40 protein-coding genes are annotated in these 42,802 nt (G+C 46.8%); 6 read left to right on the top strand and 34 right to left on the bottom strand.

Going from position 1 to position 42,802, the window contains the following annotated elements:
- On the top strand, positions 1-320 hold a 320-nt coding region (locus ACVBEF_RS09535; RefSeq protein ID WP_447123701.1), incomplete at its 5' end, for a TolC family protein.
- A gap of 135 nt (positions 321-455) precedes the next feature.
- Here ACVBEF_RS09535 and waaA read toward each other — a convergent pair.
- The 21 genes from waaA to rfbB form a co-directional block, all read right to left on the bottom strand.
- Positions 456-1,742 (bottom strand): lipid IV(A) 3-deoxy-D-manno-octulosonic acid transferase, encoded by a 1,287-nt coding sequence (waaA, locus tag ACVBEF_RS09540; RefSeq protein WP_447123736.1) that lies wholly within the window; start codon positions 1,740-1,742, stop codon positions 456-458.
- Entirely contained in the window at positions 1,742-2,611 is an 870-nt protein-coding gene (locus tag ACVBEF_RS09545) for a Kdo hydroxylase family protein (protein ID WP_447123702.1), read from the bottom strand. The genes waaA and ACVBEF_RS09545 overlap by 1 nt, the downstream gene beginning before the upstream one ends.
- Positions 2,612-2,659: 48 nt before the next feature.
- On the bottom strand, positions 2,660-3,664 hold the full coding sequence (gene waaC / locus ACVBEF_RS09550) for a lipopolysaccharide heptosyltransferase I (RefSeq protein ID WP_447123703.1): 1,005 nt from the start codon (positions 3,662-3,664) through the stop codon (positions 2,660-2,662).
- Between the two features lie 34 nt (positions 3,665-3,698).
- Positions 3,699-5,090, bottom strand: a complete 1,392-nt coding sequence (locus tag ACVBEF_RS09555) for a phosphomannomutase/phosphoglucomutase (protein WP_447123704.1) — start codon at positions 5,088-5,090, stop codon at positions 3,699-3,701.
- Between the two features lie 334 nt (positions 5,091-5,424).
- Positions 5,425-5,748: an H-NS histone family protein gene (locus tag ACVBEF_RS09560; RefSeq protein ID WP_447123705.1), complete on the bottom strand. Its 324-nt coding sequence runs from the start codon at positions 5,746-5,748 to the stop codon at positions 5,425-5,427.
- A 297-nt stretch (positions 5,749-6,045) separates the two neighbouring features.
- Positions 6,046-7,974, bottom strand: coding sequence for a polysaccharide biosynthesis protein (locus ACVBEF_RS09565; RefSeq protein ID WP_447123706.1), 1,929 nt, complete (start codon positions 7,972-7,974; stop codon positions 6,046-6,048).
- A gap of 13 nt (positions 7,975-7,987) precedes the next feature.
- Positions 7,988-8,548, bottom strand: coding sequence for a sugar transferase (locus tag ACVBEF_RS09570; RefSeq protein ID WP_447123707.1), 561 nt, complete (start codon positions 8,546-8,548; stop codon positions 7,988-7,990).
- Entirely contained in the window at positions 8,532-9,494 is a 963-nt protein-coding gene (locus ACVBEF_RS09575) for an NAD-dependent epimerase/dehydratase family protein (protein ID WP_447123708.1), read from the bottom strand. Before ACVBEF_RS09575 ends, ACVBEF_RS09570 begins: the two co-directional genes overlap by 17 nt.
- A gap of 80 nt (positions 9,495-9,574) precedes the next feature.
- Positions 9,575-10,384 (bottom strand): glycosyltransferase, encoded by an 810-nt coding sequence (locus ACVBEF_RS09580; protein WP_447123709.1) that lies wholly within the window; start codon positions 10,382-10,384, stop codon positions 9,575-9,577.
- Between the two features lie 72 nt (positions 10,385-10,456).
- Positions 10,457-11,359 carry a glycosyltransferase gene (locus ACVBEF_RS09585; RefSeq protein WP_447123710.1) on the bottom strand — a complete coding sequence of 301 codons (903 nt, stop codon included), beginning with the start codon at positions 11,357-11,359 and terminating at the stop codon, positions 10,457-10,459.
- On the bottom strand, positions 11,349-12,692 hold the full coding sequence (locus ACVBEF_RS09590) for a hypothetical protein (RefSeq protein ID WP_447123711.1): 1,344 nt from the start codon (positions 12,690-12,692) through the stop codon (positions 11,349-11,351). The genes ACVBEF_RS09585 and ACVBEF_RS09590 overlap by 11 nt, the downstream gene beginning before the upstream one ends.
- Positions 12,689-13,600 (bottom strand): glycosyltransferase family 2 protein, encoded by a 912-nt coding sequence (locus ACVBEF_RS09595; RefSeq protein WP_447123712.1) that lies wholly within the window; start codon positions 13,598-13,600, stop codon positions 12,689-12,691. The genes ACVBEF_RS09590 and ACVBEF_RS09595 overlap by 4 nt, the downstream gene beginning before the upstream one ends.
- Positions 13,601-13,727: 127 nt before the next feature.
- Positions 13,728-14,606, bottom strand: a complete 879-nt coding sequence (locus ACVBEF_RS09600; RefSeq protein WP_447123713.1) for a 2OG-Fe(II) oxygenase — start codon at positions 14,604-14,606, stop codon at positions 13,728-13,730.
- Between the two features lie 232 nt (positions 14,607-14,838).
- The gene (locus ACVBEF_RS09605) at positions 14,839-16,089 is read right to left on the bottom strand and encodes an O-antigen translocase (RefSeq protein ID WP_447123714.1); all 1,251 of its coding nucleotides are present in this window, start codon (positions 16,087-16,089) and stop codon (positions 14,839-14,841) included.
- 1 nt (position 16,090) lies between these two features.
- The gene (locus tag ACVBEF_RS09610) at positions 16,091-17,203 is read right to left on the bottom strand and encodes a DegT/DnrJ/EryC1/StrS family aminotransferase (protein WP_447123715.1); all 1,113 of its coding nucleotides are present in this window, start codon (positions 17,201-17,203) and stop codon (positions 16,091-16,093) included.
- 36 nt (positions 17,204-17,239) lie between these two features.
- On the bottom strand, positions 17,240-17,650 hold the full coding sequence (locus tag ACVBEF_RS09615) for a sugar 3,4-ketoisomerase (protein WP_447123737.1): 411 nt from the start codon (positions 17,648-17,650) through the stop codon (positions 17,240-17,242).
- 38 nt (positions 17,651-17,688) lie between these two features.
- Positions 17,689-18,162, bottom strand: coding sequence for an acyltransferase (locus ACVBEF_RS09620; RefSeq protein WP_447123716.1), 474 nt, complete (start codon positions 18,160-18,162; stop codon positions 17,689-17,691).
- A gap of 44 nt (positions 18,163-18,206) precedes the next feature.
- Complete coding sequence (gene rfbD / locus ACVBEF_RS09625) at positions 18,207-19,079, bottom strand: dTDP-4-dehydrorhamnose reductase (RefSeq protein ID WP_447123717.1); 873 nt, start codon at positions 19,077-19,079, stop codon at positions 18,207-18,209.
- Positions 19,076-19,621, bottom strand: coding sequence for a dTDP-4-dehydrorhamnose 3,5-epimerase (rfbC, locus tag ACVBEF_RS09630; protein ID WP_447123718.1), 546 nt, complete (start codon positions 19,619-19,621; stop codon positions 19,076-19,078). The genes rfbD and rfbC overlap by 4 nt, the downstream gene beginning before the upstream one ends.
- A 2-nt stretch (positions 19,622-19,623) precedes the next feature.
- Positions 19,624-20,511 carry a glucose-1-phosphate thymidylyltransferase RfbA gene (rfbA, locus tag ACVBEF_RS09635; protein WP_447123719.1) on the bottom strand — a complete coding sequence of 296 codons (888 nt, stop codon included), beginning with the start codon at positions 20,509-20,511 and terminating at the stop codon, positions 19,624-19,626.
- Positions 20,508-21,590, bottom strand: coding sequence for a dTDP-glucose 4,6-dehydratase (rfbB, locus tag ACVBEF_RS09640; protein WP_447123720.1), 1,083 nt, complete (start codon positions 21,588-21,590; stop codon positions 20,508-20,510). The genes rfbA and rfbB overlap by 4 nt, the downstream gene beginning before the upstream one ends.
- A 550-nt stretch (positions 21,591-22,140) precedes the next feature.
- Here rfbB and ACVBEF_RS09645 point away from each other — a divergent pair.
- The gene (locus tag ACVBEF_RS09645; protein WP_447123721.1) at positions 22,141-22,974 is read left to right on the top strand and encodes a symmetrical bis(5'-nucleosyl)-tetraphosphatase; all 834 of its coding nucleotides are present in this window, start codon (positions 22,141-22,143) and stop codon (positions 22,972-22,974) included.
- Between the two features lie 14 nt (positions 22,975-22,988).
- Here the strand turns inward: ACVBEF_RS09645 and ACVBEF_RS09650 are convergent, their stop codons facing one another.
- The 7 genes from ACVBEF_RS09650 to ACVBEF_RS09680 all read right to left on the bottom strand — a co-directional run bounded on the left by ACVBEF_RS09650 (position 22,989) and on the right by ACVBEF_RS09680 (position 28,096).
- On the bottom strand, positions 22,989-23,759 hold the full coding sequence (locus ACVBEF_RS09650; protein ID WP_447123722.1) for a lysophospholipid acyltransferase family protein: 771 nt from the start codon (positions 23,757-23,759) through the stop codon (positions 22,989-22,991).
- Positions 23,756-25,045, bottom strand: coding sequence for a dihydroorotase (locus ACVBEF_RS09655; RefSeq protein ID WP_447123723.1), 1,290 nt, complete (start codon positions 25,043-25,045; stop codon positions 23,756-23,758). The genes ACVBEF_RS09650 and ACVBEF_RS09655 overlap by 4 nt, the downstream gene beginning before the upstream one ends.
- Positions 25,042-25,248 carry a GIY-YIG nuclease family protein gene (locus tag ACVBEF_RS09660; protein ID WP_447123738.1) on the bottom strand — a complete coding sequence of 69 codons (207 nt, stop codon included), beginning with the start codon at positions 25,246-25,248 and terminating at the stop codon, positions 25,042-25,044. Before ACVBEF_RS09660 ends, ACVBEF_RS09655 begins: the two co-directional genes overlap by 4 nt.
- A 205-nt stretch (positions 25,249-25,453) precedes the next feature.
- A complete protein-coding gene (locus ACVBEF_RS09665) occupies positions 25,454-26,413 on the bottom strand; it encodes an aspartate carbamoyltransferase catalytic subunit (protein WP_447123724.1) in 960 nt (319 codons plus the stop codon).
- Positions 26,406-26,927, bottom strand: coding sequence for a bifunctional pyr operon transcriptional regulator/uracil phosphoribosyltransferase PyrR (pyrR, locus tag ACVBEF_RS09670; protein ID WP_447123725.1), 522 nt, complete (start codon positions 26,925-26,927; stop codon positions 26,406-26,408). Before pyrR ends, ACVBEF_RS09665 begins: the two co-directional genes overlap by 8 nt.
- Before the next feature lie 56 nt (positions 26,928-26,983).
- Positions 26,984-27,367, bottom strand: a complete 384-nt coding sequence (ruvX, locus tag ACVBEF_RS09675; protein ID WP_447123726.1) for a Holliday junction resolvase RuvX — start codon at positions 27,365-27,367, stop codon at positions 26,984-26,986.
- A 33-nt stretch (positions 27,368-27,400) separates the two neighbouring features.
- On the bottom strand, positions 27,401-28,096 hold the full coding sequence (locus ACVBEF_RS09680) for a YqgE/AlgH family protein (protein ID WP_447123739.1): 696 nt from the start codon (positions 28,094-28,096) through the stop codon (positions 27,401-27,403).
- Between the two features lie 200 nt (positions 28,097-28,296).
- On the opposite strand from ACVBEF_RS09680, the gene ACVBEF_RS09685 reads away from it, so the two are divergent.
- Positions 28,297-29,787, top strand: a complete 1,491-nt coding sequence (locus ACVBEF_RS09685; RefSeq protein WP_447123727.1) for a cryptochrome/photolyase family protein — start codon at positions 28,297-28,299, stop codon at positions 29,785-29,787.
- A gap of 55 nt (positions 29,788-29,842) precedes the next feature.
- Here the strand turns inward: ACVBEF_RS09685 and ACVBEF_RS09690 are convergent, their stop codons facing one another.
- The 6 genes from ACVBEF_RS09690 to ACVBEF_RS09715 form a co-directional block, all read right to left on the bottom strand.
- Complete coding sequence (locus ACVBEF_RS09690; RefSeq protein ID WP_447123728.1) at positions 29,843-35,494, bottom strand: Hpt domain-containing protein; 5,652 nt, start codon at positions 35,492-35,494, stop codon at positions 29,843-29,845.
- Positions 35,495-35,672: 178 nt separating this feature from the next.
- Positions 35,673-38,024 (bottom strand): methyl-accepting chemotaxis protein, encoded by a 2,352-nt coding sequence (locus tag ACVBEF_RS09695; protein WP_447123729.1) that lies wholly within the window; start codon positions 38,022-38,024, stop codon positions 35,673-35,675.
- A 93-nt stretch (positions 38,025-38,117) separates the two neighbouring features.
- Positions 38,118-38,723 (bottom strand): chemotaxis protein CheW, encoded by a 606-nt coding sequence (locus ACVBEF_RS09700; protein WP_447123730.1) that lies wholly within the window; start codon positions 38,721-38,723, stop codon positions 38,118-38,120.
- 16 nt (positions 38,724-38,739) lie between these two features.
- On the bottom strand, positions 38,740-39,105 hold the full coding sequence (locus tag ACVBEF_RS09705; protein ID WP_447123731.1) for a response regulator: 366 nt from the start codon (positions 39,103-39,105) through the stop codon (positions 38,740-38,742).
- Positions 39,106-39,143: 38 nt separating this feature from the next.
- Complete coding sequence (locus ACVBEF_RS09710) at positions 39,144-39,605, bottom strand: response regulator (protein WP_447123732.1); 462 nt, start codon at positions 39,603-39,605, stop codon at positions 39,144-39,146.
- 244 nt (positions 39,606-39,849) lie between these two features.
- Positions 39,850-40,002 carry a rubredoxin gene (locus ACVBEF_RS09715; protein ID WP_447123740.1) on the bottom strand — a complete coding sequence of 51 codons (153 nt, stop codon included), beginning with the start codon at positions 40,000-40,002 and terminating at the stop codon, positions 39,850-39,852.
- Between the two features lie 113 nt (positions 40,003-40,115).
- Between ACVBEF_RS09715 and thiD the strand changes: the two genes are divergently transcribed.
- The 3 genes from thiD to ACVBEF_RS09730 all read left to right on the top strand — a co-directional run.
- Entirely contained in the window at positions 40,116-40,979 is an 864-nt protein-coding gene (gene thiD, locus ACVBEF_RS09720) for a bifunctional hydroxymethylpyrimidine kinase/phosphomethylpyrimidine kinase (protein ID WP_447123733.1), read from the top strand.
- Between the two features lie 202 nt (positions 40,980-41,181).
- Positions 41,182-42,468, top strand: coding sequence for a glutamate-1-semialdehyde 2,1-aminomutase (gene hemL / locus ACVBEF_RS09725; protein ID WP_447123734.1), 1,287 nt, complete (start codon positions 41,182-41,184; stop codon positions 42,466-42,468).
- Positions 42,469-42,582: 114 nt separating this feature from the next.
- A partial coding sequence (locus ACVBEF_RS09730; protein ID WP_447123735.1) for a hypothetical protein occupies positions 42,583-42,802 on the top strand: 220 nt, incomplete at its 3' end.

Consider the following 42,802-nt stretch of genomic DNA (forward strand, 5'->3'; position numbering starts at 1 on the left):
GTCTCCGACTCAGTAGTTCTATGCCGAGTACCACGGACAAGCACGAATCGATTGATGAGCAATTGGAGGCGCAACAAGCGTTTCTGGTGGCGCAAGAAGAGCGGGTTAAGTTGACCGATTTGCGCTTCAAAAATGGCATCGCCAGCTCGAACGAAATGCTCGACGCGCAACGTGACCTGTTCTCAGCCCAGCAAGCATTAATCCAGACCCGGCAATTGCGTCTGAACAATGCGATTGCATTGTATCGGTCGTTGGGCGGCGGGTTGAATGAGACTACGCAAGCGGTTGTAGTAGCAACGCCTGTGACCACGACTCAATAGATAGAAACAAGGAAGAAATTCCTGTCAAAAAAAACCGCAACGGTAAATAACCCGTTGCGGTTTTTTTATAGACTCTCAATGAACAAGCGTTACCTATTTTCAGCAATGCTCTTCGGTTGGATTATTGCAGAGCGGCTATAGCAATGCAGCTAACAAAGCGACCGTGCGCGCCGTCGCGCCACGATGCATCTGCGCGAAGTTGCGTGCACTTTGGCTCATTGCGTGGCGCTCGTCGTCGGCTTCTAATAACCGGCTCGCCACTTCCAGCATCACGTCAGCATCGGCTACACGTACGGCGGCTCCTGCGGCAATTGCTTGCTCTGTTACGGCCGCAAAGTTGAAGGTATGTGGACCAATCAATACCGGCGTACCTACCGCGCAGGCCTCAATCAGATTTTGCCCTCCCAGCGGCATCAAACTACCGCCAATAAAGGCCACATCGGACGCACCAAAATACGCAAACATTTCACCCATTGAGTCGCCCAGCATCACTTTGATCTCCGCTCCCAGTTCTGCGTCGCCTGACGATGAACGTCGCAGCATCGGCAAGTTGTGCGCGGTAATCAAATTAGCCACCTCGTCGAAACGCTGCGGATGGCGGGGGACGATGATTAACAACAGATGATCGATTGATTGCAATGTAGACAGCGCGTTCAAAATCAGCGACTCCTCGCCCTCACGCGTACTCGCGCATAGCAGCACTGGTCGGGTCCCGATTTGATGACGTAGAGAGATACCGATACGTATTAATTCCTCTGACGGCGCGACATCAAACTTAAGATTGCCGGTGATAGTGACCTTGCCAGCACCAAGTTGTCGCATCCGATCGGCGTCATCGCTGGTCTGTGCGCCAACGCAAGAAATACCGTTCGCCGCCTCTGTCATCAGCGTTGTAAATTTTTGTCCGCGTCGCAAAGAACGCGCAGATAAGCGGGCATTCACTAGCGCCACCGGAACGTGATACCGGGCGCATTGCGCAATCAGATTTGGCCAGACTTCGGTTTCCATCAGGACACACAAACGCGGTGAAAAATGGCGTAGAAACCGACCAACCATCCAGCCGGTGTCGTACGGCAAAAAACTCTGCACCACGCGTGACGTTGCGCCGAACAGCGCCTGCCCTGTCGCACGTCCGGTTGCGGTCATATGCGTCAACAAAATCGTGTGTTGGGGATAGCTGGCTAGCAGCGCGTTAATCAATGGTTCGGCGGCCCGGGTTTCACCGACGGAGACGGCATGCACCCACAAGTAGGATCGCGCTGGCTGACCTTGGCCTTGGCTACGATAAAATCCTAGCCGCTCAGAAATATGTTGCCGATATCCCGGCTCTTTGCGACCGCGCCACCATAAGCGGCACAATGCCAGCGGGATAATTAACCACCAAACGAAAGAATAGATAAGGCGATACAAACGGGCCCGCATCAAATCAGACTACGGCCGGTTAGCCGCGTCAAAATAGCTAACGGACTAGCGCTGGGATCGTATTGCCTGGTTGGCGGCAAGTGCAGCGTCTGCTCGAGCATGTATTGCCCGGACATCACCGCATGCGGGGTCTGATCAGAAAAACATACCCATACCGAACCCGCCGCAAAAGGCATCGTCACCTGTGGACCATCGGTTTGATACGCCAGATCCGACTTCATCGCGTCATGCAGTTGCAACATTAAATGGTCGTATTCGCTACGCAAGGACTTGGTAATGTGCAAGGCGCTGAGCAATTGCGCTTGCCAACGAGAGTAGGCCTTTGCCCTTGGCAAAAATCGCTGCGCCACGTCTTCAAACGGCTCGCCAACCCGCCACACGCGCGGCACGCCGTCAGGGTTCACATTGGCAAATACCCGCAAAATACGTTCGCCGTAATTGGGACGCGAAGGAAAAGCATCGATATGCATGCGCTTATCATCCGCACGCCACGACTGAGCGCGGGTCTCAACCTGCATCGGGCGGTAACTGGTGGGGGCCAAGCGGACAACGTCGCTGTACGCAGGTAACAGAGCGGCAATCAATTGCTGCGCCTGAGTGCGAAAACGGCCAACCATCGCCGCCATTGCCGCCTGATCCTCTGCATCCCCGATTGCGCCCTTTAATTGGCCCTCGGCATTAAGGCTGATATTGCGACTTTTAGGAGCACGCACGGCTGGCGTCAAGAAACGCCGTTCGTCTTGCGTGAGCTGAAAAGTAAGTTGGGGGAAGTACAGGAGTTTTCCGGCTTCGAGTGCGGAAATCCAGGCTTGATTGGATTGAGTGACATGCCAGTCGGCGCTGTCGATTTGCACAATTTGTTGGTTCATCGGCGTATTATGCCGCGTTGCGTTAGCGGCGTGAACTGTAGAAGCCGATTATCGTTGAGTCTGCACCTGATTCAGCAGTGTATCCACCGCCGCCGCAACCTGCGCCACCGTAGGCGATGTTCCTTCATCACCAAGATTGATAATGTTATCCGACCAATTCCCTTCCGTTTTCCAACGTGGTGAATCGCAGTACATCTCAATCGTCGGGCGATTAAATGCAGCTGCTACGTGAGTCAGACCGGTATCAACCCCAACCACCAACGCAGCGCGTTGCGCTAGCAAAACGGCTTCCATCAAAGGTAATTTAGGTAACACGCGTGCGTTCGATATCTGCGCGGCAAGGTTTTCAGCGGTTTGCTTTTCAGCAGCGCTGCCCCACGGCAACAATACCTGTATCCCCTGCGCTGCCAACTTCTCCGCAATAGCAACCCAGTTAGCGAACGCCCACTGCTTGTCTGCGCGTGCGGTGCCGTGAAAAAAGACGGCGTAAGGCTGACTCGATAACCATGACGGCGCTTGCTCTTGTGTCATTGCTGGCATCTGCATATTGAAATTTGCCGAGCCTTCAACGCTATACCCCAAAGCCTGCGCGGCAACCTGACGCGCCCGCAAGACTGCATGCGTGCGCAGCCCAACCTTGACGCTCATCGTATGAAAAATGCGTGATATCGGCTCGTATCCGGAACCCTCGGTCGCGTTTGCCAGCCCTACTCGCTTACCTTTAGGCGCAAGACGTGCCATCCGCATAATGACGCTGGTTTTTAATAATCCCTGCGTATCAAAAATAACGTCATACGCGTCGTGCTTGAGCTGCCGACGAAAATCCGACATTTCATGCCGCGTAGCAGGCGAAAAAAACCTTTTACGCCAGCGTCGCAGGGCAAAAGGAATGATTCGTCGGACTTCTGGATTGAGGCGTACTAAATTAACGTAGCCCTCCTCCACCACCCAATCGATATTGGCATCGGGATAATGACGCCGGATGTCGGCCACCATTGGCATGTTATGGACGACATCGCCAAGGGACGACACGCGGACGATCAGAATATTCAAGCGGGATTCGATTTAAGATTGGCGGAGGATGGTATTAAAAGGGAAGTTGTGCATCAGGCTTAACGGCGAGAATCACGCGTTTGAATTCTGCCTGTATCCGCGCCAGGGCGGCGTCCGATTCTGCCTCAAAGCGCATAACAGCCACCGGCGTTGTATTCGATGCACGCACCAATCCAAAGCCATCGGGATATTCCACGCGCAAGCCATCGATCTTGATAATGTCGTTTGCACCGGGAAACTCGGCTTCACTTTGCAATGTAGCGATCAACGTGAAGTTTTCACCTTCAGCCAGTGTCAGTTGCAACTCCGGCGTACTCGCCGACTGCGGCAATGCATTCAGCACCGCTGACGGATCGCTTTCCCGGCTCAACAATTCAAGCAAACGCGCGCCTGCATACAAACCATCGTCAAAGCCATACCAACGATCCTTGAAGAAAACATGTCCGCTCATCTCGCCACCGAGCGGCGCGCCGGTCTCACGCATTTTGGCCTTGACCAATGAATGTCCGGTCTTCCACATCAACGGCTTGCCGCCATGCTGACTAATCCACGGCGCTAAATGGCGCGTACATTTCACGTCGTATAAAATTTCCTGGCCGGGATGGCGGGTCAGCACATCGGCGGCAAATAGCATCAACTGACGATCGGGATAAATGATCTGACCGTCTTTAGTGACAACACCCAGACGGTCGCCATCGCCATCGAACGCCAGACCGAGCTCGACATCGCTCGTTTGTAAGGCGTGGATAACATCTTGTAAATTTTCTGGATGCGCAGGATCGGGATGATGGTTGGGAAATGTCCCGTCTACCTCACAAAACAACTCCTGCACCTCGCAACCCATTGCACGATAAAGCTCGCCAGCAAATGCCCCGGCCACACCATTACCGCAATCGACCACGATCTTCATTGGCTTGGCTAATTTGACATCGCTGAGGATGCGTTGCAAATAGGCTTCTTTGATATCGTGGGTGCTGTAGCTGCCAGTACTTCCGGCTAGCGCCGCTTGCTTGGCACTGCCAGTGACAATCGCCTGATACAACGCCTGTATGGTCTCGCCATAAATCGCCTCACCCGCCAGTACCATTTTGAAGCCGTTGTAATCGGGCGGATTATGGCTGCCCGTGACCATCACACCTGATTGCGTCCCCAGAATATGGGTCGCGAAATACACCATCGGTGTAACGACAACGCCGATATCAATCACGTCCACGCCAACGTCCTGCAACCCGGATGCCAATGCCGCCGTCATTTCCGCGCCAGACAACCGTCCATCACGGCCGATAACAACCGTGCGTTCACCTTTAGCAAGGGCCGCCATACCGAAGGCCTGACCGATTTGACGCGCAATATTGGCGTCAAGGGTCTTGCCGATGACGCCGCGAATGTCGTAGGCTTTGAATATTGAATTTTGGAGTGGGAGCATAGACTTACTAGGAATGGTTGACGGATGAAAGAGCAGACTTGCTACTTGTATAAATCTGGCCATCCATTACCCGATAAAGCATTTAAGCTGACGTTAAAAATATGCAACGTCGTTACAAGTGGCTTTAGATTGATTATGTCGATAAAAAGAAGTAAATCTATATCTCGACAGCTTTACAGAGACATCACTCCGGACCGGAGATGAAAATCCGCGAACCAATATCCACAAAAAAGAATGATTCTTCTGAGCAGATATCCAGCTGAGATAACAAATATTAAGCGTCTGTTAAAAATTCAAAATACACGCAGAATAAATAATGCAACTAAATCAGAAGTTATACGTGTAATGCATCCAACGTTTTACCTGATGCAATCCATTCTTGTACCCATTTAGGCTGACGACCACGACCAGTCCATTGCAGCGACGCATCGGAAGGGCTGCGATAACGCACAGCAACTTTAGCTTTCGTAGCACCATTATTCTTAATGCGTGCTGACCCGCCTAATAAATCCTTAAGCGAAATGCCAGCACTTTGTGCGATTGCCAGAATCTGCTCGCGTGCTTTGGTCATTTCTTCGTGCTCGCGGTCCTTTAAGGTCTGCTTAACTTGCTCTTGTAAAGCGCGCAAATCGGCAACTGATAGGCCTGATAAATCCATACTTTCCTCCAATAAATGAAATCATTAAAAACTATATTTGCAGTCAAATACTGCATTTTATTTAAATACCGCCATCAATTCAATGCACCGCGAATTAGCGGGACCACGAATATTGGATGAAGGATACAGCCTATCCGGTTAATGCGCAAAGTAGATTGATACAGATTAGCAACGCATATTGAATAAAATCATATAAATCAGAACATATATTCAATTCAATTAATTAACAAGAACGCACTTCAAATACAGTGACTTAAGAAAACAATGTACTTATTAATCACATGATTATCAAAAATATCAACTTGACACAGCACAATCGCCTGGAGATACCTGCGCACGCCAAATAAAATCCTGAATATCGCACTGAGGCTCATATTCGGCTACGGTACGCAACAACATTGCACGTACTTCTTCATAATCAAATCTGTCACAAGCAGCTTCTAGCTTTAGCAACATATCCTGCAATATCACCCAAGGGATTTCCACCTCTTGCGCACGCATAATGAGAGGATGCTCCGTACCCTCTACATTCTCTCCAATCAGCAATTCTTCATACAACTTTTCACCGGGACGCAAACCGACGTGATTAATTTCAATAGTACCTTCAGGAGTCAATTCAGATAACACCTCGAGCCCACTCAAATGCACCATTCGTTTAGCCAGATCGATAATCTTTACAGGATCGCCCATATCCAATACAAAGACATCGCCACCCTCGCCCATTGCACCCGCTTGCAATACAAGTTGAGCCGCTTCTGGAATAGTCATGAAATAACGCGTGATCTCTGGATGCGTCAGGGTAATAGGTCCACCCGCCATAATCTGCTTACGAAACAAAGGCACAACGGATCCTGAAGATCCCAATACATTCCCAAAGCGCACCATACAAAATCGCGTCCGTGACGAAGATTTTGCCTGCAAGCGAGAAAATGCCTGCAATATTAATTCAGCAAAACGTTTGGTAGAACCCATCACATTGGTCGGTCGCACAGCCTTATCGGTAGAAATCAAGACAAACGAATTAACGCCAGCAGCCATCGCGGCCTTAGCAACACTTAATGTTCCAAACACATTATTCCGAATCCCCTCAATCGGATTATGCTCAACTAAAGGAACATGTTTATAGGCCGCAGCGTGATAGACAGTTTCGACAGAAAAGGTGCGCATGATACGAGTGCACTTTTCGGTTTCCAATACAGAGCCCAGAAACGGCAACAACTCAATATTCAAATTAAGGCTTTTTTGCAACTCACCCAACTCTTGCTCAATTGCATAGAGACCAAATTCAGACATTTCGAGCAAAATCAAACGTGATGGCCTTTGGCGAATAATTTGACGACATAGTTCAGAGCCAATAGAACCTCCGGCCCCTGTCACCATCACCGATTTATTCACAATGCAGGCAGAAATTAATGTTGGATTAGGATCAACCTGATCGCGTCCTAATAAATCCTCAATTTCAATTTCACGGATATCCTGTAGTCGTAACTCGCCATTTATCAAACTCTTGATCGGTGGCGTGACTTTGATTTTGACTTTTAACGGCTCCAGACGATCAAGAATATGTTTTTGCTGCGCCTTGGTTTGTGACGGCATCGCTAACAATATTTCTTTAATGTCGTATCGCGCAATAATCGCAGGAATATCGTTGGGGCCGAATACCTTAATACCTGCAATTGTTGCTCTATGTAACTCAATTTTGTCATCGATAAACGCCATTGGCGCATATTCAGAAGTTACACGAAGAGCACTTGCCAATTGCGACCCCGCGTGGCCCGCGCCGTAGATTGCCACACGCACTGCCCCGGCAACGCCACTAACATGAAGCAAAACCCCGCGAGCCACAAAACGACTCGCTGCCACGTATAAAATTGTGCTAACCCAATAGATACCAAATACTGCACGGGAATAGCCAACTGTTTGAGTAAATGTCCCCAAAGCCCCCAACGCAACGACCGACAGTGTCACTCCAAGCACCACCACATATACAATTTTATGATCTATAAAACGAATAACGGCGCGATATAACCCAAGTTTCACAAAAATGGGAATTGATATAATCGGGGCAGCAACAATTAATATAACGTATTGATGTAATAAAAAATTACTTAGACCATCATGACGAAGCCATATAGCCAGACAAAATGTCAACGGCAAAAAAAAAGCATCCAAAGTAACAGCTAAAAGCTGTTTATACAGACGTGACAAATCAAGAAATGAATTCATACAGATAACTCAATCAATGTGTAACTCCATCTCTACGTATTACTTTCCAAAAAGTAAGAAGTATAATTTTAATATCTAAAAATAGTGATCTATTTTTTAAATATTCAACATCTAGTTTTACTTTATCCGGAATAGGTAGTTCGTCGCGCCCATTGATTTGCGCCCATCCAGTTAAGCCAGGTAAAAGCTGATCAACTCCACACTGAGTACGGAGTTGAATTAAATCATCTTGATTAAATAGTGCTGGACGTGGGCCAACAAAACTCATGTCACCTTTGAGAATACTCCACAGTTGTGGCAATTCATCCAAACTAGATTTGCGCAAAAAAAAACCAGCTGGCGTTAAAAACTGCTTAGGATTATCTAAAAGATGAGTGGCGACAGCGGGAGTATTCACCTGCATCGTCCTAAATTTCGGCATTCTGAAAATTTTATTCGATCGCCCCACTCGATCAGACCAATAAATCACAGGACCTTTAGAAGTTAATTTTATAATAACAGCAACAAATCCAATAGGTAGAAACAAAACAAGGACTGCCATTATGGCAAAACAAAGATCAAATAATTTTTTCACTCAAATACCTTTTTCCTGCAAGGCGTAATCCGTCACTCACATTAATTGATGGAGACCAACCTAGAATATTTTTGGCCTTAGTAATATCTATTTCAAGGGAGCCACAAAGTTGTTGATACATACTTTTTTTACCCAGTAACGAAGCTCCAAACTCAAGAATTTTGGGTGGCACCGGAAACAATCTAGCTGGCTTCCCCATACCTTCACTCAACAAGCGAATCAATTGCGGTGTGGAAACACACTCTTCATCAGCAATTAAAAATGTTTGATTCGCAGCATTTGGATGTTCAATGCAAATTGTAATGAAATCTAATAAATTATCGAGAGCGAGCATCGATCGTTGATTGATAACTGAACCGAAAGGAAATAGGCGCCCTTCAAAAATCAAGTTAAGCAAGCGTCCAAAATTACCAGGAGCATTACTGTCATAAATCAACGGAGGACGGATAACTACAAGCTCCATTCCTGTTTTAGCACAAATGGACTTTAAACCTTCCTCCGCTTCCAACTTTGACAATGCATAATCGGCATGCGGCTGTGGGAATGATAGTTCAGAAAAAGGATTAGAAAAAGTTTCCGCACCGTTTACGCCAATAGAGCTAATAAATATAAAACGTTTTACACCAGCATCAGCAGCCTGATGAGCAAGATTCAAAGCGCCATCAACATTCACTCGCCGAAACTCCGCCAGGGGTTTTATAGCCTTGCTGTTAGTAATATGCGCCAGAGCAGCCGTATGAACAAGACATTCGACACCGCTAACGGCATCTTTCCAGCTAGCTTGTGATCCGATATCACCAACTAAATAAATCTTAGCATCTTCGCGAAACGCCGCGTCAGGTCGACGTGTACTAGCTCGGACTTCCCCATAATTTAAATCTAATAAATGATTAAGTAATGAACAACCAACAAAACCATTTGAGCCTGTAATTAGAATTTTAGACATCAAAACCTATTTTTATTAGAATTTACAAAAGAAAATTAAAATTATCAACTAAATATTATTATTACTTACATCAGAAGCAATTATTTATAACTATTTCGTGCAAATTTATAAAAAAATTTTCTAAATTTTGGTGGCGGAATACGGATAAAAGCTCGTATTAAAAAGTTAATAAAAAAATCAGTTAAGCTTATAAAATTAATAGATTTTTGATACTTTAAAAGACCAATCTCTCCTTTAAAAAATTTAGACCCCCTCCTTGCTATAAAGTCATCTCCCGTACGCATATACAAAAGCACCTCAGGGAGGTTTGCAAATTTATAGTTATTGACTAACATCAGTGACCATAAAGCATAATCCTCCGGAAAGATCAAAGGATAACCTCCGACTGATAATACGGCATCTCTTCTAAAAATTGAAACCGGATGACTTATAGGATTACGGCGCTTAGAGAAGGCTAAAATATCCACATGATTTGTAGGTAATATTTTCAAAAAACCACAATCACTCATTATGCTATCTCGCTCTTCAATCCAAGCGCTAGCCACACTTATCTCTGGATTTGAAAGCATGAACCCAACTTGCTTCTCAAAACGCTGAGGTAAAGAAATATCATCAGCATCCATACGTGCAATAAGCTCATACGAACAGTGTGCAAGTCCCGCATTAAGGGCTGCTGCCAATCCAAGGTTATTATTCAGCTTCACAAGCTTTATAGGAAGGCTATGAGAATATTTCTCGATAACATTAGCAATTTGTTCGGTTACTTCACCATCCTCAACGATAATAATCTCAGAAGATTGCAGACTTTGGTCAGCTAAACTTTTTAAACACTCATCCAAATATAAAAAATTATCTTTTTTATAAACAGCCATTAGAACAGAGAAGCTCATACTATTTCTTACTCTTTAAATAAATACGTTTATTTTCAGCTTCAAAAAAATTAATTATAAATTCTTAAAATTTCAAAAATTAATTTTTCCGCTTGCGTTTTTAAAAACATCTTTGAAAGCTTTATATATATATATTCGCCTCAGTCGTCCATCTCCGACAAAAAAACAATAAATGGGAAGCTTAACGATGTTTACAACAACTCTTTTAATACGCCAAGATAGTGGTATATACCGCCTAAAAAATAAATAAAAACTATTTCTATATTGGTAATAATTTCTAATAGGAGCTGGTAACCCAACATTTAAAAATAAAAATTTTTTATGTCCGCTTCCTAGCATGTGTTGTATTTCTAAATTAGTATCTACGAAAACATCAAGGCCAAATTTTTTACTTCTCCAACACCACTCCCAATCAACATAATCAATAAAAAGTGACTCATCTTTAGGGCCTACAATTTCAAAACTGGATTTTGGAAAAAAAAATCCAGAGCTAAGAGTTTTATCAACACGTATCACATTATTTTGTTTTTTATGTCCATCATAAATATATCCATCATCTCGTATTGCTAGCGGCCCGATACCAGCAACAGCAACGTTATCAGCTATGAGTTTAAGATAAGACTTTATTATTTTTTCGACATAATCAGTTGGCAAAGTCGAGTCCTGATCAATTTCTATGAAATATTCATACCCATTATTTATGGCATAATCTAGTCCATAATTTTGAGCCGCAGCAATGCCTTTATTTCCATTCATAGGCAATATAAAAAAATTACCGAATATATCTACAAAGCTTTCAATTTCTTTTTTTTTCTCTAATATATCAGAATTATCACAAACCAAAACTAGTCCAACTTGATGCGCATAACTTTCTATATTACGTCTGAATGAGTTAATCTCTGGATTATATGCAGTAACAATGATAGCTACTTTTCTTATCAATACAGATGAAATATTTATATTATTAATAAACATTAGATAAATTTTTCTTTTTGAAAGCCGATCCGAATAATTTTAATACAAAAAATAATATAAAAATATCGAAAACATATGCCAGTCCTATAGGTGGCTCTAATAATACTGCTGGGAATCTAAGCCATAAAGCTGCAACTAAAGCAGAATAAAACATTTTATTCTGCCCTGTTTTTGTCAGTGCTAAAAGACATGAAAATAAAAATGCTATAAAAATAATGAAAATAATACCGAATTCGAAACCAAAATACTTATATGAAAATAAATCAAAGTGACTTGTAGGTCCACCAGCAACCTGTAAGGCGGGATCAAAATATAAAATCGATTGTCTCCCGATACTATAATCATCGACAGGATAGCCAAGTAATTTACTCATACTCGTAACACCAACAAAAGATGAAGCAAATCTGACTAATGCGCTATCAGTCTTGAGAACTTCGATTACATTATTCGGTAAAGAAAAGTAATATACATCTCCATTAGCTAATACCCTGAGGATTAATCGTTCAAGCAATACAAAATCCCCTCTCATATATTGAGATCCTGCATCTCGGTCAAAACCGCTTTTGTCCAAATTTTTAGAAAGTACCATTAATGCAAAGACTAACGAAAAAGAAAGTACGACGAACGCAATTAGAAACTTAAATTTAATTTTTGAATAATATATAGAAATCACTAAAAAAATTGAATAAATAGCTTCAAGCACACTAAATTTGGCACCATTTACTACTGCTCCAAGAATAATTAATAAAATTAAAGAGCAAGACAATAATATAGTACCTATATTAATTTTTTTTTGTTCTTTATATTTTTTTACAATAATTAAAGAAAAATATCCAATTACAAATGGTCTAAGTGCATCCGCAAGGCGCACCAAAGCACCAAAACCACGATTTTGCTCAAATCGATTATCAGCAGCAAACATACCTGCTCCAACCAACCATAAAACCAGAATTAAAGATAATATATATACAATTAGAATACAACAAAATTCAAAAAACCCACGACCTTTAGGTATTAATAAAATATTTACCAAATTTTCCAATGGATTTATTCTCATTCTTATAAATAAATGAAAGAAAAATACAAAAGAAAATCCATAAATTAATATAATAAAAAATATGTAATCACTAATATAATTTAGAAAATATAATGATATAACAATTCCATAGGAAGTTCCAAAAGTAAAAGTCCAATAAAAATGAAATGGATCCAAGTAACCGGCAGGAACAACTCTTCGAATATTTAGATATAGGACACACGTCGTTATTGACATGAAGAATCCAAAAAGAGGTAAATTACTGAAAAATACCTCAAAAAAATCTTTATCACTCATTTCAGAAAACTCAAAATTTTAGTCATTAATATATTTAGTATTGATGGAAAAACATAATACCTACTCGCCCAAGAAGTACTTTTAATAATAGTCCAGACATTTTTAAATTCTTTTGCTCGAAATCCAATAAGTATGTAATAACCTAAAGCATTACCAATTGCCTGATCAACCAAATATGATGGAGCTAAAGCTTCAAAAGCCTGCTTATCCATAGAAAAATGTTTAATTAATTTTTTATAGGTATTATTATCATGATGTCTATAATTAACGACAAATAAATCTGGTTTATAAATAAATTCCGATCCCTCTTTCGAAAATATCTTTAGAAGTTTCACAAAGGTTGGATAATCATCTAGAATGATATTTGAATCCCATCCTCCAATTTTTCTCAGTGCAGCCGTTCTAAAAATAGTAGACTGGAGCAATATTGGTGATGGATAATTCAAAAACATCTCGATATTTCTTTTTTTTGCATCCATTTTAAAGAAAAAATCCTGCTTACTTCCATATATTGGAGTTGTATAAGATCCTCTGTATTTTGAAAAATTTTCCCCACCACCAATATAGAACTGACATGAAGGATTTTCATAAAGCTCTTTTAATATTTCAACAATGCCCTCAGGATTAGGGATATCGTCTGAGGCAACTATATATAAAAATTCAGTGATAGTCATTTCTAAGCCCATATTAAGCGAACTAACTAAACCAGAATTTTTTTTACATATAAATTCAATGCCATCCGACCCTTTATCCTCGATAAATTTCCTTATCCTATCTTCTGTTTTATCAGTAGATCCATCATCAATGATAATGATTTTTTTCCCTGGAACGTCAATTCTATATACAGCATTCAAACATTCATCTATATAACTCTCATGATTATAGGTAGGTATAATAATGGTAAGCATTTTTAGCATAATTCCTAATAAAAAAAGCATCAAGAATAATAGAACTTGATTAATTTTATACTGCTCACCATAATCCTAAAAAATTTCTATCTCATTAGAAAAACTATTTTCAAGCTGTTTAGTTGATTTACTTTTTAAACAGATTTTTAAATTTCAAAACCGACCGATATGCAATTGGAGGCAGCCAGTCCTTCAAATAATTTTGAAATCTTAATTTTGCCGCCTGACTTTTAATGGCGATGCTATCATCTGGTCGCGCCACGTACATAGTTGAATGAGCGGGAGAATCTTCGTACACTTTTTTTGATGCAGTATAGTAATAGAGAGCGATCGATTTTCGAGTTATTTCCGATGGGGTGTTTAATGGATCTGGATGACCATGATATGAATCAGCATCTGTATTGAAAATTACACACCGGTTAAATAATGGAGCAATAACATCAATTTTACCCGTCATTTTTTTATCCCATATTTCGAGACAGCCCCCGTAATTACTATCCCAGTCTTTATTTAAATATATAAGAATATTAAGCCGTCTATTTATATGAAGCTGCTCATTTATTCTGAAGTCAGCGTGAATTCCAAGCTTTCCACCACGTGATATTTCATGAAATCCACCACCATTAAAATATGGATCGCCAATTAATGAGTCAATCGTAGTGAGACCCTCTAAAAATTGAAGTATAGGTGCTGAATTAAAAAAATGGAAAATATTACGAATTCTTTCTTCACAATTTTCAGGCAATATTTGTCTCTTATGCAGTCCTTGGTAGTCATTTTCGTAAAACTTATCACCCGTAATTTTTTCTAGTGGAAATTTTTGAAGTATTTCCTCAATTAGTTTTACAGGAAGAAAATTATCTATAACTATGTGAGGGTATGGTTCTGCAAAGCAATATGAACCAGCTAGTTCTTCACCAAATTCTCTTGCTAATTTTGTATCGAGATGTATACCGTTTTCCAAGCTAATCGGTAATGTTGCACTAATATATTTTGTATTTTCCATTTTGATCCTTACTTAAACTAATATATAAATAACAATCTTACTTATAGAAATAATTTTTGATAATAAATTGAAGCATAAATAACTCAGTGAAATTAATTTTATAAAAAATTAATTATCAACAAATGTTAATCCAATAAATATTGTACAGCGTGAGTTTTTATTTTCAATCATTCTGTTATTTTTACTCTCAGAATCAGTGTTACGTATACACTATTAATTTACTTATATGTATTCAATATGAAAATCGCCTCACATTTTTATACATAAATATTAAATATATTAGATAATTCAGAGCATACGCAACATTAGCCCCATGAACACCATATTTTTGGACAAAGATATAAGCAAATAATACGAAAGTCATAGAGAACAATATTTCAGTTCCCATAAACCACTTAGTAGCCCCCCGAGCCAGCATTGGATATGCATAAATCCAAGACATAATTTTAATTACGTCGCCAACCAATTGAATTGCAAAAAACTCTCGAGCCGGATGGAAGGCGTCGGTAAATATTAAACTAATTACAATATCGCGAAATAAATACACCAACAACGCCAATAATGACACAATAGGCATAATGATCCTGATGGTAGTTTTAATCTCTTTCAATATTGCGTCAGGTCCATCCAAAGATGCCAATTTAGGCAAGAAGTAGGTACTTAATGCCATCGTTATCACGCCAAGATATACCTCAGATATTTTCCATACAGCTTGCCATTGACCAGTTTGCTCCCAACCGGTTTGACTAACCAAAATATTTCGAACCAGCAACAACGATACAGGTACAGTCAATGCACTCGTAATGGCCATCGCAACATAAGCACCAATCCCTTTAATCTGAGCCTTGTCGGTTTTCCCCCACCAATATTTCAGACGGAACCATGGCTGTCGAATTGATCCAATTAACATTACCATGCCTGAAATGCTTGTATAAAGAGCTGCTGCAATCATTGCGCCATTAAGATTGGCAGCCCGTACCAAAACCACCATTATTATGGTGGCTACAAATACAGACACAGCACCCAAACATATAAACCGTCGATATTGATGTTGCCCATTAATAATCGAGGCCACGAGACTATTTGCAGCGGATAAAGGTAACATCAGCGCCATTAATACAACTAACCAAGAGTAATCCAACTCTCCAAATAATCTGTGTGATATTGGCTTTGCAAATATACATACGATTGGAATCACTATCGCCAAAAGAAATGTAATCCACTTTATACCTGCCCTCCACCATGGCGCACACCCCTCCAATCCTGAATCTTTATATTCGGAGGTATAACGAACTATGCCATTTCCTGCTGGCGCAGTAACAATTCCGTTAAGTACGCTAACAAGACTTTGGACTTGCCCTAACATAGCGATTCCACTAGGGCCTGTATAGGTCGCTACGACCTTAGCCACAATGAACCCACTACCCATCTTAAATAATGTAAGCAGTCCACTAAAAAGTGTAACTGTTAATAACTTCCTCACACTAACTTATGCATAGGAGGCAGTCTTTTACCGAGTCAATCACATACTGGACAGCATTTTCTGACATTGTTGGCCCCATTGGAAGGCTCAGTACTTGCTGATGGATTCGTTCGGCAATCGGGAAATCTCCCAACTTATAACCTAGTCCGGCATACGCCAATTGAAGATGTGGAGGGATTGGGTAGTGGATCATCGTACCAACGTCACGTTCAGCTAATAATTTTTGCAATTTGTCACGCTCATCAACACGCACAACATATAAATGCCAAACCGGATCGGCCCAATTCGATACTTGTGGCAAAGTAACCACCGGCACATCGGACAATTGTTTTGAATATTGGCTTGCAATATCAGACCGTTTTGCGTTACTAGCATCCAACGCCGGGAGCTTGACACGTAGCAATGCGGCTTGTAACTCATCTAACCGGGAATTGAACCCGAGTACGTCGTTGTGATACTTGATGCTAGAGCCATAGTTTCGAGAGACTCGAATGGCATTAGCCAACTTATCATCGTTTGTTGTGATCGCACCGCCATCTCCTAAAGCACCTAGATTCTTACCAGGGTAAAAACTAAACGCGGCAGCATCACCCAAGCTCCCAACACGTCGGCCTTTATAAAGTGCACCATGGGCCTGAGCCGCATCTTCAATGACTTTTAATCCATGCCGATGCGCTATTTCATTAATACTGTCCATATCAGCCGGTTGACCATAAAGGTGCACCGGGATAATAGCCTTAGTTCTAGCGGTGATTGATGCTTCGATCTTCAACGGGTCCAGATTATAAGTATTCTCATCTGGCTCAACTGGAATCGGTGTAGCACCACAGTGCGAAACAGCAAGCCAAGTCGCAATGTATGTGTTGCTTGGGACGATCACCTCATCTCCAGGACCGATACCGTATGCTTTCAGAATCAAAAAAATGGCATCAAGGCCATTTGCAACACCTATCGCATGTCCTACATTGCAATAGTTCGAAAACTCTAGCTCAAAAGCATCTACTTCCTTACCCAAAATGTACCAACCAGATTTTAAAACTCGATGAAATGCTTTTTCAAGTTCGCCTGCATGTTCAGAATTGGAGGCATTTAAATCAAGAAATGGAATATGCATATAAATTAATTTCTATATTTAATATTGAGAAATACTCTAATTTTCAGCATGTGCAACTGCTGCAAATTCACTATAGTTATGATAATAATCTGCTTGATCATATATAGTCGAAGCTAGGACAAGACATACGGCACCGGAAGAAAAATTTTCTACTTCACGCCACATCATTTTGGGAATATATAATCCATGATAAGAACGGTTAAGATGGATTTTTTTTCTTTCATACCCATCATCAATAATTACATCAAAACTTCCAGACATCGCAACGATTACTTGCTCTAACTCTTTATGCCCATGACCTGCTCTTGACGAACCACCGGGAACGTCATAGAGATAATAGACTCGTTTTATTTCAAAGGGTATATGAATTCCGCCTTCAATCACTGAAAGATTACCGCGGGGATCTCCATACTTTGGAAAATCAATTATCTTACTTTCTGATAACATAAATAAATATTCTTTATTAATTAAAAATAATACATTTATCAATCCATCATTTTTATTAATTTTGCTGGATTTCCAACCATCAATGCATTTGATGGCACATCTTTAGTTACAACAGCTCCCGCAGCAATCATCGCTCCATGACCGATGGTAACTCCACCTAGAATTGTTGCATTGGCTCCAATACTGGCTCCAGTTTTAACAATTATTTTTAGGAAGCTCTCCGGGTACACTTTACTTCTTGGAAATTTATCATTACAAAATGTTGCATTTGGTCCAATAAATACATCACTTTCCAATTCAATCCCATCCCATATCTGCACACCGCATTTAATTGTTACTCGATCACCAATTACCACATCATTTTCAATAAAAACATGATCGCAGATATTACAATCATTACCTATTTTTGCTCCTCCAAGAATATGAGTAAATGCCCATATTTTTGTACTCTCACCAATAGTTGCCCCAAGTTCTACAATTGCGTGGTCATGAATGAAATTATTTTTATCCATTTTAATTTGATACTTATTCAGTAATATTATTTTTTATGTTTTAATTATTGCGCTAAACATAATTTCAATGCATGTTCCCATTCGGGAACTGCACACAAAGAATTTATAATTTTCTCACTTGACATTACAGAGTATTTTGGTCGATTCGCTAGCAATGGATATTCGTCTGCTGTAATCGGTTTCACTATAAATGATTTTTTAATGGCTGCATGTTTTAATATAGCTTCAGCAAAACCAAACCAAGTGGTTTGGCCTTGACCAGTCAGATGGTAAATGCCAGAGTGACCTTGCCACCATTCTTGTTCGTTTAGTCCAAATTGACTTTTTGCCAGAATAGCTCCAGTCGCATCGGCAATAGTACGGCACCAAGTAGGACTACCGTATTGATCGTTAACGATACTTGCCTTATCTCGCTCTTTAGCTAAACGCAATACCGTCAATAAAAAATTTCCTCCTCGCATACCGTACACCCAACTAGTCCGAAAAATTAAATACGGGATATGCATCCTTTGAATAGCCTGCTCACCCGCAAGCTTAGTAGCACCATAAACATTGATCGGATTGGTGATGTCAGTTTCTAAGTAAGGTGTTCTTTGATTTCCATCGAACACATAATCTGTACTGTAGTGAATCATCGCAGCACCAAGTTTTTTTGCCTCCTCTGCCATTACACCGGGAGCTAAGCCATTTATACACATAGCTAATTCAGGCTCGCTTTCAGCTTTATCTACGGCTGTATAAGCTGCTGCATTAATAATTAAGTTCGGCTTAATTGTACGAATGACGTCTCGTACTTGTTCTAAATTAGATAGATCCATCTGTTTGCGATCCAAGGCAATAACCTCACCCAAATTTTGCAAACTACGTTCTAGCTCATACCCAACCTGTCCATTTTTTCCTGTAATGAGTATTTTCATATAAAGAGCTCCGCATCGGCTAACATTTGGCCAGCCTGATCTTTTTCGGACAAAATCGGAGTACAGTTAATTGGCCAATTAATACCAATTGCCGGATCATTCCATAAAATAGTTCTCTCAAACTCAGGTGCCCAATAATCGGTCGTTTTGTAGAGAAATTCTGCGGACTCGCTAATAACCACAAATCCATGCGCGAAACCAGGTGGTACCCACATTTGTAGTTTATTTTCTGCGGATAAAACAATCCCAACCCAATGGCCGAAAGTCGGTGAGCTCTTACGTATATCAACGGCAACATCGAATACCTCACCGGAAACAACCCGGACTAGTTTTCCTTGTGGCTGCTTTATTTGATAATGCAGGCCGCGCAACACATTTTTTGCCGACTTTGAGTGATTATCTTGAACAAAATTTGTACAAATTTCGGTTATTTTCTTAAATTGTTTAGCATTAAAACTTTCGAAAAAAAAGCCACGGTCATCTCCAAATACCCTTGGCTCAATAATTAGAACATCAGGAATTTCATCCATTTGAATTTGCATTTCTAGAACACCTTGTCTTTTAGTAAGCCCAATAAATATTGCCCATAACCATTTTTCCTCAACGGCTGCGCTAATGCCTCAAGTTGAGATGGACTAATATAACCTCTACGATAAGCAATCTCTTCAGGACATGCTACTTTCAGGCCTTGCCGGTTTTCTATAGTAGCAATGAATTGCCCCGCCTCCAGAAGTGATTCATGGGTACCGGTATCAAGCCATGCCATCCCCCGTCCCATTAACTCGACATTGAGCTGGTTACGTCCCAAGTAGATCCGGTTTACATCAGTAATCTCTAACTCTCCACGAGCCGATGGCAAAATGCCAGCAGCAATACCACATACTTCCTGATCGTAAAAATACAATCCTGTAACTGCATAATTAGACTTTGGCTGTTCTGGTTTTTCCTCAATACTGACTACACGACGCTGACTATTAAACTCAACTACACCATAACGCTCAGGATCATTCACATGGTAAGCAAATACAGTGGCACCTGAGGTACGGGCCGATGCGATCCGTAATTGATTTTCAAAATCATGCCCGTAATAAATATTATCCCCAAGGATTAGTGCGGAAGGTCCATCTCCGATAAAATCGCGTCCTATAACAAATGCTTGTGCCAACCCGTCCGGTGTTGGTTGTATCGCATAAGTTAACTGAAGTCCCCATTGACTACCGTCACCGAGCAACTCTTGGAAACGCGGCGTATCCTGCGGTGTAGATATAATTAACATTTCGCGAATACCGGCTAACATTAATGTCGTCAGCGGATAATAAATCATCGGTTTATCGTAAACCGGTAATAACTGTTTAGATACGGCCATCGTAACCGGATATAAACGCGTACCAGAACCGCCTGCGAGAATAATACCTTTGCGCGCTATGGTCATGAAAGAATCTCCTCGCCTGCTTTACGCTGGCTATAATTCTGCTCTACCCATTTTAGATAATCGCCTGACTGGACATTATTCACCCAAGGCTGATTCTCCAAATACCACTGCACCGTCTTGCGAATACCTGTTTCAAAAGTCTCCACTGGCTTCCAGCCTAATTCTCGTTCAATTTTGCGTGCATCGATAGCATAACGACGATCATGGCCTGGTCGATCAGTGACATACGTAATTTGCTCGCGATAACTGCCATTACTTTTAGGATCGAGTTCATCAAGAATGTCGCATAAGACATGGATCACATCCAGGTTTGCTTTCTCGTTCCAGCCACCAATGTTATAGACCTCGCCCGGCGCTCCTGCTTCCAACACGCGGCGAATTGCAGCGCAATGGTCGCTGACATAAAGCCAGTCACGCACTTGTTGGCCGTCGCCGTAAATCGGTAATGGTTTGCCTGCACGGGCGTTGGTAATGATTAGGGGAATGAGTTTTTCGGGGAAGTGATAAGGGCCGTAATTGTTCGAGCAATTGGTGGTGAGAGTCGGTAAGCCGTAAGTGTGATGATATGACCGCACGAGATGGTCGGATGCGGCTTTGGATGCCGAATAGGGGCTGTTCGGCGCATATTGGCTGGTTTCTGTGAACGGCGCATCGTCAGGGCCAAGTGTGCCGTATACCTCGTCGGTAGAAACGTGCAGAAAGCGAAAAGTAGCTTTGTCGTTCGCAGGTAATGCTGACCAATATGCACGTACCGCCTCTAGTAAACTGAAGGTGCCATTGATATTGGTTTCAATGAATGCAGCAGGACCATGGATTGAACGATCGACATGACTTTCAGCGGCGAAGTGAAGAATAGCACGCGGCTGATATTGCGCCAGAAGTGCGGCCACCTGCGCAGTATCACCGATGTCACCTTTTACAAAAATATGACGTGGATCGGAATTAATTCCAGCGAGGTTATTAATATTACCTGCATAGGTAAGTTTATCGAAATTAATTACTGGCTCATTGCTTTGCACAAGCCAGTCAAGTACAAAATTGGAACCAATAAATCCAGCTCCGCCAGTAACTAAAATCATATTTTTATCCTAAGTACGTTTAAACAAGAGCTGGCTAATCACGGCGAAAGAAATTCGCATGTAGTCACATGTAACTACCTAATTTTTAGCAACCGTTATTATCCTCTTTTATCGAAAAATTAAAGTGTCAAAAAAACACTTTATGCCGAATTCCCGCGCAAAAGGCCGCTAATGTAACATTTTATTGCAAAATAGCAAAAAAATGTTACACAAAAATGGTGTTTTTAATAATCATTAAAATAAAGTTTTTATGTAATGATAAGAATGTTATTTGTTAAATTAATTTTTTATTGCATTTGCATTTAAATCAATTATTCCTAGTCATTAATCGATATATTTATATAGCACAATTCAATACACAACTAAGATCAATAAAGTATTTTCATATTGCTCAGACTAATGTTGTAACTAAACATTACATTAAAGGCTAAATAAATAGAATATACCTTCGAGAAGTCGATTCATAATAAGTCCAACTTACGCAGAACACATTTGAATGCCCTCTACAATGACGCATTCGAGTTCAAATAAAATCAAAATTCCAAAATTCATGACAACTGACAACGCCAATACTTACGCCATCGGCGACCTGCAAGGCTGCTACCAAAGCCTGGTCACATTACTAACCAGCATTGACGCAGCCACACCGAACGCCAGATTGATTTTTGTTGGTGACCTGGTCAATCGGGGGCCGGATTCGCTGGCGACCTTACGACTGATACGCTCCCTTGGTGATCGTGCGCAGACAGTTCTTGGCAACCATGATTTGCATTTATTAGCAGCGGCGCATGGAATTCGTAAATTGCATCGGCAGGATACGCTTACCCAAGTGCTTGATGCGCCAGACAGGGAAGAATTGCTAGAGTGGTTACGGCGGCGTCCGCTGGCATTATTTGAGGATGGTCATTTGGTGTTGCACGCGGGGGTTTTACCGCAATGGTCAGCACCTCAGACCCTGGCGCTGGCACGAGAAGTTGAGACTGTCTTGCAAGGGCCAAATTGGGTTGCGTTTCTGCGTGAAATGGTCGGCAGCGAACCGACGCGCTGGGATGATCGCCTGCAAGGCAATGAGCGTTTGCGTTGCATCGTCAATGCGCTGACCAGAGTGCGGTTTTGTAGCGAGGATGGAACGATGGAATTGACGGCAAAGGAAAGTAGCGGCGCGTCTCTGCCCGGTTATTTACCGTGGTTCGATGCCCCCGGGCGCAAAACTGCTGACGTTACCGTAGTATTTGGGCATTGGTCCACCTTGGGCCTGACGCTTCGGCCAAATCTGATTGGCTTAGATACTGGTTGCGTATGGGGTGGAAAATTGACGGCTGTGCGATTTAAGGACCGGGCATTGTTTCAGGTGACTTGTCCGCAGGCGCAAAAACCGGGCTAAGCAAATCGATCAATCTAACTTACAGCGGTTGCCAGGCTAGCAGTCTTTTCCGCTAACTCTTGCCCCAAAGCCTCGGCAATCGCTGCATGCGCAATCGTTGCCAAATCACGCCGATGCATGCCTGCTGTATCAATCGGAGCGAGTTGAATCAACTCAGCCTTCATTGGCGGTGCTTTCATAATGGCAATCATGCTCCCGGCAAAGGTCATGTCACCGATAAAATCTGCGGCTGAATGTAAATTGCCGTCTGAGTCCACATAACGTAATGCATACGGTTGAATCGGGACATGCGCGTCGACTGCGGCCTCGAACAAATTGGCATGAAAAGGCAATATTGCGCCTTGTGCGGCGGTCGTGCCTTCGGGGAAAAAAGCAACGCGTTCACCTGCGTGAATGCTGCTAACAAGTCCCTGAAAAATCCGACGTACATCGCGTTGTTTGCCACGAGCAATAAAAATAGTATCGGCCTGCGCGCACAGCCAGCCAATGAATGGCCAGTCGCGGATATCTGACTTGGCGACGAAACGGCAAGGCTGGGTCGAGTTGATCACAAAAATATCCAACCATGAAACATGATTGGCAATGATCAATGCCGGAGATGCGGCTTCCTTTGCGCCGGGATTTTGAACCTCAACGGTTACCCTGCAAATGGCCAATACCTTTACCGACCAGCGCCGAATCCACCAATGACGTCCGGCAGCATCCGTGAACGGAAATATGACCGCGCAGATCAACAAGCCCACAAATAGATGGGCAATTATCCTCAGCAATCGATAAGCGATCATGCGCGCTCATAAGCAACATGACCGGCGACGATGGTGGCTTTTACTTGCCCCGTCAGTTCATAACCCAAAAACGGCGTGTGTTTGCCCTGACTCGCCAAACTCTTTGCCTCTACTACCCAACGCACAGCCGGATCGAACAGGCAGATATCGGCAACACTACCGATCCCCAATTGACCGGCAGGCAGACCAGCAACGCGTGCCGCATCGTTGGTGATTTTTGCCAATGCCCGGCTCAGTGGTTGTTCTGAAGATGCGACGTTTTCCTCGGCCCATTTCAGCGCCAGTGACAACAACAACTCAAGGCCGGTAGCGCCCGGTGTTGCCTCACCAAACGGCAGCAATTTCTCATCATCATCGACCGGCGTATGGTCCGAGCAAATCGCGTCTATCGTGCCGTCAAGCAATCCTAATCGAATCGCATCGCGGTCGCGTTGTGAGCGAAATGGCGGGGTCATACGCGCATTCGAATCAAAGAAACCGATATCAATTTCGGTCATATGGACGTGATGCGCACCGACGTCGCAGGTAATCGGCAAGCCTTCCTTTTTTGCCTGACGCACCAAGGCAACACCTGGGCCTGATGAAATCCGGCACAGATGGACGCGTGCACCGGTGGCGCGAACCAACTCAAAAATCGTATGCAGCCGAATCGTTTCCGCCATGACCGGTACACCAGCTAGCCCCAGACGCGATGCTACCGGGCCGCTATTGGCGATGCCATCATGGCCCAGATATGGATCTTGGGGGCGCAGCCAGACGGTGTAATTAAATGTTTGCGCGTATTGCAAAGCACGCAGTAGCACGGTGGTGTCCAGAATCGGCGCATCTGCTTGCGCGAAACCGATGCAACCGGCATCAGTCAATTCGGCCATTTCCGTCAATTCACGGCCTTTCAGCCCCACCGTCAACGCGCCCAGCGGATAAACGTGGGCTTGATTGAGCGACTTGGCGCGATACTTCAGCATCTCGACCAAACCGGGCTCATCAAGCACCGGATCGGTGTCCGGCGGACAGACCAGACTCGTCACGCCGCCGTGCATTGCGGCTTGCATTTCGGACTCTAGCGTGGCTTTATATTCATAACCGGGTTCACGTAACCGGGCGCTTAAATCGACTAAGCCGGGGGCCACGATCAGGCCGCTGGCATCGATTGTTTTGTTGGCAGTGAAGTCCGCTGGCGGCTGGCCGATACCGACAATCTTGCCGCTGGCGATGTAGACATCTTGCCTGGCGTCAATGCCATTTGCAGGATCGATTAAGTGGCCGTTTTTAATGTGCAGTTTCATGTTTTAGTTTTCTTAGCGAGACGTTTCAACGCCACAAAGTCATTCATTATCCATGCTTCTTTTTTTGCGCGATTCCAGCCTTTGAGTTGCATTTCAGCGGTCAATGCTTCTTCGCGTGTAGGAAAGCTTTCCGTCTTGAGCAAGGTAACGGGCAACCTTTTAGATGTATATCCAACGATCTCAGCCGATTGATGTTGGGCAATTCTTTACTCAATATTGTCCGTATGGCCTACGTAATAACTGCCGTCTGAACATCGGAGTACATAGGTGTAAAAAGCCATGCCGTTTATCTCAAATATATAGATACCGTTCGTCCTGAGTAGCGCAGCGTATCGAAGGATGCTTAGGCCAACAATGACTTCGATACGCTGCGCTACTCAGTCCGAACGGTAATTATTAATTTTTGAATCAGTTTCCAGCCAGAATACTCATCACCGCCATCCGTACCGCGATCCCGAAGGTCACTTGCGGCAAAATCACAGCTTGCGCACCATCGGCGACGGCGGAATCAATTTCAACCCCGCGATTCATCGGTCCCGGATGCATCACAATCGCGTCAGGCTTCGCCAGCGCCAGACGCTCTGGTGTCAGGCCGTAACTCTTGAAAAATTCTTGCGCCGATGGCAGCAACGCACCGGTCATGCGTTCGTTTTGCAGACGCAGCATGATGATGACGTCCACGCCTTTCAAGCCTTCGTTCATATCGGTAAATACCCGCACACCCATTTGCTCTAAGCCGCTTGGCAGCAAGGTGCGCGGACCAATGGCACGCACTTCTGGCACGCCCAGAGTTGTCAGGCCATGAATGTCGGAGCGGGCAACGCGACTGTGCAAAATATCGCCGACAATCGCCACCGTCAGATTGGTGAAATCTTTTTTGTAGTGACGAATCGTGTACATGTCGAGCAGGCCCTGCGTCGGATGTGCATGACGACCATCGCCGGCGTTGACGACGTGTACGTGCGACTGTTTGGTATCAATCAGATGCTTGGCGATCAAATACGGCGCGCCGGATTGCGAATGGCGCACCACGAACATGTCGGCGTGCATAGCGGCCAGATTGTCGATGGTGTCGAGCAGTGATTCGCCCTTGCTGGCGCTGGAAGCGGAAATGTTGAGATTAATGACATCGGCCGACAGCCGCTTGGATGCAATCTCAAAAGTCGTACGCGTGCGGGTGGAGTTTTCAAAGAACAGGTTGAAGACGCTTTTGCCACGCATCAACGGGACTTTTTTGACGTCACGGTCGCTAATGCCGACAAACGAAGACGCTGTATCGAGAATATGCGTGACCACCGATGTCGGCAGGCCTTCGATAGTCAGCAAATGTTGCAGTTCGCCGTTTTTATTGAGTTGGGGATTAAGCATGGAGTTGCACCGTCAGTGAGAGTTCGCCATTGTCGGCGCGTTGAAGTTCAATTGATTCGCCAGCGATCAGGGTCACTGTATCGGCAACAAAGTCGGCACTGATCGGCAATTCACGCCCGCCGCGATCGACCAATGCCGCGAGCATGATTTTTGCCGGACGGCCATAGTCGAACAATTCATTGATCGCGGCACGGGTTGTGCGCCCGGTGTAAAGCACGTCGTCCACCAACAAAATGGTGGCACCGTTGACGTCGAATCCAATCTGGGTCGGCTTGATATCGGTGCGCAATCCCTTTTCGGCAAAGTCATCGCGATAAAAGGAGACGTCGATAAAGCCTAGTCGGCTTTGGTCAGTCAGTTTTAGCGCCGCCATCAAGCGCTCGGCAAGCCAGGCACCGCCCGAATAAATGCCGACCACGGCGACCTTGTCAGCGTTGGCTAAACCAGCAATGACCTGGGTTTCCAATGTTCGATAAAGCGCTTCGGCGTCGTACTGTGGGAGTGCTGTTGTCATAAATTCTTTTTATCCATATCAATCTGGTGAATCATCATTCAGGTCGGCTAGCAGCCCTAGCCCACACCATCGAAATATTGCTGCAAGATAATCGCCGCAGCCTGATCGTCTATCAACTCACCACGCTGATGCGGGATCACTGCCGATGAATAGCGCTCATCAACGAGGATGGTGGCGACGCCATAGCGTCCCTGCAATTGATTGGCAAAACGACGGCAACGCACGCTCATTTCATGGGTTTCACCGTCTGGATGCAATGGCAAGCCGACGATGCAACGCGCCGGTTGCCATTCTTTGATGAGGGCTGCAATTTCGATAAATTTGGCATCATTGCTGATCGCGCTGATGATGGTCAGAGGCTGGGCCTGTTTCAGCAAGGTATTGCCGACGGCTACGCCCACGCGTTTGAGGCCAAAATCAAAGCCGAGTACGGTTTCCATTAACGGTGCGCCAATGCAGTTACCAGAATAAACTCACGCACGACCGGATTCCCCAGTCAGCATATAAGGATCAATGCCGAGCAATTTAAGGGCCGCGACAAAACGCTCCGCAATCGGCAAATCGAAAATAATAGACGGATCGGCGGCGACGGTGAGCCAGCCATTGCGAGCAATTTCATCCTCCAACTGCCCCGCTTCCCAGCCAGAACAGCCCAGACTAACCATCAATTGCGCCGGACCGATGCCGTGGGCGACCTCTTCGAGCACATCTTTGGAGGTGGTCATGGCAATCTGATCGGTGACTTTGAGTGTTGATGAATAGTTTTTCAACGGCGAATGCAACACAAAACCGCGCTCAACTTGCACCGGGCCGCCGAACATAACCGGACGGGCCGATATCAGATCGCCAAATTTCGCGCTGCTATCAGAATACGCTGCGGCATGCGTATGCTGGGGGGCGATTTCAAGCTTCAGATCAATGCGCTCAAAGAGTACGTCCATCGTCATGTCAGTGGGTTTGTTAATCACCACGCCTAGCGCGCCGTTGGCGTTGTGCTCGCATAAATACACGACCGCGCCGCCGAATATCGGGTCGCGCATGGTCGGCATAGCTATGAGGAAATGGTTCGTCAGATTGAGCGCCGGATCCGGCAATGCGGAAGTCGCCGTCGGATTGTCGGAGGCAGAGGATGCTTCGGTTTTTTTGGGTTGCTTAGCCATGGGCGACATTTTATCAGTTTGTGTGTGACTATCTTGCTTTGAATAGCGACTGCGCTCGCGTACAGTAGCGTGTTTTTCTATCAAGACAATTGTCCGCAACTGATAGGCAACTGATAGGCAACTTACTACGCGGCAATCTTGCAAATAGCGGTTTTGATCAGTTTTCGACACTCCTCACTGTTTCCCCACTCTTTAGGTTCCCTGCCGATATGCATCAATTTGACAATTCTTTGGTCTGGTTTCGTCGTGATTTGCGCGTATTCGATCATGCCGCATTGCATCACGCCCTGAAAACCAGCCGTGCCGTGTTTTGCGTGTTCGTATTTGACACCGATATTTTGCAACCGTTGCGTGATGCCGGACTAAAAGCCGACCGCCGGATTGAATTCATTCATGCCAGCATCAACGAGTTAGATGCGGAGCTGCGCAAATTGGGTGGCGCGCTGATCGTGCGGCACGGTTCGGCAGCTGCAGAGATCAGCACTTTGGTAGCCGAGCTGGATATTAAGGCGGTATTCACCAATCGTGACTACGAACCGCAAGCCGTTGCCCGCGATAGCGCCGTAGCCACTGCCCTGGCAAAACAAGACTGCGCCTGGCATAGCTATAAAGATCAGGTCATTTTTGAAATCGACGAAGTACTGTCGCTATCGGCCAAACCTTTTTCGGTCTTTACGCCCTATAAAAATGCCTGGATGAAACGTCTGGCCGCCGCCGATGGCGAGTTTTTCCTTAAACCGTATCCGATCACGCCCTACGCCGCACAGTTAGCCGCGCTACCGGCGCAACACGACCGAGCGCACCCGTCGCTAGCCGAATTGGGATTTGAGCCTACTAATTTGAGCACCTTAAAAATTCCCACCGGCATTTCAGGCGCGGAACAATTGCTCGAAGATTTCATGCCGCGCATGGGCGATTACCAGGCCACGCGGAATTTCCCGGCGGTAAAGGGACCATCTTATCTGTCAATGCATTTACGCTTTGGGACTATTTCAATCAGAACGATGGCGCGCAACGCCTATCAAACTCTGCGTCAAGGCGTCGAAGGCAGCGGTGCAGCGGTATGGTTATCCGAATTGGTCTGGCGCGACTTCTATTTCATGATCCTGCATCACCATCCCCACGTCGCCCAACGCGCCTTCAAACCGGACTACGATGCGATTCAATGGGAAACCGGCGAGCCTGCGCAAGCGGCTTTTCAGGCTTGGTGCGATGGCCGCACTGGCTATCCCTTAGTCGATGCCGCCATGCTGCAAATCAATCAAACCGGTTACATGCACAATCGGCTGCGCATGGTCGTTGCCTCATTTTTAATCAAAGATCTCGGTATCGACTGGCGCTGGGGCGAGGCCTACTTTGCCGCCCAACTCAATGACTTCGACCTGGCCGCCAACAATGGTGGCTGGCAATGGGCAGCGTCATCGGGCTGCGACGCCCAGCCCTATTTCCGCATCTTCAATCCCATTACCCAATCGGAAAAATTCGATAGCGAAGGCAAATTTATCCGCCGCTATTTACCCCAGTTAGCCAACCTCAGCAACAAAGCGATCCATGCTCCGTGGCTGGCCACCCCAATCGAATTACAGGCTGCGGGAATCAAGCTGGGTGTCGATTATCCGCGCCCGTTGATTCAACACGACGAAGCGCGCAAACTAACACTGGCACGCTATGCGGTGGTGAAGAAAGTGACGCTGGAATAAAAAATCGTCAGGATCGGCTTACCCGGTCCTGACAACGTATTTCACTCAAACAGCATTACAGCGCCGCCGCTTCCCCATGAACAAACCCGGCAACCATGCGCAGTAAAACATCTTCCTGATACGGCTTGCCGAGATAATCATTGACCCCCAGCTCCATTGCATAGGTCCGATGTTTAGCCGCTGTGCGGGACGTAATCATGATGATCGGGATGTGACGGGTACGCTCATCATTGCGAATATTGCGTGTCAAATCAAAGCCATCCATACGTGGCATTTCAATATCCACCAGCATGACGTCAGGCGACATCGCCTGCAATTGCTGGAGCGCATCGATACCGTCTTTTGCCAACACGACCTGATAACCTTCACGCGACAACAAACGCTGCGTGACCCGCCGCACGGTCAGAGAGTCATCGACCACCATCACGATCTTTTGGACACGCAATCCTTGTATCGGACCAGCGCTATCGTTCGGCGTGCCGAAGTTAGCAACCGCCCCAATGGTCTGAGCTTCTGACATGGCAATTGCAGCGATATCGACCGTCGCAGTCCGTGTTGAGCGCCGCTCTTGCGCATAACGCAGCGCTAACGGCACCGGATTCAAAATCAACACAATCTCACCAGAACCTAATACCGTCGCGCCGACAATGCCGATTAAGCGCGACAATTGCGGGCCGATATTTTTGACCACTACTTCGCGGTTACCCACAATGTCATCCACATGAATCGCTACGCGGTCATTGCCGCTGCGCAGAATGATGATGGGCGAATATTGCTGGGCTACCGGTGTCACCTGATGCTGGCCCAACAGTGCCGACGCATAATGCAAAGGTACTTTTTGGTCTTGCCAAACTACCGCGCCATCGTTGTAAGCACTGGCTAGCGCAGTCGCTTTCAATTGTTGGACTTGCTCAACCAGCGCTGACGGTACGGCGTACGTATTACCACCGGTCGAAAAAATCACCACTTGAGTAACGGCCAGCGTGAGCGGCAAATGAATCGTGAAATGGGTGCCCTTGCCAGCCTCACTGAAAACCGCGACACGTCCGCCGAGTGCTGCTGCCTCGGAGCGTACGACATCCATACCGACGCCACGACCAGCCAGGTTGGTGAGCTCAGCAACAGTAGTAAAGCCGGGTTTGAAAATCAAATCCGTCGTCTCAACGTCAGACAGTTGTTGATCGACCTCTAACAACCCAACCAATCTGGCCTTGTCACGAATCTGCGACAGATTTAACCCTTGCCCATCATCGGATAAATGAATCAGTACTTCGTTACCGTCCTGACGAATTTCAATTTTCAGCTCGCCGATATCGCTCTTACCCGCCGCCCGCCGCAGCTCTCGGCTTTCAATCCCATGGACGATTGCGTTGCGCAACAAATGCTCAAACGGCCCGACCATCTTTTCCAGAACGCTGCGATCAATTTCGACCGTGCCACCACGAATATCGAGACTCACGCGCTTATCGAGTTCTTTCGCCACCTGTCGGGTCATGCGATATAAACGTTCCGCAATGCTGGCAAACTGGACCATGCGTACATGCATCAAATCCTGCTGCAAATCGCGGGTCAGGCGTCCCTGCGTAACAAGGTCGGTATTGACGTCATCGACTGTTTTGGTCAGCGTTTTTTGTAGCGAGGAAACGTCACTGACACTCTCGGCCATCATCCGCGTCAATTCCTGCAAGCGCGTAAAACGATCGAACTCAAGAGGGTCAAACTCCCGCTCGCCAGCCAAGGTCATACGCGATGACATCTGGGTTTCTGCCTGAATTTCAATCTCACGCAACTGGCCGCGCAAACGGTCCACGTTTTCGGTCAGATCGAGTAAGGATTGTTGCAATGTACCGACGCCGGACTCCAGCCGCGAGCGGGCAATCGATACTTCACCGGCCTGATTGACGAACCGATCGAGCACCTCTGCATTGACCCGAACCTGCGCTACGGGAAGCGTGTTGGCAGGAGAAAATGCGGCCGTCGCGATGGATGTCGTCGCCAGCGCGCTTGCAGGATTGTAACTATTAAAGTGCGTATCAGATTGCACAAGCGCAGTTGGTTGCCCATGCTGGAGGCTCTCAAACATCTGCACGCCATGATCATAATGTGCGAGCAATCCATCAATAACGTGGGGCGATGGCGTAGCACCGTACAAGGTTGCTTCGATGTGACTTTCCATCTCATGCATATGCTGGCCCAACATCATCGCACCGGCCATGCGCGCGCTACCTTTGATGGTGTGTAAATGACGCAAAATGGCTTGCGCAGTCTCGACTGGAATCGGGCTTGGCTGCAGATCTTGGGCATCAACATTGTCAGCATCGTCGACATGATGACTGGAGACGGTTGCCATCTTCTGCCAGCTACGCAATGCACTTTCGATGTGCGTAAGGATGTCGCGCCCCTCCTCCAAAAAGACAGGCAGTAAATCAACGTCAATCTCGTCGCGCAAAGTCAGACCGTGATCAAACTCTATCGGTGCCGGAATGGGAGAGGTGAACGCTTGCGGTGTGACTATTGACGGTAACGTAGTCTGCGAGGGCGATTGAGGCGGGATTGAATAGGCATCGTCATCGTCAATCCGGACTTCGTGCCCATTTCGTACACTATGCATACTATCGAGCATACCCACCAACTCTGGCTCGTAATACGGAATGTCGCTTTGTGCAAATTGCTGCAACATCCATTTAGCACGCACCACTGCCGTATCAATTAAGTCGAATTCCTCCTCGTGTATCGGCATTGGTTGCAAGGCCATGCGCTGCAGCAGCATTTCTAACGCATGCGCAATATCACGTAATGGCGCAAAGCCAACAGTGGCAGAACTGCCGGCAAGGGAATGTGCGGCATGAATGGCATATACCGTAACCGGCCGCTCCGGTTCATGCCGCCACTCAGCAAAATCTTGCGCTAACAGACGCACCAACTGATCTGTCTCCGCCAGATAAATGTTGTAGAGCGGGAGGCTGATAAACAAGTCGCCAATACGTTTAATACTGTCGTCTTGCCGTACTTCCTGCAATCCGGGAAAACTGATGATTTCTGCGCTGGCAGCGATGGCAACCTGGCTGGCTGACGTTGTGTCTTCTGGCGATGCAGAGAAATGCGTGTGATCGGCAAAGAGCGCCATATCAGCGTCGGACAACACCACTTCTTCGGCCTGTGTTGGCAAAAACGGCAGGTCCGCGACTTCGTCCATGAGATCGGTGGCGTGAGTAGATTCGGTGGCCGATTCGACCAACAAAAACGTCTCGCCATCGCGCACCTGTTGCGCGTACTCAGCCAATATCTGCGCAGTCCGTATTGAGACGCCATCGTTACTGACTTCTTTAACCCAATCGCCCAGAAACATCACCGCATGATCGAGTAATGCATATACATCCGGCGTACCGGATCTGGTCTCGGTCAGCCACAGATTAAGCACCTCCTCAACGCTCCATGCAGCGTCGCCAAATGCGCGCATGCCGATCATTCGGCTACTACCTTTGAGCGTATGGAAGGCACGTCGCAAGACCACCAGATGACCCTGATCAGCGGGGGCCAGCCGTGCTTGCGGAACTGTCTCGCGCACGCACTTTAAGACTTCCTCGGCCTCGCAAAGGAAGATTTCCAGCAACTCGGCATCGGCCTGTGCTTCGGTCACCTGCGCAGGTGCCGACAATAGCAATTCGGGTATATTTTCTTCGACGCTCGGCAGATCCAAGAGCGACAAAGATGGCACTGCCGCATGATCGATGCTACCGGAATATTGAGCGACTTCTCCGATAGCTGCATCGGTCTGGGCTGATGGCGACGGCTGACCGATCAGCGTTACAGACTCCGGCAACGGCGCTGACGCAGAATGCCGTTCCAGCAAATTGACCCGAAATACGCCATGTTGCGCGTCGAAATTCAAGTGAATAGGTTGTGCGCCAGTGGCATTAACGCCATCAGACGTATCGGATTGATGCCAGATCGTTTCAACATAGAAGCTCAGCGCTCCGATGTTTTGCGCAATCAGTTCAAAATCCTGCTGCCCGGGCGGGATGGCATCGCTCTGACTGTCAATACCATCGGCGTGCGCAAACTGGTGCAGCGTCGTGCGTGTATGGATCACAACAGCGAGTGCATCGGGTTGCTCTTGTATCGCAAGTGCGCCTTCAATCTGATGCAAAACATGGTCAATCTGTGCCAGTACTTCGTGCTTTTCTGGCGCACTAAAATACTCGTCTAGCATTTTTTCGACGTAACGCAAGCTGGTTAATATTTCGCCAGCGAGAACTTTAACGATCGTTTTTTGCTGCACTTCGCGATAAATGTCGTCCTGCCAGGGTGCTGGCTCGGACGGGGCTTCGCCCGACATGATGGCTAACAGACGCGCCGTCATCGTATCGGCATGCTGAGAAAAATGTTCCGGTGAACGGTTAATGTGCGCCAGCGCATTTTCAACAAACAGCAAACTCTTCGCCATCTCCAGCCCCATCGGATCGCCCGGATTAGCGTGAGCGGCATGTTGCGCAATATCACTTAATTCGCACAATAATTTACACAAGGACGGCGCATTTAGTTTACTGCCAAGGTCGCTTAAGCTACGCATTTCCTGCGCAAACTCTTGTATCAGCCGGGCATCATTTGAGACGCTCACGGCCAGCCGATCCCAGATGTTTTTGGCGCGTGCCAGATGTTCTTTTGCAGCACGCAAAGCTTCTGAATTGACCTGACCGTAATGACGCGTCTGAAAGTCGGTCGGAACCACGCCACCCAGCCGATAGATGTGGCGAATCTGCGCGTTGTGGGCCGAGGGATTTTGTATCCCTGCAATAAAAAATAAAGCATCGCGCAGTAGCCGCTCAGAGGTGCTGTGCGAACCCTGACTTAAGCGCCGTAGCTGCAAATTAATGCGCGCAAACAACTGCTTCACATACAACTCATTCGGTACGTGTCCATTGGCTACACCATCGGCGAAACCTTGCATGACCCACCAAAAGGCACGGGATTGCTGGCTATCCTGGACTTGCTCGACCTCGGCAATAACGGCCTGCATGAGCGCGGCATTGGCACACTCGACGGCACTATTGGCGCTCTTCAAAAATGGCAACAACGCCATCTCAAAACGCTTGCGCAAGGGCTGATAATCGATAGGCTGATGTGCGTTTTCAGCGTTTGTAGCATTTGTATTTGCAGTGAGCGCAAATTGCGGACGGATCGTGAGATCAGGGAAAAACAGATCGGCGGGATGAATTCTGTCGGCACCGCGAATTTCCAGCAGCGCCTTGTAATACGGAAACAGTTTGACTGGCTGATGCACGCCGCCCGAGAGCAATTCTTCCAAATATTCGATCAGGGCCTCATAGGCATGTTGAATGCTTTGTACATGGTCAACGGAGAGTGCGTTCACGCCGAGAGCCTGTTCCGATTGTGCCCGTTCCAGCAACTCTTCAACAGTTTCTGTGAGGATCGTGACACCGTCTATATCGACCATCTGCAATGCACCGTGGGCTTGATGCAAATACGTTTTGGCGTAATGGAGGGCGGTTGTTTTATCGTACGGCGGCGCAGTCAGGCTCACGACCTGATGCGCTGAAACGGCGACATCTGGGTTCGATAAATGCTGTAGAGCGTTGATAGATTGCCCGAGTGCTTCGCGTATTTCGCTCATTACCCAAGACAACGGCCCGGTATCGACAGATGCCGTGAAGACTTCGGAAGGCTGGGGGAAATCGGTGGTCATGACTACCTCATCGGTTCTAAAGGGATGCAATCCGGCGCTAGCATCAGGTGTACCGATTAATACGGCCTGATAGATAGCGCCTGATCATGCTTGAGGTAAGTGGATGAACCAAATACGCCAACTACACCAACTACGTTGTGTATCTTTGCAGACGCCCGAAAGCAGATAGAAAACGTCTTTAATTGGTGATACGAAAACGCGATACAGAACTCTTCAAATCTTCCGCAAGTTTGGATAGTTCCCGAATTGACACTGCAGTCTGACTCGTCCCTTCCCGTGTTTTTTCGGTTACTAAAAGAATATTCTGGATGTTAGTGGCGACCCCGTTGGCTGAGTTGGCCTGCTGTTCGGTCGCTAACGAAATATTTTGAATCAGTTCAGCCAGGCGGTTCGAGACGCGACTGATATCCGACAAAGCCGCACCAGCGGCGTCGGACAGCTTGGCTCCCTCGACCACACCCTGGGTTGATTTTTCCATCGCGACGACGGCGTCGTGGGTATCGGTTTGAATCGTGCGCACCAGCGCGCCTATCTGTTTAGTGGCCGCACCAGAGCGCTCTGCGAGACGCTGAACTTCCTCTGCCACGACCGAGAAACCGCGACCGGCTTCGCCTGCGGACGCAGCCTGAATCGCCGCATTTAACGCCAGCACGTTGGTCTGTTCGGTAATGTCTGAAATGAGCTCGGTGATTTCACCAATTTCCTGGGACGACTCACCGAGGCGTTTGATGCGCTTTGAGGTTTCCTGAATCTGCTCACGAATGTCGTTCATACCGGTGATGGCGTTTTCCACCGCTTTCGCGCCCTCTTCCGCAGCGTTCACCGATTGGCGCGCAACATCCACCGAGGCGCTGGCAGACTTGGAGACATCGTTAATCTGCGTTGCCATTTCCAGCACCGCTTCCGAGGTTTCCCGAATATCGCGCGATTGCTTTTGCGAAGCTTCCAGTAATTCAATCGACACGGTTTGCGCCTGGTCGGACGCGGTCGTCACTTGCTGCGCCGTAGCGGTCACGCGTCCGACCAGTCCGCGCAACTCTTCCACCGTGTAATTGACCGAGTCGGCAATCGCACCGGTAATATCTTCGGAAACGGTGGCCTGCACGGTCAAGTCACCATCGGCGACCTCTTGCAACTCGTTCATCAAGCGCAAAATCGCGGCCTGATTCTGATCGTTGACGGTACTTGCATCGACTTCTTGCTTGATCGCTTGCAAACGCTGGCTCTCTGCTTCAAGCCGACGCATATCGGCTTCGTATGTGCGCCGACGGCCGTCCTGAACCTGCACCCAACCGATGCCAGCAGCAGCCTGCAGAGTGAGTAATGCCGACGCCAGCATCAACCAGAATGAGGCGCTTTGCGTGTCCTGCGCAGTACGGTAACTATCTTGCAATGTACTCAGACGTTGCTTCAATAGTTCGTTTTCGGTAAAAATCAATTGCTCGGACTGTTTCGCCGAGACAAAATTTTGCATGTTGCTCAGAACCCGTCCGACGGCGACCTGATATTGCGTAAAGTTATTTTGCAACTCGATCAATTTTTGGCGTTCGTCCTCATTTCTGGACGCGGGCAGACGCAATACGTCGCTTCCGTTCAAAAATCCGTTGACGATGTCGCGGAAGGTATTGGTGTCCTTACCGAGCAAAAAGGCGGTTTCGGGATTCACCCCTTCAGAAGTCAGAAATTCATTGGCGCTGCGTGCCAGACGCTGCGTGAGCATGACCAATTGGGATGAGGCCGATATTTCACGCGGGCTAGCACCACCGGAGGATTTCAGCGTGGCGATTTGTTCGGATAAATCAAGTAATACGGGAGAAATACTATTGAGCTTTTGCAACGTCTGGCCAAAGCCGGACAATTCTTTTTGCAGCTTGAGAATCGTCCCGGCGGCCTTATCAGTATTCAACCAGACTTTCTGCACACTTGCCACTGCGGGAGCCATTTCTGCAGCAGGCGACGGGATGTCGTTGCCTTTATATAGCCCACCCTTGATTAAGACGTGCAAATCCTGATTGAATGCGTTACGGCTGTCAGCCAATTGCTTAAATGCTTCAGAATTACCCTGAATCGCATTTGGTGTTGCCTTACCTATCCGCTGGGAATGCATCAATGCATCGCCGGCGATTTGCGTCTGGGTCGCGCTCAGCTTTGTATCCTTGATGTTGAATGACAAAAAGGCAATTGTTAACGCCAGCCCCCCACCCAGCACGATCAATAGAGTCCGCACTTGCTGCTGTTGCGGCAATTTACCAATCAATGGCAATGGTTTGTCTTGATACGCTGGGATGGACTCTTTTGGCGTATCTGGTGCATTTGGTGCATTCGTTGTTTCTGTCGGAAATGACACCGATTGATGATTCTCAAGCTGATTCTCAGGCTGATTTGCAGACTGGTAAGTTGCGTTGGTTACCATCGGCATGGCTACTACTGGCGATGCAACGTCAGTACCCGATTCTTGACCAAAAGCCTCACCGCCTTCGATTTGCTCTTCTTTCACCCCTTTGTACAGGGGCGGTAGTTTAAACACCATTACAGAATCTCCTGATTGCCAATTCGATCCATCGTGCCGACGTCATCTGACGACAAGCAACTGGACTCTTCACTGTTGAACTCATACGCGAACTCATACGCCCACATGCAAAAACCGCGGGTCCTGTACAACCTGTGCCAGCTTAAGCTCAGTCCAGAGCTGCGACTCGCTATCAACGTACCTTGCGGGACTTGTTGCCACCAAGTCAGCCGCTTCGTTGCCGCCCTCCTGCGGTGTCGACTGCAATACCATTTCTGCGACATTACGCAAACCGAGTACACGCCTGACCAGCAACGCGCTATTAAATGCCAACGTCGTCGAAAATGCGACTATGCGCGTGTCTTTGTCGATCACCGTCAGCGGCTGACCTTGAAAGCGGGCGAAGTCGACAACGCTAATCAACGCCCCTCGGATATTGGTCAGTCCGAGATACCAATCTTGCGTCAGCGGTACTTTGGTGAGGCTGTCAACGGTGGTAATCTCGCCCGCTTCTTGCAAACTGAGTAACCAACGCTGCTCGCCAATCAATAACCCTAATTGATTGTGATTAGTCTGTGCGCCGCTACGCGCAGCTTGCATCCGTTCCAGCAAATGCGTTTGAAACTCACGCAAACGACTACGCCTCGTTTCTACACTAGCGCTAGCGCCAGAGTCAGCGTCGCGCTGGTGGTCCGGATTTGACGGCTTTATTTGACTCATTGGGTGTGATCTGGCGTTAGCCGAGTGCGGCGATCTTTGCCAGCAACTCCTGCGGATTGATCGGCTTGACGAGATAATCTCGCGCGCCCTGACGCAAACCCCAGATGCGATCTGTTTCCAGACCCTTGCTGCTGCAAATAATGATGGGGATGTCTTGCAAGTCCGCATCACGCGAAATGGAGCGCGTTACCTGAAAGCCATTCTGACCGGGCATCACAATATCCATCAGAATCACATCTGGCTTATCCGCTTTAATCTTATCGATCACGCCGTCACCGCTCTCAGAGGTGGAAACGGTGTACCCGCCCTTCACCAGAATCTCTGTCAAAACATAACGCTCAGTAGCAGAGTCGTCTACCACGAGCACCTTTTGTATGGCCATGTTGAACCTTTACTTCAATTAGATCGGATTAAATTAGATTAGATACCAGCCGGGATATCCACTGGCGTGACCGGTAGCGCCGATGGCGCTGATATCGTTTGAGCCCCAGTGAATGTCTGGGTATGTTGACGTACAGCCTTGAGCAGACTGTCTTTGGTAAATGGTTTGGTCAAATACGCGTCAGAACCAACCATGGTGCCCCTGGCGCGATCAAACAGGCCGTCTTTGGAAGAGAGCATGATCACGGGCGTCGCATGGAATTTGTCGCTTTTTTTGATGAGCGCACAAGTCTGATAGCCGTCTAGTCGTGGCATCAAAATGTCGCAAAAAATGACAGACGGCTTATGGTCGTTGATTTTGGCAAGCGCATCAAAGCCGTCATCGGCCAAAATCACCTGATAACCAGCCTGATTCAAAAATATTTCGGCCGAACGGCGTATGGTGCTGCTGTCATCAATCACCATAATTTTCAGGCTGGCGGTGCCAAGCGGTAGTGTCATGAAGTCTCGTCCCAACCCAATGTAATTTCCCAAATGACTGTAACAAAGTTCAAGATACTTTAGAACAACATTCCCTCGGGCGATTCATCTACTGTGGTTTTTTTAAAGGAGACTAGCCTCTAACAAAATTGATCTTATTGACAATCAATAATTGGCATGTTGATTAACCCGAATGGGATTCACAAAAAACAATTAACTTGTCATTTACAACATCATGCCGGAGCCATCCTACAACCTGAAAATCTTACATCACCACCATTTCAAAATCTTCCTTGCGCGCGCCGCATTCCGGGCAGGTCCAGTTCATCGGCACATCGTCCCACAAGGTCCCGGCGGCGATGCCTTCTTCAGGCAATCCGGCCTCTTCGTCATAAATCCAGCCGCAAATCAGACACATCCAGGTTTTATATGCGGTTTTTGATGCTTCGTTCGGTGTTTCATTGGTATTGCTCACGGCGACGACCCTTCAATCAAGTAAAATGCAAAGTCGGATATCTTAATCTAACCGCCGTGCAAAACCTAACTTCTCCTCTTATATTGACATTCGGCGTAGCCGATCCCGTTGGCGCAGCCGGAATTCAGGCTGATCTTGCCACATTTTCATCGATGGGCTGTCACGGCTTATCGGTCATTACCTCTATTTTGATCGGCGATACTGCGCGTATCGAAGACACCCAGCACATTGATGCAGACTGGGTGGCCGACCAGGCCCGCGTTCTGCTCGAAGATATGCCGGTAGCGGTCTTCAAGGTCGGTGCCATCGGCAGTATCGAAAGCGTCTCGGTGATCGCAGAAATCGTCTCCGACTATCCCGATATTCCATTAATTCTCGATCCCTTCCTCTCGGCCATGCCAGATCAGGGACAAGAAAGCGAAGACCTGCTGACCGCAATGCGCGAATTATTGATCCCGCAAAGCACCGTCGTCGTCTTGTCCGCCGTAGAATTATCGCGAATGGCAGAGACCTGGCGTGAACCATCGTCAGCAGACCTCTCCACTCTGGACGCAATGCACCTCATCGAACTCGGTTGTGAATATCTGTTCGTCACAGGAACCCCTAGCAGCGCAGCAGAAGTCAGCAACACCCTCTTCAACGATACCGGGATAGTGCGCCAAGACAGCTGGGCACGCGTTTTCGGGTCTTTTAGCGGCGCAGGTACCACCCTCTCGGCAGCCATCGCTGCGTCGCTGGCCAATGGACTCGATGTTGCTGAAGCCGTCGCGGAAGCGCAGGAATTCACCTTCGCAGCAGTCACGGCCGGGCAACGCTTAGGGATGGGAAAACTTGTCCCAGATCGCTTTTTCTGGGCACGTGATGATGTGCAGGATGGGCTTCTCGATGAAAATCAAGAAATTCCGGCAGATCCGTCATAGTTCCGCCAAAAACGCAGGCGCATTCTTAATGCTATTCAGTTAATCTAGTTAACCGTTCGGGCTGAGTAGCCCATCAGGCGTATCGAAATCAGCTCTGATGCAGGTGCGCCTTCGATACGCTTCGCTACTCAGTACGAACGGTTTCTTAACTGAACAGCATTAGAGGTGCATTCTCCTCTTTTTAAATTGACGCATACCAAATATGACTTCACATAACGATACCCTGTTCGCCCGAGCGCAATTGACAACTCCGGGCGGCGTCAATTCACCGGTACGGGCTTTTCGCTCCGTCGGCGGCACGCCACGCTTCATTACCAGGGCGCAAGGCCCCTATTTCTGGGATGCGGATGATCGCCGCTATATCGATTACATCGGCTCTTGGGGCCCGGCCATCGTTGGCCACGCCCACCCAAGCGTCATCAAAGCCGTGCAAGAAGCTGCTGCTCGCGGCTTAAGCTTTGGCGCGCCGACCGAAGGCGAAATCTTAATTGCCGAAGAAATTTGCAAACTAGTCCCCTCGATTGAGCAAGTCCGTCTGGTCTCCAGCGGCACCGAAGCCACCATGAGCGCCCTACGTCTGGCCCGTGGCGCAACCGGTCGCGACAAAATCGTCAAGTTTGAAGGCTGCTATCACGGCCATGCCGATTCATTGCTAGTCAAAGCCGGCAGCGGCTTACTGACCTTTGGCAATCCGACCTCATCGGGCGTCCCGGCAGACTTTGTTAAACACACACTGGTGCTTGATTACAACAACGTCGCGCAGCTAGAAGACGCGTTTGAAAACATGGGTGACCAAATCGCCTGCGTGATCGTCGAGCCAGTTGCCGGCAACATGAATTTGATCCGCGCCACGCCCGAATTTCTCCAGGCAATGCGCAGTCTTTGCACCAAACACGGCGCGATCCTGATTTTTGATGAAGTGATGTGCGGCTTCCGCGTCGCTTTGGGCGGAGCGCAAGCGCTGTATCAAATTGCACCGGACATCACTGCATTAGGCAAAGTCATCGGCGGCGGCTTGCCTGTGGCGGCTTTTGGCGGACGGGCCGATTTGATGCAACATCTCGCCCCGCTAGGCGGCGTGTATCAAGCCGGTACGCTGTCCGGCAATCCGGTCGCGGTAGCCGCTGGCATGACGACATTAAAGCTGATTCAGGAGCCGGGTTTTTACGAACACCTCAGCGCGCAAACCCTCAAATTAACCCAGGGCCTGACGCAAGCGGCGGCTGATGCTGGTATTGCATTTTGCGCCGATGCCATCGGCGGCATGTTCGGTCTGTACTTCGCCAAAGAAGTGCCGACGACTTTTGCCGAAATGATGGCGATCGACAAAGATCAGTTCAACACTTTCTTCCATGCGATGCTCGATGCCGGTGTTTATTTAGCACCGTCTGCATTCGAGGCAGGTTTTGTCTCTGCGCAGCATGATGATGCGGTTATCGCAGCAACGATAGCAGCAGCGCGTGGCGCATTTGCAGCATTGGCGCACTAAACTCAGAGAACGACAATCAAGCTGGATTACAACATTTAACTCAGCCTCGATAAAATAAAAAACGACGATAAAGTTTTTAGCTTTACCGTCGTTTTTAGCCATTAAGCGGCATACATGATGTTATTTATCCCAACTTCGGACGCACATCAACGTTTCAGGAAAAATTCAAGCAAATCTGCATCACATTCTGAAGCAGCCATCAACAACTACGTATACCCCATCGCTCCCCCATGCCTGGTGCGCTTTCGCGATAGCTTGGCGCTCGTTAATCGCCCAAAAGGCTCCGTCGTGGAGTCCATTCTCTTCTCCATTGTTGGTATTTGTATGTCCTGTG

This window comes from Glaciimonas sp. GG7, from assembly GCF_052976905.1.

Bases quoted from the DNA above. Each gene is read 5' to 3' on its own strand.
- waaA (WP_447123736.1), bottom strand. From the start codon at position 1,742: ATGCGGGCCCGTTTGTATCGCCTTATCTATTCTTTCGTTTGGTGGTTA.
- ACVBEF_RS09545 (WP_447123702.1), bottom strand. From the start codon at position 2,611: ATGAACCAACAAATTGTGCAAATCGACAGCGCCGACTGGCATGTCACT.
- ACVBEF_RS09555 (WP_447123704.1), bottom strand. From the start codon at position 5,090: ATGCTCCCACTCCAAAATTCAATATTCAAAGCCTACGACATTCGCGGC.
- ACVBEF_RS09560 (WP_447123705.1), bottom strand. From the start codon at position 5,748: ATGGATTTATCAGGCCTATCAGTTGCCGATTTGCGCGCTTTACAAGAG.
- ACVBEF_RS09565 (WP_447123706.1), bottom strand. From the start codon at position 7,974: ATGAATTCATTTCTTGATTTGTCACGTCTGTATAAACAGCTTTTAGCT.
- ACVBEF_RS09575 (WP_447123708.1), bottom strand. From the start codon at position 9,494: ATGTCTAAAATTCTAATTACAGGCTCAAATGGTTTTGTTGGTTGTTCA.
- ACVBEF_RS09580 (WP_447123709.1), bottom strand. From the start codon at position 10,384: ATGAGCTTCTCTGTTCTAATGGCTGTTTATAAAAAAGATAATTTTTTA.
- ACVBEF_RS09585 (WP_447123710.1), bottom strand. From the start codon at position 11,359: ATGTTTATTAATAATATAAATATTTCATCTGTATTGATAAGAAAAGTA.
- ACVBEF_RS09590 (WP_447123711.1), bottom strand. From the start codon at position 12,692: ATGAGTGATAAAGATTTTTTTGAGGTATTTTTCAGTAATTTACCTCTT.
- ACVBEF_RS09595 (WP_447123712.1), bottom strand. From the start codon at position 13,600: ATGCTTACCATTATTATACCTACCTATAATCATGAGAGTTATATAGAT.
- ACVBEF_RS09600 (WP_447123713.1), bottom strand. From the start codon at position 14,606: ATGGAAAATACAAAATATATTAGTGCAACATTACCGATTAGCTTGGAA.
- ACVBEF_RS09610 (WP_447123715.1), bottom strand. From the start codon at position 17,203: ATGCATATTCCATTTCTTGATTTAAATGCCTCCAATTCTGAACATGCA.
- ACVBEF_RS09615 (WP_447123737.1), bottom strand. From the start codon at position 17,650: ATGTTATCAGAAAGTAAGATAATTGATTTTCCAAAGTATGGAGATCCC.
- ACVBEF_RS09620 (WP_447123716.1), bottom strand. From the start codon at position 18,162: ATGGATAAAAATAATTTCATTCATGACCACGCAATTGTAGAACTTGGG.
- rfbD (WP_447123717.1), bottom strand. From the start codon at position 19,079: ATGAAAATACTCATTACAGGAAAAAATGGACAGGTTGGGTATGAGCTA.
- rfbC (WP_447123718.1), bottom strand. From the start codon at position 19,621: ATGCAAATTCAAATGGATGAAATTCCTGATGTTCTAATTATTGAGCCA.
- rfbA (WP_447123719.1), bottom strand. From the start codon at position 20,511: ATGACCATAGCGCGCAAAGGTATTATTCTCGCAGGCGGTTCTGGTACG.
- rfbB (WP_447123720.1), bottom strand. From the start codon at position 21,590: ATGATTTTAGTTACTGGCGGAGCTGGATTTATTGGTTCCAATTTTGTA.
- ACVBEF_RS09645 (WP_447123721.1), top strand. From the start codon at position 22,141: ATGACAACTGACAACGCCAATACTTACGCCATCGGCGACCTGCAAGGC.
- ACVBEF_RS09650 (WP_447123722.1), bottom strand. From the start codon at position 23,759: ATGATCGCTTATCGATTGCTGAGGATAATTGCCCATCTATTTGTGGGC.
- ACVBEF_RS09655 (WP_447123723.1), bottom strand. From the start codon at position 25,045: ATGAAACTGCACATTAAAAACGGCCACTTAATCGATCCTGCAAATGGC.
- ACVBEF_RS09665 (WP_447123724.1), bottom strand. From the start codon at position 26,413: ATGCTTAATCCCCAACTCAATAAAAACGGCGAACTGCAACATTTGCTG.
- pyrR (WP_447123725.1), bottom strand. From the start codon at position 26,927: ATGACAACAGCACTCCCACAGTACGACGCCGAAGCGCTTTATCGAACA.
- ruvX (WP_447123726.1), bottom strand. From the start codon at position 27,367: ATGGAAACCGTACTCGGCTTTGATTTTGGCCTCAAACGCGTGGGCGTA.
- ACVBEF_RS09680 (WP_447123739.1), bottom strand. From the start codon at position 28,096: ATGTCGCCCATGGCTAAGCAACCCAAAAAAACCGAAGCATCCTCTGCC.
- ACVBEF_RS09685 (WP_447123727.1), top strand. From the start codon at position 28,297: ATGCATCAATTTGACAATTCTTTGGTCTGGTTTCGTCGTGATTTGCGC.
- ACVBEF_RS09690 (WP_447123728.1), bottom strand. From the start codon at position 35,494: ATGACCACCGATTTCCCCCAGCCTTCCGAAGTCTTCACGGCATCTGTC.
- ACVBEF_RS09695 (WP_447123729.1), bottom strand. From the start codon at position 38,024: ATGGTGTTTAAACTACCGCCCCTGTACAAAGGGGTGAAAGAAGAGCAA.
- ACVBEF_RS09700 (WP_447123730.1), bottom strand. From the start codon at position 38,723: ATGAGTCAAATAAAGCCGTCAAATCCGGACCACCAGCGCGACGCTGAC.
- ACVBEF_RS09705 (WP_447123731.1), bottom strand. From the start codon at position 39,105: ATGGCCATACAAAAGGTGCTCGTGGTAGACGACTCTGCTACTGAGCGT.
- ACVBEF_RS09710 (WP_447123732.1), bottom strand. From the start codon at position 39,605: ATGACACTACCGCTTGGCACCGCCAGCCTGAAAATTATGGTGATTGAT.
- ACVBEF_RS09715 (WP_447123740.1), bottom strand. From the start codon at position 40,002: ATGTGTCTGATTTGCGGCTGGATTTATGACGAAGAGGCCGGATTGCCT.
- hemL (WP_447123734.1), top strand. From the start codon at position 41,182: ATGACTTCACATAACGATACCCTGTTCGCCCGAGCGCAATTGACAACT.